The sequence below is a fragment of the Pseudarthrobacter sp. ATCC 49987 genome (assembly GCF_009928425.1).
Lineage (GTDB): Bacteria > Actinomycetota > Actinomycetes > Actinomycetales > Micrococcaceae > Arthrobacter.
In genome coordinates, this window is record NZ_JAABNS010000001.1 from 3304610 (window position 1) to 3359980 (window position 55371).

At 66.8% G+C, this 55371-nt stretch carries 54 protein-coding genes, 1 tRNA gene and 1 other RNA gene (2 of these 56 only partly in view); 32 read left to right on the forward strand and 24 right to left on the reverse strand.

Translation table 11 applies throughout. The features are described from left to right. Positions 1–142, forward strand: partial view of a hypothetical protein gene (locus GXK59_RS15240; protein WP_160668039.1) — the end only. The gene continues 527 nt to the left of window position 1, outside the view; the window shows 142 of its 669 coding nt (coding positions 528–669); its start codon lies beyond the left edge, outside the window; its stop codon occupies positions 140–142. A 1-nt stretch (position 143) separates the two neighbouring features. Here GXK59_RS15240 and GXK59_RS15245 read toward each other — a convergent pair whose 3' ends face one another. Beyond that, positions 144–1337: an MFS transporter gene (locus GXK59_RS15245; protein ID WP_160668041.1), complete on the reverse strand. Its 1194-nt coding sequence runs from the start codon at positions 1335–1337 to the stop codon at positions 144–146. Between the two features lie 108 nt (positions 1338–1445). After that, positions 1446–2654, reverse strand: a complete 1209-nt coding sequence (locus GXK59_RS15250; RefSeq protein ID WP_160668043.1) for an ROK family transcriptional regulator — start codon at positions 2652–2654, stop codon at positions 1446–1448. A 256-nt stretch (positions 2655–2910) separates the two neighbouring features. On the opposite strand from GXK59_RS15250, the gene GXK59_RS15255 reads away from it, so the two are divergent. From GXK59_RS15255 to GXK59_RS15275, 5 genes are read left to right on the forward strand one after another with little or no spacing between them, the layout of a single operon-like run. Then, a complete protein-coding gene (locus GXK59_RS15255; protein WP_160668044.1) occupies positions 2911–3660 on the forward strand; it encodes a sugar phosphate isomerase/epimerase family protein in 750 nt (249 codons plus the stop codon). Then, positions 3657–4775: a Gfo/Idh/MocA family protein gene (locus tag GXK59_RS15260; RefSeq protein WP_160668046.1), complete on the forward strand. Its 1119-nt coding sequence runs from the start codon at positions 3657–3659 to the stop codon at positions 4773–4775. Before GXK59_RS15255 ends, GXK59_RS15260 begins: the two co-directional genes overlap by 4 nt. A 9-nt stretch (positions 4776–4784) precedes the next feature. Then, positions 4785–6020 (forward strand): Gfo/Idh/MocA family protein, encoded by a 1236-nt coding sequence (locus GXK59_RS15265; RefSeq protein WP_160668048.1) that lies wholly within the window; start codon positions 4785–4787, stop codon positions 6018–6020. Position 6021: 1 nt separating this feature from the next. Next, positions 6022–7020 (forward strand): sugar phosphate isomerase/epimerase family protein, encoded by a 999-nt coding sequence (locus GXK59_RS15270; protein WP_160668050.1) that lies wholly within the window; start codon positions 6022–6024, stop codon positions 7018–7020. Positions 7021–7034: 14 nt separating this feature from the next. Beyond that, positions 7035–7595, forward strand: coding sequence for a GNAT family N-acetyltransferase (locus GXK59_RS15275; protein ID WP_160668052.1), 561 nt, complete (start codon positions 7035–7037; stop codon positions 7593–7595). On the opposite strand, the gene GXK59_RS15280 is transcribed toward GXK59_RS15275, so the two are convergent. Beyond that, entirely contained in the window at positions 7518–9218 is a 1701-nt protein-coding gene (locus GXK59_RS15280) for a hypothetical protein (protein ID WP_160668054.1), read from the reverse strand. The genes GXK59_RS15275 and GXK59_RS15280 overlap by 78 nt on opposite strands. Here GXK59_RS15280 and GXK59_RS15285 point away from each other — a divergent pair. The 3 genes from GXK59_RS15285 to GXK59_RS15295 all read left to right on the forward strand — a co-directional run bounded on the left by GXK59_RS15285 (position 9165) and on the right by GXK59_RS15295 (position 11582). Next, a complete protein-coding gene (locus tag GXK59_RS15285; RefSeq protein WP_160668055.1) occupies positions 9165–10019 on the forward strand; it encodes a fructosamine kinase family protein in 855 nt (284 codons plus the stop codon). The genes GXK59_RS15280 and GXK59_RS15285 overlap by 54 nt on opposite strands. Positions 10020–10163: 144 nt before the next feature. After that, entirely contained in the window at positions 10164–10883 is a 720-nt protein-coding gene (locus GXK59_RS15290; protein ID WP_160668057.1) for a DsbA family oxidoreductase, read from the forward strand. 60 nt (positions 10884–10943) lie between these two features. Continuing rightward, positions 10944–11582 carry a TetR/AcrR family transcriptional regulator gene (locus tag GXK59_RS15295; protein WP_160668059.1) on the forward strand — a complete coding sequence of 213 codons (639 nt, stop codon included), beginning with the start codon at positions 10944–10946 and terminating at the stop codon, positions 11580–11582. Between the two features lie 32 nt (positions 11583–11614). Here GXK59_RS15295 and GXK59_RS15300 read toward each other — a convergent pair whose 3' ends face one another. After that, positions 11615–12292, reverse strand: a complete 678-nt coding sequence (locus GXK59_RS15300; RefSeq protein WP_160668061.1) for a LytR C-terminal domain-containing protein — start codon at positions 12290–12292, stop codon at positions 11615–11617. Continuing rightward, the gene (locus GXK59_RS15305; RefSeq protein ID WP_024367337.1) at positions 12285–12584 is read right to left on the reverse strand and encodes a type II toxin-antitoxin system VapB family antitoxin; all 300 of its coding nucleotides are present in this window, start codon (positions 12582–12584) and stop codon (positions 12285–12287) included. Before GXK59_RS15305 ends, GXK59_RS15300 begins: the two co-directional genes overlap by 8 nt. A 179-nt stretch (positions 12585–12763) precedes the next feature. Here GXK59_RS15305 and GXK59_RS15310 point away from each other — a divergent pair, with 179 nt between their 5' ends. The 3 genes from GXK59_RS15310 to GXK59_RS15320 all read left to right on the forward strand — a co-directional run bounded on the left by GXK59_RS15310 (position 12764) and on the right by GXK59_RS15320 (position 16753). Further along, positions 12764–13678: a hypothetical protein gene (locus GXK59_RS15310; RefSeq protein ID WP_160668063.1), complete on the forward strand. Its 915-nt coding sequence runs from the start codon at positions 12764–12766 to the stop codon at positions 13676–13678. Positions 13679–13799: 121 nt separating this feature from the next. Further along, positions 13800–15434 carry a stealth family protein gene (locus GXK59_RS15315; RefSeq protein WP_202129141.1) on the forward strand — a complete coding sequence of 545 codons (1635 nt, stop codon included), beginning with the start codon at positions 13800–13802 and terminating at the stop codon, positions 15432–15434. A gap of 212 nt (positions 15435–15646) precedes the next feature. Beyond that, positions 15647–16753, forward strand: coding sequence for an IS110 family transposase (locus tag GXK59_RS15320; RefSeq protein ID WP_160668065.1), 1107 nt, complete (start codon positions 15647–15649; stop codon positions 16751–16753). A 293-nt stretch (positions 16754–17046) separates the two neighbouring features. On the opposite strand, the gene GXK59_RS15325 is transcribed toward GXK59_RS15320, so the two are convergent. From GXK59_RS15325 to GXK59_RS20510, 4 genes are all read right to left on the reverse strand, one after another. Beyond that, positions 17047–17988 carry a phosphodiesterase gene (locus tag GXK59_RS15325; RefSeq protein ID WP_160668067.1) on the reverse strand — a complete coding sequence of 314 codons (942 nt, stop codon included), beginning with the start codon at positions 17986–17988 and terminating at the stop codon, positions 17047–17049. Positions 17989–18184: 196 nt separating this feature from the next. Further along, the gene (fdhA, locus tag GXK59_RS15330; RefSeq protein WP_160668068.1) at positions 18185–19396 is read right to left on the reverse strand and encodes a formaldehyde dehydrogenase, glutathione-independent; all 1212 of its coding nucleotides are present in this window, start codon (positions 19394–19396) and stop codon (positions 18185–18187) included. Positions 19397–19619: 223 nt separating this feature from the next. Then, positions 19620–20105: a glutathione peroxidase gene (locus GXK59_RS15335; protein ID WP_160668070.1), complete on the reverse strand. Its 486-nt coding sequence runs from the start codon at positions 20103–20105 to the stop codon at positions 19620–19622. Between the two features lie 96 nt (positions 20106–20201). Then, positions 20202–21557, reverse strand: a complete 1356-nt coding sequence (locus tag GXK59_RS20510) for a M23 family metallopeptidase (protein WP_237393913.1) — start codon at positions 21555–21557, stop codon at positions 20202–20204. Between the two features lie 280 nt (positions 21558–21837). On the opposite strand from GXK59_RS20510, the gene GXK59_RS15350 reads away from it, so the two are divergent. Beyond that, positions 21838–22749: an oxygenase MpaB family protein gene (locus GXK59_RS15350; protein WP_160668072.1), complete on the forward strand. Its 912-nt coding sequence runs from the start codon at positions 21838–21840 to the stop codon at positions 22747–22749. Between the two features lie 87 nt (positions 22750–22836). Here the strand turns inward: GXK59_RS15350 and GXK59_RS15355 are convergent. Then, a tRNA-Ser gene (locus tag GXK59_RS15355) sits at positions 22837–22921 on the reverse strand. 226 nt (positions 22922–23147) lie between these two features. Here GXK59_RS15355 and ffs point away from each other — a divergent pair. Continuing rightward, an RNA gene (ffs, locus tag GXK59_RS15360) (signal recognition particle sRNA small type) lies at positions 23148–23244 on the forward strand. A gap of 36 nt (positions 23245–23280) precedes the next feature. Here ffs and GXK59_RS15365 read toward each other — a convergent pair. Continuing rightward, positions 23281–24435, reverse strand: a complete 1155-nt coding sequence (locus tag GXK59_RS15365) for an IS1249 family transposase (protein WP_160664191.1) — start codon at positions 24433–24435, stop codon at positions 23281–23283. 129 nt (positions 24436–24564) lie between these two features. On the opposite strand from GXK59_RS15365, the gene GXK59_RS15370 reads away from it, so the two are divergent. From GXK59_RS15370 to GXK59_RS15385, 4 genes are all read left to right on the forward strand, one after another. Then, the gene (locus GXK59_RS15370) at positions 24565–27510 is read left to right on the forward strand and encodes a DNA polymerase III subunit gamma and tau (RefSeq protein WP_160668074.1); all 2946 of its coding nucleotides are present in this window, start codon (positions 24565–24567) and stop codon (positions 27508–27510) included. A gap of 51 nt (positions 27511–27561) precedes the next feature. Continuing rightward, a complete protein-coding gene (recR, locus tag GXK59_RS15375) occupies positions 27562–28161 on the forward strand; it encodes a recombination mediator RecR (RefSeq protein WP_024366686.1) in 600 nt (199 codons plus the stop codon). Positions 28162–28179: 18 nt separating this feature from the next. After that, the gene (locus GXK59_RS15380; protein ID WP_160668076.1) at positions 28180–28746 is read left to right on the forward strand and encodes a GNAT family N-acetyltransferase; all 567 of its coding nucleotides are present in this window, start codon (positions 28180–28182) and stop codon (positions 28744–28746) included. 335 nt (positions 28747–29081) lie between these two features. Beyond that, positions 29082–30440, forward strand: coding sequence for an aspartate kinase (locus GXK59_RS15385; protein WP_160668078.1), 1359 nt, complete (start codon positions 29082–29084; stop codon positions 30438–30440). Between the two features lie 101 nt (positions 30441–30541). Here the strand turns inward: GXK59_RS15385 and GXK59_RS15390 are convergent, their stop codons facing one another. Continuing rightward, positions 30542–30754 carry a hypothetical protein gene (locus tag GXK59_RS15390; protein WP_160668079.1) on the reverse strand — a complete coding sequence of 71 codons (213 nt, stop codon included), beginning with the start codon at positions 30752–30754 and terminating at the stop codon, positions 30542–30544. Positions 30755–30946: 192 nt separating this feature from the next. Further along, positions 30947–31180 (reverse strand): hypothetical protein, encoded by a 234-nt coding sequence (locus GXK59_RS15395; RefSeq protein WP_160668081.1) that lies wholly within the window; start codon positions 31178–31180, stop codon positions 30947–30949. Positions 31181–31261: 81 nt separating this feature from the next. On the opposite strand from GXK59_RS15395, the gene GXK59_RS15400 reads away from it, so the two are divergent. Genes GXK59_RS15400 through GXK59_RS15415 form a run of 4 tightly spaced genes read left to right on the forward strand, consistent with a single transcriptional unit; the run spans position 31262 to position 33643 of the window. Next, the gene (locus GXK59_RS15400; protein WP_160668083.1) at positions 31262–31735 is read left to right on the forward strand and encodes a MarR family winged helix-turn-helix transcriptional regulator; all 474 of its coding nucleotides are present in this window, start codon (positions 31262–31264) and stop codon (positions 31733–31735) included. Between the two features lie 27 nt (positions 31736–31762). After that, positions 31763–32317 (forward strand): SSI family serine proteinase inhibitor, encoded by a 555-nt coding sequence (locus GXK59_RS15405; protein ID WP_160668085.1) that lies wholly within the window; start codon positions 31763–31765, stop codon positions 32315–32317. Beyond that, positions 32289–33266, forward strand: coding sequence for a 3-methyladenine DNA glycosylase (locus GXK59_RS15410; protein ID WP_202129142.1), 978 nt, complete (start codon positions 32289–32291; stop codon positions 33264–33266). Before GXK59_RS15405 ends, GXK59_RS15410 begins: the two co-directional genes overlap by 29 nt. Then, entirely contained in the window at positions 33263–33643 is a 381-nt protein-coding gene (locus GXK59_RS15415) for a serine protease inhibitor (protein WP_160668089.1), read from the forward strand. Before GXK59_RS15410 ends, GXK59_RS15415 begins: the two co-directional genes overlap by 4 nt. A 116-nt stretch (positions 33644–33759) precedes the next feature. On the opposite strand, the gene GXK59_RS15420 is transcribed toward GXK59_RS15415, so the two are convergent. After that, positions 33760–36918, reverse strand: a complete 3159-nt coding sequence (locus tag GXK59_RS15420) for a S8 family peptidase (protein ID WP_237393914.1) — start codon at positions 36916–36918, stop codon at positions 33760–33762. A 403-nt stretch (positions 36919–37321) separates the two neighbouring features. Continuing rightward, the gene (locus tag GXK59_RS15425) at positions 37322–37507 is read right to left on the reverse strand and encodes a hypothetical protein (RefSeq protein ID WP_160668091.1); all 186 of its coding nucleotides are present in this window, start codon (positions 37505–37507) and stop codon (positions 37322–37324) included. Between the two features lie 300 nt (positions 37508–37807). Here GXK59_RS15425 and purS point away from each other — a divergent pair, with 300 nt between their 5' ends. Genes purS through purL form a run of 3 tightly spaced genes read left to right on the forward strand, consistent with a single transcriptional unit; the run spans position 37808 to position 41155 of the window. Next, on the forward strand, positions 37808–38059 hold the full coding sequence (gene purS, locus GXK59_RS15430) for a phosphoribosylformylglycinamidine synthase subunit PurS (RefSeq protein WP_011690410.1): 252 nt from the start codon (positions 37808–37810) through the stop codon (positions 38057–38059). Between the two features lies 1 nt (position 38060). Further along, a complete protein-coding gene (gene purQ, locus GXK59_RS15435; protein ID WP_160668092.1) occupies positions 38061–38819 on the forward strand; it encodes a phosphoribosylformylglycinamidine synthase subunit PurQ in 759 nt (252 codons plus the stop codon). Beyond that, complete coding sequence (gene purL / locus GXK59_RS15440) at positions 38816–41155, forward strand: phosphoribosylformylglycinamidine synthase subunit PurL (protein ID WP_160668094.1); 2340 nt, start codon at positions 38816–38818, stop codon at positions 41153–41155. The genes purQ and purL overlap by 4 nt, the downstream gene beginning before the upstream one ends. 146 nt (positions 41156–41301) lie before the next feature. Here purL and GXK59_RS15445 read toward each other — a convergent pair whose 3' ends face one another. The 8 genes from GXK59_RS15445 to GXK59_RS15480 form a co-directional block, all read right to left on the reverse strand. Beyond that, entirely contained in the window at positions 41302–42243 is a 942-nt protein-coding gene (locus tag GXK59_RS15445) for a hypothetical protein (protein WP_237393915.1), read from the reverse strand. Positions 42244–42361: 118 nt separating this feature from the next. After that, positions 42362–42655 (reverse strand): DUF503 domain-containing protein, encoded by a 294-nt coding sequence (locus GXK59_RS15450; RefSeq protein WP_160668096.1) that lies wholly within the window; start codon positions 42653–42655, stop codon positions 42362–42364. Between the two features lie 131 nt (positions 42656–42786). Further along, positions 42787–43104, reverse strand: a complete 318-nt coding sequence (locus GXK59_RS15455) for a putative quinol monooxygenase (protein ID WP_160668098.1) — start codon at positions 43102–43104, stop codon at positions 42787–42789. 50 nt (positions 43105–43154) lie between these two features. Further along, a complete protein-coding gene (locus GXK59_RS15460) occupies positions 43155–43757 on the reverse strand; it encodes a tetratricopeptide repeat protein (RefSeq protein ID WP_160668100.1) in 603 nt (200 codons plus the stop codon). 11 nt (positions 43758–43768) lie between these two features. Further along, complete coding sequence (locus GXK59_RS15465) at positions 43769–44314, reverse strand: DUF1990 family protein (RefSeq protein ID WP_160668102.1); 546 nt, start codon at positions 44312–44314, stop codon at positions 43769–43771. Then, positions 44311–44718 (reverse strand): MmcQ/YjbR family DNA-binding protein, encoded by a 408-nt coding sequence (locus GXK59_RS15470; protein ID WP_160668104.1) that lies wholly within the window; start codon positions 44716–44718, stop codon positions 44311–44313. Before GXK59_RS15470 ends, GXK59_RS15465 begins: the two co-directional genes overlap by 4 nt. Positions 44719–44771: 53 nt before the next feature. Continuing rightward, positions 44772–45662, reverse strand: coding sequence for a polysaccharide deacetylase family protein (locus GXK59_RS15475; protein ID WP_202129143.1), 891 nt, complete (start codon positions 45660–45662; stop codon positions 44772–44774). Between the two features lie 87 nt (positions 45663–45749). After that, positions 45750–46175, reverse strand: a complete 426-nt coding sequence (locus GXK59_RS15480; protein WP_160668106.1) for a CoA-binding protein — start codon at positions 46173–46175, stop codon at positions 45750–45752. A 384-nt stretch (positions 46176–46559) separates the two neighbouring features. Between GXK59_RS15480 and GXK59_RS15485 the strand changes: the two genes are divergently transcribed. The 7 genes from GXK59_RS15485 (at position 46560) to GXK59_RS15515 (ending at position 54591) form a co-directional block, all read left to right on the forward strand. Continuing rightward, positions 46560–47420, forward strand: a complete 861-nt coding sequence (locus tag GXK59_RS15485; protein WP_160668108.1) for an ABC transporter ATP-binding protein — start codon at positions 46560–46562, stop codon at positions 47418–47420. Between the two features lie 127 nt (positions 47421–47547). After that, the gene (locus tag GXK59_RS15490; protein ID WP_160668110.1) at positions 47548–48591 is read left to right on the forward strand and encodes an aliphatic sulfonate ABC transporter substrate-binding protein; all 1044 of its coding nucleotides are present in this window, start codon (positions 47548–47550) and stop codon (positions 48589–48591) included. Continuing rightward, a complete protein-coding gene (locus tag GXK59_RS15495; protein ID WP_160668112.1) occupies positions 48591–49502 on the forward strand; it encodes an ABC transporter permease in 912 nt (303 codons plus the stop codon). The genes GXK59_RS15490 and GXK59_RS15495 overlap by 1 nt, the downstream gene beginning before the upstream one ends. Beyond that, complete coding sequence (gene acs / locus GXK59_RS15500; protein WP_160668114.1) at positions 49493–51487, forward strand: acetate--CoA ligase; 1995 nt, start codon at positions 49493–49495, stop codon at positions 51485–51487. Before GXK59_RS15495 ends, acs begins: the two co-directional genes overlap by 10 nt. Continuing rightward, entirely contained in the window at positions 51480–52691 is a 1212-nt protein-coding gene (gene sfnG, locus GXK59_RS15505) for a dimethylsulfone monooxygenase SfnG (protein WP_160668116.1), read from the forward strand. The genes acs and sfnG overlap by 8 nt, the downstream gene beginning before the upstream one ends. Continuing rightward, a complete protein-coding gene (locus GXK59_RS15510) occupies positions 52691–54097 on the forward strand; it encodes an O-acetylhomoserine aminocarboxypropyltransferase/cysteine synthase family protein (RefSeq protein ID WP_160668117.1) in 1407 nt (468 codons plus the stop codon). Before sfnG ends, GXK59_RS15510 begins: the two co-directional genes overlap by 1 nt. Continuing rightward, the gene (locus GXK59_RS15515; RefSeq protein WP_160668119.1) at positions 54094–54591 is read left to right on the forward strand and encodes a CoA-binding protein; all 498 of its coding nucleotides are present in this window, start codon (positions 54094–54096) and stop codon (positions 54589–54591) included. Before GXK59_RS15510 ends, GXK59_RS15515 begins: the two co-directional genes overlap by 4 nt. 49 nt (positions 54592–54640) lie before the next feature. Here the strand turns inward: GXK59_RS15515 and GXK59_RS15520 are convergent, their stop codons facing one another. Continuing rightward, positions 54641–55371: the 3' portion of a hypothetical protein gene (locus GXK59_RS15520; protein ID WP_160668121.1), read on the reverse strand. Its footprint extends 40 nt past the window's final position; the window shows 731 of its 771 coding nt (coding positions 41–771); its start codon lies off the right edge, out of view; its stop codon occupies positions 54641–54643.

Sequence of the window (55371 nt, forward strand, 5' to 3'; positions counted from 1 at the left end):
GCTCGCGGCGGACCCGGTCATCGTGCGCCTGCAAAAAGTGACTGGCTCGCGGACCAGGACGTCCGGCGGCACTCAGCGCCGGATGCCCACGTCCACGTCCAGCCCGGACAGGGAAGATCAAATCGCGCCCCCGGTGACGTAGCTCAGTGCGCCTTGGGGACGTGCCGAAGGGAAAGCGCGGTGCCGAGGATGAACATCGCCACCGAGCCGAGCACCATCAGCAGCGGGCCGGTCCAGGTTCCCGAGACGCCGTTCACGTAGCCCAGGAGGGTCGGTGCCAGGGCACCGAAGGAGTAGCCGACCCCCTGCACGAGGGCGGACATCCGGCCCGCCGAGGCCTGGTCCCGGGCCAGCCGGATGATGGCGATGAAAATCAGCGTGATACCGCCACCCTGGGCGACGCCGCCGAACGACGACCACAGCCACCACAGCTCCGGCGCCAGCAGCAAGCCCACCGGGACGGTCAGCCACAACAGCCCCAAGGTGAGGCCGACCGCCGTCGTGCTGGCGAAACGGGCCGCGAGCGGAACGCCCAGGCCGCCCACGATGGCGAGGATCTGGAACAGCGAGGACCCGGCGCCGGCCGCCGCGGCCGTCATGCCCAGCTCATCCGCGAGGATGCTGGGCAGCCAGGCGGTCACCCCGTAGTAGGAGAACGCCTGCCCGGCGAACCCTGCGGTCAGCCCGACGGTGATCCAGCGCGACGCCGGCTTGATTCCGGCGCGTGCGGGGCCCGGCGCGGGGACGGGTTCGGGGCGGAACGCCCGGCTGCCAAAGGCGAGCACCCACGCAGCCAACGCCGCGACAGCAAAGAGTCCGCAGGCGGCCAGGGCCAGCCGCCACCCCAGCAGCTCGGCCAGCGGCGCCATCACCATGGCGGTGATGAAGGAGCCGATGTTCAGGGCGGCGGTGTAGATGCCCATGGCCGTGGCCTGCCGGGCCGGGGCGAAGTCGCGCCGGATGATCAACGGAACGGCGATGTTGCCGATCGTGATGGCGATACCGAGCATCACCGTCCCGAGCATGACCGTGGCGCCGTTGCCCGCCGAGCGCACCATGACGCCCAGCAGCACGCCCAGCAGGGTGAGGGTGATGGCGACTTCCGCGCCGAGTTTGCGTCCGGTCAGCGAGGCCAGCGGCGAAGCAAGGGCGAAGCACAGCACCGGGATGCCGGTCAGGAGGCCCAGTTCCACCGGGGAGAAACCGAGTTCCTGCTGCATCGGGCCGACCACCGGCGCCACGGCCACGAACGGACCGCGCATGTTCAGGGCGATGAGCCCGATGGCGGACAGCAGCATCCAGCTGCGTGGCACCCTGGCGAGGACGTTGGAGCTCATGGGTGCCGCGGCCCGGCCGGCGGGCAGAAATATGCTTTCATTAGTCCCATTGCTATCACGGGCCCGGACCGGACCCTGCGATTGTGACACCCTCGCACCTTCCCGGCGTCAGCCGGCGGCCTGCAAGGTTGCCTCGATCACGGCGGGCGAGAGCACGTACTGCGTGACCATCTGGCTGGCGCCCAGGATGGCGGCCTGGTCCCCGGCCATCGACAGGCCGATCCGCAGGTGGGTCGTGGCCAGCGGCAGCGACCGCCGATAGACCACCTCGCGGACCCCCGCCATGAGGTGTTCGCCGGCCTGGCCCAGACTTCCGCCGATCACGATGACGGACGGGTTGAGCAGGTTCACGACGGTGGCCAGCACGTCGCCCAGGTCCCGGCCCGCCTGCCGGAGCGCCTGGATCGCCTGCCGGTTTCCCTCGGCCACGAGCCGCAGCACGTCGCCGCCGTTCTCCGCCTGCAGGCCTTGGAGAGTGAGTCCGTGCGCGACGGCTGGGCCGGAGGCGAGCGCCTCAAGGCAGCCGTAGTTGCCGCAGCGGCAAAGCACTTCGTCGCCGCGGGGCACCCGGACGTGGCCGAGGTCGCCGGCGGTGCCGTTGGCGCCGCGCTGGAGCTGGCCGCTGCTGATGATGCCTGCCCCGATGCCGGTGGCAACCTTGATGAAGAGGAAGTCCTCGTGTTCCGGCCAGTAGGCGGTCCGCTCCCCCAGAGACATGATGTTGACGTCGTTGTCCACCAGCACGGGAACCGGCAGCGAGCGCTGGACGTGACGGACGACGTCGAACCCGTCCCAGCCGGGCATGATCGGCGGCTTCACCGGCATGCCGGTGGCGTGCTCCACCGGCCCGGGAAGCCCAATGCCGATGCCGGCGAGGTCGTTCCTGCCGCGGCTGGCCTGGCCAAGCAGTTTGGCACCTTCCGCCACGAGCCGGTCCAGCACGGCCTCGGGGCCGTCGGCGACGTCCTGGGTCAGCCGCTGCTCCGCCAGCACCGCTCCGCTCAGGTCCGTGACGGCGATGATCATGTGGGTGGCTCCGACGTCGACCGCCAGCACAACGCGGGCGGCGGGGTTGAAGGCAAAGCGCGACGGCGGCCTGCCGCCGGTGGAGCTGGCCTCGCCCGCCGGTCCGACCAGTCCGGAGTGCATCAGCGCGTCGATGCGGGACGCGACGGTGGACCGGGCCAGGCCGGTGGTGAGGGCCAGTTCGGCCCGGGTGCGGGCCTTGCCGTCGCGCAGCAGCTGGAACAGGTCCCCGGCACGGGACAGGCTGGCGGCCGCGGGGGCGGCGGGCTCAGTGCCGGTGGTCGTGTTCATGAGTAAGTGATAACACGAAGTTCTTATGCCTGTCATGCTTCCGAAAGATTGAACACGGTCTGCAACTTTTGCTTGACCATCGACAAAAGTAGCCCTAGCTTGGGGGTGTGAGGCAGCGCAGTGGGCGCTGCGGCCTCACGGGGAAGCAGCAGGACAGCGAATACAAAGGGGTGGCCTTCAGCCCCCGACGGCGGCCGGCTGGCAGCCAGGGCCGCTCACCCACTTGAGAACACAACGACTCCCGCAAAGGAACGCAATGTCTTACTCACTCCAGCTGTACACCCTTCGCCACGCCATCCAGGAAGACCTGCCGGGCACCCTCAAGAAGGTGGCCGACATCGGCTTCACCCAGGTTGAGCCCTACAACTTCGTGGGCACGGCCAAGCAACTGGGCGCGGCACTGAAGGAGACCGGCCTCACCGCACCGTCCGGCCACGCTGCACTGCTCAGCCAGGACCAGGACGAAATCTTCGCCGCGGCCAAGGAACTCGGCATCACCACGGTGATCGACCCGTACCTCCCGGCCGAGCACTGGCAGTCCGCCGGGGATATCCAGGCCACCGCCGCCAAGCTCAATGCCGCCGCGAAAAAGGGCGCCGAGCGCGGCATCCGGGTCGGTTACCACAACCACGCTTGGGAGCTCGAGTCCACCATCGAGGGCCGGACCGCACTCGAGTACTTCGCCGCCCTGCTGGACCCTGAACTGGTCCTTGAGGTAGACACCTACTGGGTTGCCGTGGGCGGCCAGGACCCCGTCGACATCCTGACCAAGCTCGGCGACCGGGTGAAGTTCATCCACATCAAGGACGGCCCGCTCACCACGGAGACCAAGGCCCAGCAGCCCGCGGGCCAGGGCAAGATCGCGGTCTGGGACGTCATCGGCGCCGCCAAGTCCCTGGAAGTCGGCGTCGTGGAGTTCGACGACTACTCCGGAGACATCTTCGAGGGCATCGCCGAGAGCCTCGCGTACCTGAACGCTGGACCCAGCGAAGGCACCCGCGCATGAGCGTCGCAGCTTCCCGCCGCGGCCCGGTGGGGGTCGCCGTCATCGGCGCCGGAAACATCAGCAAGCAGTACCTGGATAACCTGACGGCCTTCCCCGACCTCAAGGTCCACGTCGTCGCCGACCTCTTTGAGGACGCCGCCGCCGCCCGCGCCAAGGAGTACGGCATCGCGGAATCAGGCGGGGTGGACGCGGCACTGAACCATCCCGACGTGGAAATCATCGTCAACCTGACCATCCCCGCGGCCCATGTGGAGGTGGCTACGGCCGCCGTCAATGCGGGCAAACACGTCTGGACCGAAAAGCCGTTCTCCCTGGACCGCGACTCCGGACTCGGTCTGCTCAAGGCGGCAGACGCCGCCGGAATCCGGCTGGGCTGCGCCCCCGACACGTTTCTCGGCGCGGGTCTCCAGACCGCGCGGCGGTTGATTGAACTCGGCGACATCGGCACCCCGCTGACTGCGATGACCACGTTCCAGACCCCGGGCCCGGAGTCCTGGCACCCCAACCCGGCCTTCCTCTTCCAGTACGGCGCCGGACCTCTGTTCGACATGGGACCGTACTACCTCACCGCCCTGGTGCAGACCTTCGGCTCCATCCGCAAGGTGGCCGCCGTTGGCTCCAAGTCCAAGGAAGTCCGGGTTATTGGGTCCGGGCCGAAAGCCGGCGAGGAATTCACGGTCGAGGTTCCCACCCACGTCAGCGCGATGGCGCAGTTTGAGAACGGCCAGTCCTCCCACAGCGTGTTCAGCTTTGAATCCCCCAGGCAGCGGATGGGATTTGTCGAGATCACCGGCACCGAAGCCACCATCTCCCTTCCCGATCCCAACCACTTCGACGGCGACGTGCGCCTCTGGCGGGCCGGCGACGAAGAGTGGGCGGTCATCCCGGCAACCGGCCCGAGCCAGGGCCGCGGCATGGGCGTGCTGGACATGGCACGCTCCATCCGCGCCGGGGTTCCGCACCGCGCCACCGGCACCCTCGCCTACCACGTCCTGGACACCATGGTCTCAATCTCGGAGTCGATGGAATCCGGAACCTTCATCGACGTCGAAAGCTCGGCCCCCGCCTCCGCAGCCCTCCCCGCGGACTGGGACCCCACCGCTTCCACCCTCTAGGAACCCGTCATGACTGCCCACAAATCCACGGACAACCACGCCCCGCCCGGGCCCCGAGCCGGCACCGGATCGCCGCTGGGCGTGGCCATGATCGGCTACGCGTTTATGGGCAAGGCCCACTCGAACGCCTGGCGCAATGTGGCCAGCTACTTCGACGTCCCGGCCTTCGAACAGCGTGTCCTGGTGGGACGGGACGCGGCCCGCGTCGCCGAGGCCGCCGCCAAGTACGGCTGGGCGGAGTCCTCCACGGACTGGCGCTCGGTGATCGACCGCGACGACATACAGATCGTGGACATCTGCGCCCCGGGCTTTATGCACGCGGAGATCGCGGTCGCAGCCCTCGCCGCCGGCAAACACGTGCTGGTGGAGAAGCCGCTCGCCAACACCGTAGCGGAAGCCGAGTCGATGACCGCGGCGGCGAAGTTGGCCCGGAGCCAGGGCATCCAGTCCATGATCGGCTTCAACTACCGGCGCATCCCGGCCCTGGCCCTGGCCCGGGAACTGATCAGCGAGGGCCGGCTGGGGGCGATCCGGCACGTCCGGGCGGCGTATCTGCAGGACTGGCTCGTGGACCCGGAGTCGCCCATGACGTGGCGGCTGGACAAGGCAACCGCCGGGTCGGGTGCGCTGGGCGACATCGCCTCCCACGCCATCGACCAGGTGCTGTTCCTGCTCGGGGACCAGGTAACCGAGGTCTCCGGCCGGCTGCACACCTTCACCTCGCACCGCCCCGGCCGGAACGGACTTGAAGAGGTGACGGTCGACGACGCCGCCTGGGCCACGCTCTCGCTCGCTTCGGGGGCCGTCGCCTCCGTGGAGGTCTCCCGGGTTGCCACCGGCCAGAAAAACTCGCTCAAACTGGAGCTCTACGGGGACAAAGGGTCGATCCTTTTCGACCTCGAGGACCTCAACGAGCTGGGCTTCCTGGATGCCACCGTCCCGGTCCGGGAACAGGGCTTCCGGCGCATCCTGGTCACCGAACCCGTTCACCCCTACTCCGCCGCCTGGTGGCCGCAGGGCCACGTGATCGGCTGGGAACACACGTTCACGCACGAAATCCGCGACTTCCTCGTCGCGATCGACACCGGAACCGAACCCTCGCCGTCGTTCGAGGACGGCCTCACCGTCCAGCGTATTCTGGCCGCAGTGGAGGAAAGTGCGGCGGCCAGAAGCTCCATCATCCAACTCGCCGGCACCCCCGTTGCCGCCACCCCTGCACCGACCGCCTGCCCCGAAGGAGCCTGACATGGCCCGCCCGTACACCCTGTTCACCGGCCAATGGGCCGACCTCCCGTTCGAGGAGGTCGCGCGCCTGGCGTCCGGCTGGGGTTTCGACGGACTGGAAATCGCCGTCTCCGGCGACCATCTGGACGCCTGGCGCTGGGACGAACCCGGCTACGTCGAGTCCAAACTCGCGGTGCTTCAGAAGTACAACCTCAGGGTCTGGGCCATCTCCAACCACCTCAAGGGCCAGGCCGTCTGCGATGACCCCATCGACTTCCGCCACGAGGCCATCGTCGGGGCCAAGGTCTGGGGCGACGGCGACCCCGAAGGCGTCCGGCAGCGCGCCGCCGAGGAAATGACGCACACCGCCCGGCTCGCCAAGGCCCTCGGAGTGGACACCGTGGTCGGGTTCACCGGCTCCTCCATCTGGCAGTACGTCGCGATGTTCCCGCCCGTCCCGGCCGCCGTGATCGACGCCGGCTACCAGGACTTCGCCGACCGCTGGAACCCCATCCTGGACGTCTTCGACGAATGCGGCGTCCGCTTCGCCCACGAAGTCCACCCGTCCGAGATCGCCTACGACTACTGGACCACCGTCCGCACCCTCGAAGCCATCGGCCACCGGGAAGCCTTCGGGCTGAACTGGGACCCCTCCCACTTCATGTGGCAGGGCATCGACCCCGTCTCCTTCATCTGGGACTTCAAGGACCGGATCTACCACGTCGACTGCAAGGACACGAAGCTGCGCCCCACCGGCCGGAACACCGTCCTGGGATCACACCTGCCCTGGGGCGACCCGCGCCGGGGCTGGGACTTCGTCTCGGCCGGCCGCGGCGACGTGCCCTGGGAATCGTCCTTCCGCGCCCTGACCGCGATCGGCTACGACGGCCCCATCTCGATCGAATGGGAGGACGCCGGCATGGACCGCCTCCACGGCGCCCCGGAGGCCCTCGCCGCGCTGAAAAGGTTCGACTTCCCGGCGTCGACCACCTCCTTCGACGCCGCGTTCAAACAGCAGTAAATTAGACTGCCTTCATGACCCACACCATCCGTAAGGCAACAGCGGACGACGCCGGACCACTGGCTGCGCTTGCGGCGGTCACCTTCCCGCTGGCATGCCCACCGTCGTCGTCACCGGAGGATATCGCCGCGCACGTGGCCAACACTCTCAGTGAGATTCACTTCCGGAACTATCTGGCGGACCCTGAGGTGACCATCCTCGTGATCGACGACACCGGCGCGCTGCGCGGCTACAGCCTTCTGGAAAACCGGCCCGCGCAGGACCCGGACGTTGCATCGACCCTGACACTGCTCCCCTCCATCGAACTCAGCAAATGCTACGTCCATCCTGACTATCACGGGCTCGGCGCGGCCACGGAACTCATGCGCGGCTCCATACAGGCCGGAACAGAAGCGGGCGCGGCCGGGATTTGGCTGGGAGTCAACAGCCAGAATGCCCGGGCAATCCGCTTCTACGAGAAATCCGGTTTCAGTAAGGCGGGCAGCAGATCGTTTCGGCTAGGGACGACCATCGAGCACGATTTTGTCCTGGAAAGGGCTATCCCGCAGTCCCTCCAGCCCTTCAACCGCGGGTAGGTCAGGGCGCCACGTTCCGCGCACGAGACCGACATCCGGCGTGAAGCCCCTCCATGGGTAAGGTATCTTCTCGTGATCCCCGGTGGCGACAAGGTCATCCACGGGCTGTCGCTCCCGGATGAGGAATGTCAGGACCCTAAACCGTCGGGTTTTTTTCCGTCCTTGCGAGCAAGCGGTGTCCTCAAGCGACATGCGGAAGGCCGCTGCCAACCGGTGGTTCCCATCCAGCACCAGCCGTTTTGTCTTGCCGGTCCCCTCATCAAGGCAGAGTTCGTAGGCGAGAACGCAGACTGTGGGCGACGACTGCGACTCGAGCACGTGGCCCAGGTTGGCGATGCCCTTGGTGCGCATCCCATGCGGCAGGTTGCCGTGTTCGAGCGCGTTCGGCCACAGCGGGGTTGATGCATTGACTTGCAGCTTGTCGTACTGAGCCCTCTCATTGAGGCCGCCACCCAGTACATTGGCAGGTGCCGGCTGGCCATCGGCCATCTGCCGGACGTACCAGGGGGCCAGCCACTCATGTGCCGCTGCGATATCGGCGAGCTCGACCTCGCAAGAGAGGTTCTCGGCATTTTTACGAAGGATCTCCCAATCGTGCAGGACAGTGAGCTCGTCCCGGTAGAGCATCTGCAAACGATCGAGGCGCCGGATGGTCTCTTCCTTCTCCGGACGGCTAATGTTGGGCCGCCGGGAGTGCCTCAACTTCGTGACGTCCCACACCGCTGAAAGAGGACGGCTTTCATGGATCGACAGATCCGGCCCGGCGTTCTCCCGCAGGTCGCGGCCAAGCAGCTCAATGAAGCCAACGTGGTCCGCGACGGGCACCAAATCGGGATCTCGCAGACGACCCGCCTGTGTGAAGGCAAGCTTGTCTGTCTCGGCCACGACGCTGGCCGTTCCCTCTAATACCCGCGCCCAAACTGAGCGCGCCAGGCTATCGGAGTGCAAGAAGGTCGAGAATGCGAGATTGTTATAGGCGTCGCTGACCGACTTCGCGAGCTCCTTCTGCACCGTCGCTTCCGCGTACGGGTAGTGCTGCAACGCCGCCCGCGCGTCTGCCGCCACTCGCAGCGATGCTGCCTCCGACCCCGCGAGGCTGCGTGCGCTGCTCATAGCCAGCCGTCCGGCGGACGTGATGAGGTCGGCATTGGCCAACGCCTCAGCACGCTTCTGCGCGTTGCTGTTAACCTGCTGGGCCAGAAAGAAAAAATAGACGCCAAGCAGGAGTGAAATGGTGAGGTTGAACCAGTCTGCAATAGTCCAATTGTCGGAATCCACGGCCTTTACGACGGCGGCGGCGACGACGATTACGCTGATGAGCAGCAAACCCATCACGAGGTAAGCAACGCGCCGCCCAAAGTGTTGTCCCGCGCCGCGCATGGTGTCCCCGTTCGTCCGCCCGCAAATGCCCCGTATGTTAGGGAGATCATAGTTGGACAACGGGGCATACACGTGAACGAACCAGGTAAAGGACTCATTGCTGCAATTGAGGAGCAGCGTCAAGTCGTTGCGATGCACGCATCGGAAGACATGCCGGCCTTCGAACGAGTTGTAGAAGTCCTGCCAAAGTTGCAGACGCAGCTGGGTCTTGGCCGGTTTCTGGGCGCGCTGGCCGTCGATCACAAGCCCAGGCTGCTCTACCGCTTCCTCCTCACGAAGGGCTCGCCCGTCGCAGTGCCCGGGTCCCAGGTGGTTCTCAAGGTCTATGGGGACCGCCCCCGGGGCGAAGGGCCGCTCCAGCAGGCCTGGCGGGCCAGGGGCCTGGATGTTCCGAGGCTGGTGTGCGGCGAGGCCGGCGATTGCAGCTGGTTGTTGATGGAGCACCTGGAACTGCGTCCGGCCGCGACCGTCCTTACCGATCAGTTGGCGCTCGTGGACCAACTGGCAAACATGGGCAGGACCATGCACCGTCCGATCCGCGATGTGGAGTCGCTGCTTCGACCTCTCGACGAGGTGATGGTCCCGCGTTGGAAAGAAGCGGTGGCCTCACTCCTTGGATCCGGGCAGAACGTTCCCTCCTCGTGGCTGGGCAGGGCCGCTGCCGCATACGCCAGCGGGAGAGGAGTTCCCCTGCACGGCGATATGGCGCCGGCCAACCTGGGCAAAAGTAGGAGCGGGCGCTTGATCGTCTTCGACGCGTCAGCGCTTCAGGGCGCCGCCTCCTTCGACGCGGCGCGATGGTCTGCGCGGGCAGGCCCGGGGGGAGTTGGACCCGAAGCTCTTCTCAGGCGTTGGATATCTGTCGAGAACCTGCCGTCGGATCGGGAGCCGTGGGACCTGCTGGCTGCCGAGTGCGTGTTGGAAGCCGGCTCACGCGAGATCGTTCGGTCGCGCGGCTCGCTGGGGAGCCTCCGGTTGCCCCAAGGAGTTGCTGCGGCCGGTGTATCGGAGCTGCTCACCGTTGCCTCCAAACAGTGGTTTTGAGTCACAGTGTGTTGTGCGGTGGACTCGGTTGGACCCGGATTCCCGGCAATTTGCGCAGGGTTGGTTCAGTCGCAGGTCCCTTTGTGGGGTATCTAACACAGCCCGCCGGGGAATGGAGCCGGACCCCTGGGGGTTGTGGCGATCATGAAGATTGAAATCTGGTCCGACGTCGCGTGCCCCTGGTGCTACATCGGCAAACGCCGCTTTGAAACGGCCCTCGCGGCCTTCCCGCACCGCGAGTCTGTGGAGGTGAAGTGGCGCAGCTACCAGCTGGATCCGTCCCTGCCGGACCACTACGACGGCACCGAACTGGACTACCTGAGCACCCGCAAGGGCATGGCCCCGGCTGAGGTCGCAGGAATGTTCGCGCACGTGGCAGCGCAGGCCAAGGGCGAGGGCCTCAACTACCGCTTCGACGACGTCGTAGTCGCCAACAGCTTCACCGCCCACCGGCTGATCCACTTGGCCGCCACGCACGGGCAGCAGGACGCCGCGAAGGAACGCCTGCTCAGCGACCACTTCGAGCGGGGCCTGGACATCGGCAGCCGGGACTACCTGACCTCATTGGGGCTGGATCTGGGGATCGGCGCCGCCGAACTGGACGAACTGTTCACCACCGACAAATACGCCGACGACGTCCGGCTGGACTTCGAGGAAGGCCGCGCGCTGGGCATCACCGGCGTCCCGTTCTTTGTGATCGACCGCAAGTTCGGGCTCTCCGGCGCCCAGCCCGCCGCGACGTTCACCACCGCCCTTGAACAGGCCTGGCAGGACAGCCGCCCGCTCGAGATGGTCAGCTCAGCCGGCAGCAGCGACCCCACCGGAACCGCAGCGGCCTGCGGCCCGGAGGGCTGCGCCACCTAAAGATTGCAGCAGCCCGGCGACAAACCGCGTTTTGCTGACAGATCGCGCTAAAGTGTCCGTATGCCCAGGATTTCGGCCGCGAGCAACGCCGCCCAACGCGCCGAGACCCAACGCCGTATCCTGACTGCGTTCGGCGAGCTCCTCTTCACGCACGGCCTGCCGGGGCTGACCATGACCGACGTCGCACGGCACGCCCGGATCGGCCGCACCGCCGTGTACAACTACTACGCGGACATCGAAGAGCTGCTCATCGCCTATGCGCTGGACGAGACCGAGCGCTTCCTGGTTGACCTGAGGGAGTCCCTGGATTCGCTGGAAAACCCGGTGGACCGTCTGGCCCTGTATGTGCGCGCCCAGGTCGAGGACCTCAGCCGGCGCCACCTGCCGCCCGGCCCCGCGATGGGCGCAGTGCTCTCCCCAGCGTCGTTCGCGAAACTTGCCGACCACGTCGGGGAGCTCAGCGTGCTCCTGCAGGGCATCCTGCGGGACGGAGTCGCCCAGGGATACCTTCCGGAAGCGGACATCACCCAGCTCGCGCAGCTCATCCACGGCACGCTGTCCTCCAGCGCCGCACGGGGCGACGGCGCTGGCGAGGACTCCGGGGCGGAGGCCCGGCTGGCCCGCACTGTGCGCTTCGTCCAGCTCGGCGCCGGCGCACGGTTCGACGACGACGGCCGCCCCCTCCGCCTGCATTCCTGACGCCCGGGGACGGGCCGCGCCGGCGGACGGGGCTAACTGCCGGCGGGTGACGCCGTCGGGGTCACGGTCCCCGGCTCGTCCACTATCCGCCGGCCCTCGCGCGGGCAGCTGAGCTGGCCGGGCGTCTGGTCGACCAGTTCCGGCTTCGCGAGTTCCTTGAAGTCTCCGGTGAGGATGACGTCCACGCTCGGGTCTGTCCGGGCGTCCTGGAAATAGTCCGAGCCCGGCAGGTTGCGCTGCACACTGAACGCCGCCGACTGTCCGGCAGCGCCGGACACGACCAGCGCCACCCCGCGGTAGCCCGACGTCGTGTTGGCGACGGCGCCGACCACGAACTTGCGGGCCACGAACTCGTCGGCCACCGTGCGGGCCAGCCCCGGACGGGACGTGGAGTTGAAGACATTGAGGTTGATCTTCTCCGGCGGCGTGTAGTCAAAGCGCGCCTCCGGGCAGACGGAGGCCGCCGCCGCCTGGCTGCGCTCCGCCGTCGGAACCTTGATCTGGCCGTTCATGATCGCGAGGGCGACCACAATCGCGGCGGCAACCAGACCGACGAGGAGCACCAGGACGACGCGGTGCAGGATGCGTCGCCGCATCCTGACGGGATTGTCGTGCAGTTCGTCATCCTCCACGAAGGCGGCCCGCAAGTCCGAGCCGGTAATGACCTGGTGCCCGTGCAGGACGGTGACGTCCTTCGGCTTTCTAGCCATTTATCACCAGCACGCGCGCGTGGATCGCCGTGCGCTGGTGCAGTGCGGTCCGGACGGCGCGGTGCAGGCCGTCCTCCAGGTAGAGGACGCCGCGGTATTCGACGACGTGCGGGAACAGATCCCCGAAGAACGTGGAGTCTTCTGCCAGCAGTGCCTCGAGGTCGAGCGTGCGCTTGGTGGTCACCAGATCGTCCAGCCGGACTGGTCGCGGCGGCAGTGCCGCCCAGTCCTTGGGCGTGCTGTAACCATGGTCGGGGTACGGGCGGCCCTCGCCCACGGCTTTGAATATCACCCTGCAAGCCTAAGGAACTTGGACGGCCAAAGGAATCCACGACTCCCGCTGCCGGGAGGTTGTAGCCAAACGGTAACCATTTGTCACACCATCTTGTCCTTACTGTCACAGCCAAGACCTTGCCGGCGGCGCAGTCCACACCACATGCAAAGACGCCTGCAGGCTGGGAGAATGGGGACATGACAACTCCCGAGACCTCAGCTTCCCTCTCGCCGTCGGCTCCTCCGCTGGCGCTGTTGCTCGACGTCGACGGTCCTGTGGCCAGTCCCGTCACCCGCACGGTGCAGCCGGCGATCATCGCGGACCTGCTGGCGCTGGCCGCGGTGGGAATCCCGGTGATCTTCAATACGGGCCGCTCGGCTGCATTCATCCGCGAACAGGTGATGGAGCCGATGATCGCGGCGGGGATGCCGGCCGGCACCCTGATCCATGCCGTGTGCGAGAAAGGTGCTGTCTGGTTCAGCTACACCGCCACGGGCCCCGGGGCCGTCCATGTCGATCACGAACTGGCCATCCCGCGAGCGTTCGGGGACGACGTGCGCCGGCTTGTGGCCGAGGATTACGCCAGCCACATGTTCTTCGACGAAACCAAGCAGGCCATGGTCTCGGTCGAGCAGCACATCGCCGTCGAGAACTCCGACTACCGGGCCGAGCAGCAGCTCTTCGACGCGGATGCCATGGAACTGATGGCACGGCATGGCCTCGGAGTGGTGCGCCTGGACCACCACGCCCCGGACTCCGATGACCGGATCGATTACCGCGTGGATCCGACCATCATCTCCACCGATATCGAGTCGGTCCGGCTCGGCAAGGACCTCGGCGCGAGCCGGGCCGTCGAGCTGCTGGCGGCGCAGGGCGTCAACCCGCAGGCCTGGCGCACGGTGGGCGATTCCCGGACCGACTACGCCATGGCCGACTGGCTGCACCACAACGACCACCCGGTGAAACATGTCGATGTCCGGCCCGCCGACGGCGTCCCGGTGAAACCGTACGAGGTCCTCACGGCGGCGGATCTGGGGCTGGGCGAGGACGTCATCCACGACGACGCCGGGGCCGCTTTCCTGCGCAGCTGGCGGCTGGCCCTCCTGGGCTGAACCAGCGGGCCGAACCCTCGCGGAACCACGTGTTCCGGGGGGTGGACGATGGGCTCTGGCGGCCCACACTGGCGGCGTTTCAGCCGCGGATAATCCAGGCGATTTTGGGGCGGACGTTATCATGCAAGTAGGGACACATTCACGCAAAGAATCACGGAGAATCGAAATTACAGACGCATTGGTCCAGGACGAGATCTACTACGGCAGCCAGGCATCCGTTGATGCCCACGATGAGGTTACGTCCGCGGCTGCCGTGGCGAGATTCCGGACACGCCAGGACGTTGTGCGCCGGCGGGGCCGGTATGGCCTGATCAACGAGAACCGCACGCCGTACCAGGCCATGGTCGAGGATTTGATGTTCATCCGGTCAGTGCTTGACGCCGCCTGCCTCGACTATCTCCTGGTCCGCGGCAACAACGACAGGCCTGTCATCGCCGTGGACTGGAAGGACCGCAAGGAACTTCGCGGCGCTCTCGTGGAGGCCTGCCACGACGAGCCCTTCTACTCGATGAGCGTCGACGCCAAGAAGAAGTCCTCGGTGCTGGTGGCTGACGGCGAACTCTCCCCCAACCGGCAGTCCCGGATCTTCCGGCTGTACCGTCCCCGGGTCGAGCCGGAGGGCGGCTTTGAGTTCGGCGCCTCGGCCGGCGTGCAGCTGGAACTGTGGAGTTTCGAAGGTGACCAGCTGATCCTCCCGATCGAGAACTCGCTGACCCGCCGGACGCTGCTGGCCCAGGACGCGGTCCGCGGCACGGTGGAGCGGTACGGCCACACGTGGCCCACGATCGAGAACATGTTCGCGGACCACGCCAGTGACATCAGCTTCGACATCGATCTCGTCTTCTCCTGGGTGGACGGCAGCTCCCCGGAGTACATCGCAGCGCGGCGCGCACGGATGGCCGGCGTCGTGGTGGGCGAAGGTGACGACCACGAGGCCCGCTTCCGCCAGATCGACGAACTCAAGTACGCGCTGCGCTCGGTGTACATGTTCGCGCCCTGGATCCGCCGGATCTTCATCGCCACGGACTCCCCCACTCCCGCATGGCTGGCCGACCACCCGGGAGTGACGATCGTCCGCAGCGAGGAGTTCTTCGCCGACCCGTCCGTGCTGCCCACCCACAACTCGCAGGCGGTGGAGTGCCAGCTCCACCACATCGAAGGCCTGTCCGAGCACTTCCTGTACTCGAACGATGACATGTTCTTCGGCCGCGCCGTCGGGCCGGACATGTTCTTCACGCCCGGCGGCATCACGAAGTTCATCGAAGCGGAGACCCGGATCGGGCTTGGGGACAACGACGCCGAGCGCAGCGGCTTCGAGAACGCCGCCCGCGTGAACCGCAAGCTGCTCTGGGACCGGTTCGGCCGAATCACCACCCGACACCTGGAGCACACGGCTGCTCCGCTGCGGCGCAGCGTCGTGGCCCGGATGGAGCAGGAGTTTCCGGCCGAATTCGCCAAGACGGCGGCCAGCACCTTCCGCGCGGCCGACAACATCTCGGTGACCAACTCGTTCTACCACTACTACGCGTTGCTGACCGGCCGGGCCGTCACCCAGACGGCGGCAAAGGTGCGCTACGTGGACACGACGGCCAGGGCCGGACTGAACTACCTGCCCAAGCTGCTCGCCAAGCGGAACATGGACTTCTTCTGCCTCAATGACGGAAGCTTCCCCGAGGTTGCGGCCGAGGAACGGGCCGAGCTCGTGACGGACTTCCTGGAGAAGTATTACCCGATCAAGGCGCCCTGGGAAAAGTAGCCAGGCGGTCGGCGGGAGCGGCCACGAGCCGGCCCGCCGTCGCCCCTGTGCGGGTTCCGCTAGACGATATGAAGTGTGGTGGGCCGGTCCTGATGTAGGACTGGAACCTCGGGTTCAAAGAGGTTCGTGGGTTACCGGTCCGGGTCTTCCCCCGCATACCTGCGGGGGTGTGGACTGGCAGAGCCACATTTGAACGTCTGAAGGTTCCAGCCATGAATAAGCGTACTTACGTCGGTTTGGATGTCCATGCGCGCAGTGTGAAGGGCTGCGCGATCGACCGTGAAACGGGCGAGATCCTGAGGCAGAGCCTGGCCGCCAACGATGCCGGGGTCGCCGAGTGGGTTTCCGGGTTGCCGGGCCCGGTCCTCGTTGTCTATGAGGCAGGGCCAACCGGATTCGGATTGGCCCGGTTACTGGTCGGTGCAGGGATCGAGTGCCTGGTTGTGGCGCCCTCGAAGCTTCAGCGGCCGCCCGGGGACCGGGTGAAGACCGATGCGCGCGATGCTGAGCATCTGGCCCGGTTGGCCCTGCTCGGACAGATAACGTCCGTGCGGGTTCCGGGCCGTGCGGATGAAGCAGCCCGGGATCTGGTGCGTGCCCGTGAGGACGTCCGCGCGGATTTGATGCGGGCCAGGAACCGCGTTTCCAAGCTCCTGCTGCGCCATGGCCTGGTCTACTCCGGCGGCCATGCCTGGACCGACGCCCACCACACCTGGCTGCACCGGCAACGATTCGATGACCCTGCCCTGCAGGCCGCCTACGAGGCCGGGCTGGAGACAGCCGAGCTGACGCTGGACCGCAGGAACAGGTTGGACGCGAAGATCACGGCCCTCGCTGCGACCGACCGCTACGCCCCCGTGGTCCACGCTTTGATGTGCCTGCGCGGGATCTCGGTGCTCACCGCTTTCGGCCTCGCGGTGGAGATTGGTGACTGGACCCGCTTCACCGGCTCTACGATCGGCGCGTATCTGGGTCTGGTTCCCTCGGAGCATTCATCCGGCGCTTCCCGGTCCCAGGGCGGGATCACTGAAACCGGCAACATCCATGCCCGCCGCCTGCTGGTCGAGGCCGCCTGGCACCATCGCCGCCCCTACACCCATGCCAGCCGGGACATGCGCGCCCGCTGGGACGCAGCCGATGAGGTCTCCCGGGTCCGCGGCCATCAAGGCAACCACCGGCTGCATCACAGGTGGGACCAGTTCGAAGCCAGGCACAAACGCCGGGTCATCGCTAACGTCGCCGTCGCCCGCGAACTGGCTGGCTGGTGCTGGTCTCTCGCCGCCCAAGTCCAACGGGAGCAGCCATGGACCGATGAATAGAGGTGTGCCGTTCCCGGCCGGCCTGGATGGCTCGGCAGCGTGGAGGAGACCCGCGATACAACTATGGACAACCGGCAATCCCCGGTGACGCCCGACATTGCTAGACCAGCGGCACCCCTCCAGCCGAACACCTCGTCCTGCGGTAGCCAACCCGCGCATATCAGTCTGACAGCGCCGTCGATCAAGACGCGCCGGCCGGCCGGACCAGGCAGGGAACGAACACAGGTGAGCGGTCCAAGACATCCAGTCTTGGACCGCTCACCCTTGCCCTCTTGACAAGGAACAACTACATATCAGTTGCGGGCGGTCAGCCGCCGGCTATCAAAGGTCCGGGCCGGTTCCTCGAGTTTCGCCTTGCTCGGGATGCGGATCCCTGCCGCCGCAATCCGTCGCTGCGTTTCCTCGGCGGAGACGAGCTCGCCGACGGCGGGGGTGTCGCCGAGCAGAACCACGGAGTGCACGATCGTGTGTTCATAGACGTGGACGAGGTTGAACGCCTGGCCGCCGTCGCGTCCGCGGGTTCCGCCAACCGGAACGTTGAGGTCCTGCGTGTAGCAGGTGGCCGACGCCACCGAGACAGGAATCCCGGCGAACGTCGCCGTCGTCGAATAGTGCAGGTGGCCGCCCAGAATGGCACGGACATCGGAGTTCCGCAGGACCCCGGCCAGTGCCGTCTGGTTCCGCAACTCCACGAGGACCGCGAGATCCAGGACCGAAGGCACCGGCGGGTGGTGCAGGGCAAGGATGGTTCCGTCCGGGGCGGGTGTGGCGAGTTCGGCCGCGAGCCACTCCAGCTGCTCCGGGCTCAGCTCACCGTGGTGGAAGCCCGGGACTGACGTGTCGAGGGTGATGATTCGCAGCCCGTTGATGAAGTACGTGTGGTCCACGGGGGCATCGTCGGCAGGCAGGTCCAGCAGGCCGGTGCGGAAGTTGGCGCGGTTGTCGTGGTTTCCCATCGCCCAGATGACTTTCGCACCCAGGGCCTTGCAGGCGGGCTCGACGATCGCCCGCAGCTTCGCGTACGCCTCGGGTTCGCCCCGGTCAGCGAGGTCGCCGGTGAAAATCACGGCTTCGGGACGTGCGCCGGACGCCCGCACTTCGTCAAAGAGTTGTTGGAGCAGGGCGTCGCTGTCGACCACACCATGCAACGGTGCCGGACCGCCCAGCAGGTGGGGGTCACTCAGATGGAGTAGAAAATGACGTGGCCGGGGGTGTTCGGCCTCGATGAGCTCCATTGCTACCTTCCTGGTTGGGTGGAGGCTGTAGCCCCCAACTTCCCTCTCAGTAATGTCTATCCAACCAGACATTCGGCCAACAATGTGCAAACTCCAGTAGGCATGTTTGAAAAAATGACAACAACGAGTAATCCGCCGGACACATACCTGCTCCGGTATGTGTCCGACGGAATGTGCTTACTCAGGTACTTGGCGGCTAGCTCAGGTAGCCGTTCGGGTTCAGCACGTACTTCGTGGCGGCACCGGCGTCGAACTCCGCGTAACCCTTCGGCGCCTCCTCCAGCGGGATCGCCTTCGCGTTGACGTTCTTGGCGATATGGACCTTGTCATGGAGGATCGCCATCATCAGCTGGCGGTTGTACTTCATCACCGGACACTGCCCGGTGGTGAAGCTCAGCGATTTGGCCCAGCCCGTGCCGAGACTGAGCGAGAGGGCACCTTTCTTGGCAGCCTCGTCGATGCCGCCCGGATCGCCGGTGACGTAGAGTCCCGGAATGCCGAGCGCACCGCCAGCTGCGGTGATTTCCATCAGCGAGTTGAGCACCGTGGCCGGAGCTTCCTTGGCGTCGTGGCCGTGGCCCTTCGCTTCGAAGCCGACGGCGTCGACGCCGCAGTCAACTTCGGGCACGCCGAGCAGCTGCTCGATCTGCTCCGCGGGCCCGCCCTGGGACAGGTCAACGGTTTCGCAACCGAAACTGCGCGCCTGCTTCAACCGGTCCGCGTTCATGTCCCCGACAATCACCACCGCGGCGCCCAGCAACTGGGCACTCGTGGCCGCCGCGAGGCCGACCGGCCCGGCACCGGCGATGTAGACCGTGGAACCGACACCGACGCCTGCACTGACGGCTCCGTGGAAGCCTGTCGGGAAAATGTCCGAGAGCATGGCCAGATCCAGGATCTTTTCGAGTGCCTGATCCTTGTCCGGGAACTTCAGCAGGTTCCAGTCCGCATACGGGACGAGGACGTAGTTGGCCTGTCCGCCGACCCAGCCGCCCATGTCCACGTATCCGTAGGCGGCACCCGGACGGGCGGGGTTGACGTTCAGGCAGATACCGGTCTTGCGCTCCTTGCAGTTCCGGCAGCGTCCACAAGCGATGTTGAAGGGGACGGAACAGATGTCGCCCACTTTGATGAACTCGACGTCTGGCCCGACTTCCACGACCTCGCCGGTGATTTCGTGGCCGAGCACGAGATCCGAGGGGGCTGTCGTGCGGCCGCGGACCATGTGCTGGTCCGAGCCGCAAATGTTCGTGGCAACGGTTTTGAGGATCACACCGTGGCGCACCGAACGGCCCACGTTTGCGGGGTTGACCCCCGGGCCGTCCTTAAGTTCGAAGCTGGGATAGTCAATGTCGATCAGTTCGACCTTGCCCGGCCCCTTGTAGGCAACGGCTTTGTTCCCTGTCATCACTTTCCTCCTGGTGTCACGGACCCCCGGTATGGGTGTCCAGTTGTGATTCACGAAGCGTGCTGATGCACCGTCCGCGGGCAGAAGTCGGCGCGACGCCAACGCACACAGGCGCGTCCGCGCCGTGGCTGTGCCCGGTTTATTTGGAAGGTCCGGCCAGTCTAGGCGGCAAGCATGCTTAGGGATAGAGGCCGTTGGCCCCTTGTGGTCCGGGAGCCGACTCTCAGCTGAGGGCGGACTGGACGGCTTCAATGACCTCGGGTGAGTCCGGCTCCACGGTGGGGGCGAAACGTGCCACCACGTCGCCGTCGCGGTTCACCAGGAACTTCTCGAAGTTCCATTTCACGAGCCCGGGCAGGAAACCGTTCTTGAATTTGGTGAGCTCGGCGTACAGCGGGTGCTGGTTCTTGCCGCGGACGTCGGCTTTGGCCGTGAGCGGAAAGGTCACGCCGAAGTTCCGTTCGCAGAATTCAGCGATCTCGGCGTCGGCTGCGGGCTCCTGGCCTGCGAACTGGTTGCAGGGGACGCCGAGCACTTGGAATCCCTGCTCGCGGAACTTGTTGTGGAGCGCCTCGAGTCCCGCGTACTGCGGCGTGAATCCGCACTGCGAAGCCACGTTGACCACCAGCACTACCTCCCCTTTGAACCGGCCAAAGTCCGTGTCGGCGCCGTCGATAAGGGTGAGCGGAATGCTGTGAAGAGAGGTCATGGCAGGGTTCCTCGCGAAGTCGGTAGTGAAGTTCGTGTCCGGAATGGTCACGACTGTCCTTCGATACCAACGCGCGGGGGTATGGGTTTGTGCCTGCTACGGGCCAGGAGTCAGCGACGGGTCCGTGGACTCCGTGGGCGCCGGCGGCGCAGGTGCCACGGTGGGCTCCTGCGGCGGTGGCGGGGCGGGCTCCACAACCGGCGGCGGGGCCGGCTCAACAACGGGCGGCGGCGGGGCCGGCTCAACGACGGGCGGCGGCGGGGCCGGCTCAACAACCGGCGGTGGGGGCTCAACGACGGGCGGCGGCGGGGCCGGCTCAACAACCGGCGGCGGAGCCGGCTCAACAACCGGCGGCGGCAACGGCGGCGCGGTGGGCTCGGGCGACGGGGTCGACGTCGGCGGTTCCGGTGGCGGCGGCGCTGTGGTGCCGGGCTCCGAAGGAGGCGGTGTGTCGCTCGGCGGCTGGGGGCCTGTCGGCGCGGTGGTCGCGCTCGAAGAGTCGCCCGCCGGTTGGGTGGGTTCAAGCGTGGGCGTATCGGACCTCGTCTTCGTCGGCGACAGCCCGTCCCAGATGGACGGAGTGGGCGCGGCTGACGCGGACGTGAGGTACGGCGTTCGCGGCATCGCTGCGACGGGTGCTTCCTGGGAGCCGCCGGCCACTTCGTGCCTCCCGTCATCGGACACCGGGATGGCCCAGCCAAGGGTCGTGTTGGAAGGCAAACCGGCGTCGGGAGCGTAGCTGGTCATCTCGATGGTGCCCAGCTGGTCCGTCTGCACGATCGGAAGAAGTATCCAGTCGTGCGGGTTCCTGTGGGATCCGTTCAGGATGGTCTCAAAATGCAAGTGGCAGCCGGTGGAAGACCCGGTTGTTCCCACCCGCGCAATGACCTCGCCAACCCGGATCGAGTCACCCTTTTTGACGGCGATAGCCTCCAGGTGGTTGTAGGTGGTGATGAGCCCGTTGCCGTGATCGATTTCCACGCGGTTTCCGCCACCCCACGGGTGCCAGCCGACTGCCCGCACCACTCCGGCGTCGGCGGCGTAGACACGGGTGCCGCATTCGGCGGCATAGTCCTGGCCCCAGTGGAATTCGCCGGCTGACCCCGAGATGGGGCTGGTCCGCAGCCCGAAGGGTGAAGTCTCGTGAAGTGATTCGAGGGGAGCCATGAGGAAGCCTTCTGCCGGCCGTTTCAGCCCGGCTGACGCCACATTGAGCTCCCCGGGAACGCCGTCCCTGGACGTCGTCTGGACCGTTGACCGGGCGTAGGCCACGAGCGCCGTCGGGTCCGCGGTGAATGCTGAGGTGGCGACGGCGCCGGTTCCCGCTGCCGTGGCAATGCCGGCAGTGGCCGGATCCAGGGTGCCTGGCCCCACGACGCCGGAGGCCGGGGCCTGGGACGGCACCACGGCGGCTCCGGTGCCGGACAGCCCTTGGACTCCGAAAGTCAGCACCGCCAAGGAGAGGCAAAAACCGCCGGACAGACATCGCACGGCAATGATCCGAGCTCTAGTTGCTTGCTCACTCGACGAGTTTCCCCAGTGTTTTCCCACGATGTGACTCCCGGATCCTGTTCGCCAGTCCCAAATTTCGCGGACCAACGTTCTTATGGGACCACAATCGAGGGTGCCTGTGAACCGTACAAAGTACCCCCCTTCAAAGTCGAGTGGTGGCCCAGTAGTACCGGGATCCGGGACAAGTATCGGGCCTGGCGGCAGTGGGCGAGAATGGAGTATGCGCAACCTCCTCAGGGAATGGCAGGCAGAACTCAAACAGACCTTCACCGGGACCCGGGACACAGTCCCGGAGTGGGTGCCCCGGCTGGCGGAAGGCGACGATCCCGGTTACCACTTACCAGGCTCGGCGGTCTGGGCCGTCCATGGTGATATGCCAACGATTGTGGCGGGCATTCGGGCCCTGCTGATGCAGGCACTCCATCCCGCGGCACTGGCCGGCGTCCACGACCACTCCCGCTTCCGCGAGGATCCCCTGGGCCGGCTTGCCGGAACGATCCGCTGGATTTTTACGGTTTCCTACGGTTCAACCGCCGCGGCCCGCGCAGCCTCCGACTGGGTGCTGCGGCTCCATGGATCGGTGCGCGGGGAGTACGTGGACGGGCACGGCGTCACCCGGAGCTACGCGGCGAATGATCCGGAGCTGCTCCGCTGGGTGCATATCGCCTTCACCGACGCTTTCCTCTCGGCGCACAAGATCTGGGGCAGGCCGATACCGGGCGGTCCGAATGCGTACGTACGTGAGTGGGCGCAGGCGGGCGAGCTGATGGGGGTGGAGTCCCCGCCGCTCAGCGAGGAGGCCATGCGGCGGCAGTTGGACCACTGGTACGACGCCGGCGAACTCCGCTCCGACGACAGGGTCGCCGAGACGGTGGCGTTCATCCGCAATCCACCGCTTCATCCAGTGCTCCGGCCAGGCTACCGGGTGCTGTTCGCGGCCGCCGTGGCCAGCCTCGAACCCAAATACCGTGATCTGCTGGGCCTCCGGACCGCACGGCTGGGTCCCATCCCGCTGCCGGTGCGACTGGCGACGAAGGTGACACTCGGCGTCGTCCATCTTGCCCTGGGCCGGATGGGGCCCAGCGAACAGGCGGCCCGGGACAGGCTCCGCAGGCTGGGCCACCAGGCCTGAGGGGCCAGCCGGGAACAGGTTTCTGGGGCCATTGGGTCCGGTGGCAGGACGCAAAAAGGCCCCGGTCCAAGGGACCGGGGCCAACCGCGGAGAATGGGGGATTTGAACCCCCGAGGGCGTTAACCCAACACGCGTTCCAGGCGTGCGCCATAGGCCGCTAGGCGAATTCTCCAGTAGCTTCTGAATCAAAAGCAGATACTAGAATACCTGAACTTCCCGGCATCGCCCAATTGGCCCTTCAGCCCCCGCCCCGCGGGACATGCCCCACCCTCACCGCGGCCAATGGACATAAGCCCACCGTGCCCACTCCCGGCCGCGGAAAATGGGCGTGTCCCACCGGATTTCCCGGACCCAAAACGCACGATTCGGGGCACACTCAAACGTCGGGTAAACTTGCTGACGGCCCCTCATGTGGCGTCATCCTGTTGAACTCCCCCAGGACCGGAAGGTAGCAAGGGTAAATGGGCTCTGGCGGGTGCATGAGGGGTCTTTTAGGGTTAGCGGCCAAAATGTGTGTATGGCTTGGGCGTGTCACCGGTTTCTTCCGCCCCATCCTTGCTGGATTCCGTTGCCGTCTTCGAAGCTGAAGGCTGTGTCGTAGAGGGCCGGTTGGATGGGCTCCTCCACCTCCTTTGACTCCTTCTTTTGGGGTTGCCAGTGGTGTGGTTTCACGAGGTCCCAAGGGTCCTGGGGTGATTCAGTGTGCTGGTAGAGGTACCAGTCGACGGCGCGTGTGGCGTGGTCTTCGCTGAGGCCGCGGTGGTTCCGCAGAAGGTCTTTGAGGCCTGCGTTGATTCCTCCCTCCAGCGGGCTGGTCGTCCGGGCGATCTGCTGGCCTTCGGTAGCGCTGGTAAGCCAGGTGAAGAGGTGCCCTGCCTTGATGGCAGCGGCCAGGCTTCCCCGTGCCCGGCGCAGGCCCAGATGTGTGTACCACCAGGTCTGTGCCGGTCCGATGTGTGAGGGCCTGGCGCCGGTTTTCTTCGCGTAGGTCCGGTGCTTGAGGAAGCTCTCCCAGCGGGCCTCCCAGGAAGCGAACGCACCGGACCAGGCGGCGGCCTGGTCAAGGTCCGTGACGTGGGTGAGTGCCTTGGCCAGGGCTAGTAGTTCCTTACCGGCATCGAGCTTCGGACGCATCGTCAGATGCGTGCGGATGTTCTGCCGGATATGGAACAGGCACCGTTGAACGTTCGTTTCCGGCCAGTGTTCCCTCAAGGCGCTCTCCAGGCCCTTGTGGCCATCCACGACGGCCACCGCCGGGGCCGGGATCTGCCGCAGAAGCGCAGCCCACGAGGCGTGCTTTTCCCGGTCACACCACTGCCACGCGATGACGTGCTCGCCGGTGTAAGCGACCAGGACGCACCAGCCGTTGAAGTAGGTGCCATCGAGCATGATCACCGGGTGTATTTCCCCGGTCCGCGCGGCCGCCGGGGCGACATTCCAGCACCAGGCACTCCGGCGCCTGAAGGTCCTCTCCGAGCCGGCGTGGGCGCCTTGCCGCTGCTTCCCCGTGATCCAGGAAATGAAGGCCGTGAACTCTGCCCTCTTCGTGACATCAACCCGGGATTGAGTACTCGAAGCACCACACGACCTACACCGCCATCTCGTCCGCCCGGCACTGGTCGAACCGTTCTTCACAAGCTTCTGAGCACATACACCACACCGGGGCTGATTTGATCGAACCGTCACTCCACATGCTTTCAAAGCATGTGCACACCCCTACAACCCGCGCGAACACTGGCAACCAAGCCAATCTCATACACACATTTTGGCCGCTAACCCGTCTTTTATGTCTGTGCCGATTGGTAGGGTTTATCTGTGACTGTTACTACCGCCCTTTACCGCAGATACCGCCCCGATTCGTTCGCGGACGTTATCGGGCAGGAACACGTCACCGAGCCGCTGATGACGGCCCTACGCAAGAACCGCGTGAACCACGCCTACCTCTTTTCAGGCCCCCGCGGCTGCGGAAAAACCACCTCTGCCCGCATCCTGGCGCGCTGCCTGAACTGTGCTGAGGGGCCCACGGACACCCCCTGCGGCAAGTGCGCCAGCTGCGTCGAACTCGCCCGAGGCGGCTCCGGATCCCTCGACGTCATTGAAATCGACGCTGCCAGCCACGGCGGCGTCGACGACGCCCGCGACCTGCGCGAACGGGCCACCTATGCCCCCGTCCGCGACCGGTACAAGATCTTCATCATCGACGAAGCCCACATGGTCACCTCGGCCGGCTTCAACGCCCTGCTCAAGATCGTCGAAGAGCCGCCGGAACACATCAAGTTCATCTTCGCCACCACGGAGCCGGACAAGGTCATCGGCACCATCCGCTCCCGCACGCACCACTACCCGTTCCGCCTCGTGCCCCCCGAGCCGCTCATGGCGTACCTCGAGCTGCTCTGCACGCAGGAGAACGTTCCCGTGGCACCGGGTGTGCTCTCGCTCGTCATCCGCGCCGGCGGGGGTTCAGTGCGGGACTCGCTCTCTGTCCTGGACCAGCTCATGGCGGGCGCCGGACCCAACGGCCTGGACTACGAGCTCGCCGTCGCGCTGCTGGGCTACACCCATGCTTCCCTGCTCGATGACGTTGTGGAGGCCGTGGCAGCGTCCGACGCCGCTACCGTGTTCCGAGCAGTGGACCGGGTCATCCAGACCGGTCATGACCCGCGCCGGTTCGTGGAGGACCTGCTCGAGCGCTTCCGGGACCTGATCATCGTCCAGGCCATGCCGGAGAGCGCCCAGTCAATCCTCCGCGGTATGCCCGCCGACCAGATCGCGCGCCTGCAGAACCAGGCGCATAATCTGGGGGCGGCCGAGCTGTCCCGGGCTGCGGACGTCACCAACACCGCCCTGACCGAGATGACCGGTGCCACCTCGCCGCGGCTGCACCTGGAACTGCTGTGCGCCCGCATCCTGCTGCCGTCCTCCGAGCAGACCGAGCGCGGCATCGCCGCCCGGATCGACCGGGTGGAACGCCGCCTGAACTACGCCGGGAACGACGTCGGGGCTCCCGCCGCCCAGACCGCTCCCGCAGCGGCGTCTCCGGTTCCGGCAGCTGCATCTCCCGGACCTGCGGCTGCAGCCCCGGCGGCCACCGCACCTGCCGCTGCCCTTGAGCGCGATGCCGAACCGGCCCGGGAAACGCTCACTGCGCCGCGCGTCAACACCCGCGACTGGCCCGTCGACGAGGCCGCCGCGGTCAACCGGGGGGCTTCCGGGAAGGCCACGCCTCCCCCGGCGTCCGCGCCGGTGGATGCCTCCGGCGCAGCTCCCGTTGCCGCTTCCCCGTCTGCGCCGGCAGAACCTGCCCAGAACCTGCCGGCGCCCTCGGTGCCTGCGGCTGCGACCGCCGCGGCGCCTGGCTCAGGATCCGGGCCCGACGTCGAAGTCCTCCGCCGCGCGTGGCCGGAGATCCTGCAGACGCTGACCAAGATCAAGCGCAGCACGTGGGCCCTCGTCGAGCCAAATGCCCAGGTGGGCCACTTCGAAGACCATGTCCTGACGCTCGCCTTCACCACGTCCGGGCTTGCTGGTGCGTTCGGCCGGGCGGACCACTCCGAGAACCTGCGACAGGCGATCCACAAGACGATCGGCATCGAATGCCAGATCACTGCAGTGGCCAGCGGAAGCAACAGCGCAGCGAGCTCTGAGCCAAACCCAAAAGCACCCGCTAGCCGGGACGTTCCGGCCACGTCCACCGACGCTGACTGGGGCCTGCCCCCGGCTGCCCCGGCGCAAACGGAGCCGGAACGGACGGTGCAGGCTCCGTCCGCCGCCCCCGCCGTTCGGCCTGCGGCGGGCCAGGCCCCGACTACCCCGGACGAGCCCGTCCAGATCCCGGTATCGGCGCACGTCCCCGCAACTGCAGCCCCGGCGGAACCGCGGGCCACTTTTCCGGCAGACGCGGCTGAAAGCGAACAGCCGGGCGCCGCCCCGGACTCCGCCGGCTCGTATGCCCACCCCGACGACGACTGGGGACCTCCGCGCGACGAGGACGCTCCGCCGCTGGACGAGGAACCGCCCATGGACTGGGACCCCTCGGCACCCGCCCTCGCCCGGGCCGCCCAGCCGGCACCCGCATCTGACCGCACGAAGACCGCCGCCCCGGCGGGTTCCGGTGCTGCTGCCAAGAAGTCCCAGACACACACGCCGGCGCCCCAAGCTCCGGACACCGCCAACGACCCGTGGGCACGGGCCGTCGAGCAGGCCCCTGGCATCTGGACGATTGCCGCGGACTCCAACGTCGGAAGCTACCGGCCCGAGGAATCCATTACTCCCGACCCAACCCCGGAGCCTGAACCCCCGCACTACGAACCTGCCGCGGCCCAGGTCCCGCAGTACGCCGCGGCAGTATCGGCTTCCGCCACGTATGAGCCTGTCGCCTCCTCGTCGAACGGTTGGGGAGACTCATCTGAGTTGGTGCCGGCAGGCGCTGCAGCCGCTCCAGTCTCCGTGAGCGCTGCGGCGGTTGCTCCGACCGCCGGACCAGCAGCTGCACCGGTCACGGCCCCCGCGGCGCAACAGTCCAACGGCCGGCAAAGCCTGTATCAGCGGCTGTCCAACAGCCCCGAGGCGGAGGCTGGACGCGCCAAAGCTCCGGCCCGTGCTACCGCCACCACCACCTATGTCCAGGACATCCCCAGCGCGGACGACGAAACGATCGAGGAATCAGGCGTCTTCGGACGGGCCGCCGTCGAACGAATCCTGGGCGGAAAACTCGTGGAAGAGCGGTCGCTGGACGGAAGCCCGCTGCCGCCGCGCTTCTAGCCGCCCCGCCGGGCCCTCCGCCCGTCACCACCCCAACCGAACGAGGACAAAGTGTACGAAGGTGCAGTTCAAGAGTTGATTGACGAGCTCGGACGCCTTCCCGGCGTCGGGCCCAAGTCCGCCCAGCGGCTCGCCTTCCACATTCTCGAGGCCGACCCCCAGGATATGAAACGGCTCGCGGATGCCATCATCACGGTCAAGGAACGGGTGAAATTCTGCACGGTCTGCGGCAACGTCACCGAGCAGGAACTGTGCAATATCTGCCGTGACCCACGCCGGGATCCCTCGATCATCTGTGTCGTCGAAGAATCCAAGGACGTCCTCGCCGTGGAACGCACCCGCTCGTTCCGCGGCCGGTATCACGTGCTGGGCGGAGCCATTAATCCCATTGCGGGCATCGGCCCCGAGCAGCTCCGGATCCGTGAACTCCTCACCCGGCTCAACGACGGCGCCATCCAGGAAATCATCATCGCCACCGACCCCAATCTGGAGGGCGAGGCCACGGCCACCTACTTGGCGCGCATGCTCAAGTCGATTGGCATCGCTGTCACCCGTCTTGCTTCAGGCCTGCCCGTGGGAGGCGATCTCGAATACGCGGACGAGGTCACGCTGGGCCGCGCGTTCGAGGGCCGCCGCAACGCCCTGAGCTGATCGGAGACCGCCCCCGCCATGTCCTTACCTGCCCCGGTCCGCACCGAACGCCTGGTGCTGCGTCCGCTGGAAATCCACGACGCGGCGGCGGTCCTGCAGTTCCGCGGCGATCCCATGGCCACGCAGTATCTGTCCCATGAACCCCTGAGTCCTGCGGAGAACTTCGCCAGAATCCTTGGGCTGGTCGATGCCGCGGAATCGTCCAGCGTGGATTGGTTCAGCTTCGGCTGGGCCATAGAGCTCCGCGAGACGGGCGAGGTCATTGGTGACGGCCGGACGTGGAACTCGGCAGAGCCGCCGGCGCCGGGCAAGATACCCGCCGACTGCGGAAGCCTCGGGTATATCCTCCATCCCGGCCACCACGGCCGTGGCCTGGGCCGCGAGGCAGCGGGTGCCCTGGTCAGCTGGCTTTTCGAACAACGCGGAACACAAACGGTGTTCGCCGGCGTTTATGAACCCAACCTCCCCTCCAGACGGCTCTTGGCGGGCCTGGGCTTTCGGCAGGACCGCCATTTCACGTCCGTGCAGGACACAACGGGCAAGAATCTTCCCTCCTGGCGCTACAGACTGGACCGGAACCCGTAGCCGAGTGGACCCCGGACCGCTGCCAAACCGGGCGCTCCGCCGGACCAATTCAACCCCGCATGGGACATGCCCAGCCCCCGCGCCTACGGATGGACATGGTGCCAACCTGCCCGTCCGCTAGCGCCAACGGAGGGCATGTCCCGGATGGCAGGTGGGCATGTCCAGTCGCTGTCCCAGCGGAGGGCATGTCCCGGGGAGCGGGAACGCGGGTGTCTGGCATGCGGTCACAATTCAGCAACCGAGGGGTCTCGGCGATAAACTGGGATGAGAAGTTACGCCGTCGCGCCGTTTGGTTGCCTGGCCCAGAACCCCGATGCTCCAGTGAGGGTGCGCGCATGAGTTTGCCCACTACCGAAGTCCAGCCCGGCCCGCAGCCACAGGAGCTGCCCGTCTCTGCTGCCACCATGAAGCACCTTGTGGTGAAGAAGTTCGGCGGTTCCTCCGTGGCGGATGCCGAGGGCATTAAGCGCGTGGCCCGGCGGATCGTGGATGCCCAGAACGCGGGCGATGAAGTGGTGGTGGTCGTGTCCGCCATGGGCGACACCACTGATGAGCTCCTCGACCTCGCCGCGCAGGTCACCGACTCGGCCCCGGCGCGGGAAATGGACATGCTCCTCTCCGCCGGGGAACGCATCTCGATGGCCCTGCTCGCCATGGCCATCAACAAGTTCGGCGCGTCGGCCCAGTCCTTTACCGGCTCCCAGGCCGGAATGATCACTGACGGCATCCACGGCAAGGCCCGGATCATCGACGTCGACCCGCACCGCATTCGCACCGCCCTGGACAAGGGGCACATCGCGATCGTGGCTGGGTTCCAGGGCATGAGCCGCACCACGCACGAGGTCACCACGCTGGGCCGCGGCGGTTCGGACACGACGGCGGTGGCGCTGGCCGCCGCCCTCGATGCGGACGTTTGCGAGATCTTCACCGACGTCGACGGGATCTACACCGCCGATCCGCGCGTCGTGCCGTCCGCCCGCAAGATCGATCGGATCTCCAGCGAGGAAATGCTCGAACTGGCGGCGTCCGGCGCCAAGATCCTGCACCTGCGCTGCGTCGAGTACGCGCGCCGTTTCGGAGTGCCGTTGCATGTCCGGTCCTCATTCAGCCAGAACGAAGGTACCTGGGTCCTGCCCAGCGCCGACGACAAGATCACAACCCAAGAGGGAGTTGCCTTGGAGCAGCCAATCATCTCCGGTGTTGCACACGACCGTTCGGAAGCCAAGGTCACGGTTGTCGGGGTTCCCGATATCCCCGGCAAGGCTGCAGCGATCTTCCAGGTCATCGCCGATGCGCACTCGAACATCGACATGATCGTCCAGAACGTGTCCACCCACGGCACGGGCCGGACCGACATTTCCTTCACGCTGCCGATCGTCGAGGGCGCCGACGCCCTCGCCGCCCTGCACGCCGCGCAGGACCGGATCGGCTTCGAAAGCATCGAGTACAACGAGAAGATCGGCAAGCTGTCGCTGATCGGCGCCGGCATGCGCTCGCACCCGGGAGTCTCGGCGCGGTTCTTCGCGGCGCTCTCGGAGGCCGGAATCAACATCAACATGATCTCCACCTCGGAGATCCGGATTTCCGTCGTCACACACGCCGACCTGCTCGACGATGCCGTGCGCGCCATCCACAAGGCCTTCGACCTGGACAGCGAGGACGAGGCCACAGTGTACGGCGGCACGGGCCGCTGACCTTCGCACCGAGGAATAGCAGCCGGAGTTAACTGGGAAGGGAGCGGCAAGTGCCGCTCCCTTCTTCGTGACGGGCGCGTTTCCTGACGGGCGCGCGATGCTCAGACTTCCTCTTTGGGGAGGTCTTCCTTCCGGACCGCATAGTGATGTCCGTGAGCATCGGTCTCCACTTCGAACCCGGCGAGGTCCATTTCGGAAGCCTGCTCGAAGTCGTCATTCTTGTGCACGACCGGCGCGGCGGTATCCCCCCGCGAGGCAGGGCCGAAAAGGAAGCGTGCCCATGACGACGGGTGCAGATGCTGCCTGAGTGCCATCTTCCTCAGTGCAAGTGCCACAATTCCCACCCCCTCTCCAGCGTCCGGGCCGCGCTAAACGGTTGCGGCTAAGTAGCTGGTGCCAGTGCCCTCATTTTACGCCCGCCGGGGGGAAAAGGCATGGGCGCGGCCGCCCGGAAATTGGCCCGGAACGTGCCGGGGTCTTCGTCCGAACCGCGGCCCGGGGACGGCTTAACGCAGTGATTTGTCCTCGGGGTTGCGGGGCACCACGTAGGTGCTGCCGTCCGGGCGGTGGAGGGTCTCCCACTGCTGGGTTTCGGCTTCGCGCTGGGCCAGCAGCTGCCGGTTCTGCTCGGTCATCTCGTGCCCGAGGGCGCTGCGGTTGGCGGGGCCAAAAATCATCCGGAGTCTGCCCGTTGCGCGCATGAACCTCTGCGAGCCGTTTTCGGCGTTTTTCTTGGCCATCACAATTCACTCCTAAGAACGAGACGATACCCTCAGTGTACGCTAATGATTAGCACACTAACTATCTAGGGGAGGACCCACGTGGCGGATGCGGCCGAAGGAACCCGGGACGACCTCCTGCTTGAACACCAGCTGTGCTTCGCGCTCACGGTCGCGTCCCGCAGTGTCGTCGGCGCGTACAAACCCGTACTGGACAAGCTCGGCCTGACCCACCCCCAGTATCTTGTGATGCTCTGCCTCTGGGCGTCCAGCCCCCGCTCTCTGCGCGACATCAGCGGGGCCCTCGCCCAGGAACCGGCAACCATCTCGCCCCTGCTGCGCCGCCTGGAGTCGGCCGGGTTCATCACTCGCCAGCGTGTGCCGGGCGACGAACGGACCCTTGCCGTGGACCTGACGCCGCTGGGCGCCGCGCTCAGGCAGGAGGCCACTGCCGTGCCGGGGACCATGATGGAGCGGCTGGGCCTGACCCGGGAGCACGTCACCACACTGCATGCCTCCATGATGGACCTGATTGCTGCCACGAAGGGCCCCTCCGGCGGCCCGCCCCGGCGGTAGACTGGGCAAAACACAGGAGGACTGCTGATGCGCAAGCAACTGAGCCACGCGGCGCTCGTTCTGATGGCGGTGGCCGGCCTGGCCGCCTGTTCGCCAGGGACCACGCCGTCGCCGTCAACCACGGCCACCGGTCCGACGGGCGGGACAACGTCCTCCCCGACGGGCACCCCCTCGCCGGATACCGAAACAAAGACCCCGGCCCCCTCGCCGTCTGCCGCGCCGGTCACCTCAGGTCCAGGCCAGGGCAACGCCGAACTCGCCATCATGGTCAAGCCGTCCGCGACCGGCACACCGTCGAACTTCACGCTGGTCTGCGTGGACGGCGTCCCGGCCGCCGAGAGCCAGCATCCCGACGCCGCCGCGGCCTGCACCGCGCTGAAGGGCAACGCGGCGATCCTCAGCCCCGCACCCCGGCCGAAGGACCAGGCCTGCACCATGCAGTACGGCGGCCCGCAGGAAGCCACGGTCACGGGAGTGGTGGACGGCCGGCCGGTCGAAACGAATTTCACCCTGCGCGACGGCTGCGAGATCGCCCTTTGGAATGCCGCCAAAGATGTCCTTGGCTCCACCGGTGGAGTCTAAGCTGCACGCACTCCCGCAGGATGATTGGCTGTCCCGCCAGGCCGGCCATCAGGCGCGCGTCCGGAAATACGCGGATCCGTACCTGGCCCGGCGGTCCGCGGGCAGGAAGCACCCCGTCGAGGACTTCCTCTTCACCTACTACACCCAAAAGCCCGGGCAGCTGCTGCGCTGGCACCCGGGCGCCGGCGTCGTGCTCTCCGGTCCCGCCGCGGCTGAGCGTGCCGACTGGAAGTACTACCGCACGCCCGGCGACGGCGAACTCGCCGCCGCCGGGCTTGCGGCGGGTACACCGGCCGTTACGGTCGACGTCGAGGCATTCGTCCGGGACCGGCGGGACGCCCTGCAGTTCGCCGGGATCATCCTGGCCGGGACGGCGGCACGGCCGGCCCAGTTCGGCTGCTTCGGGCTGCACGAATGGGCCATGGTCTACCGGCAGGACAAATTCGAACTCCGGCACGAGTACCTCCGGCTGCGCCTCGGCCCGGAACGGACCGACGCGGTGGTGGAGGAGAACCGGATCCGCTGCTCGCACTTCGACGCCTTCCGCTTTTACACTCCGGATGCGGTGCCGCTGAACAGTCTCATCCCGAGCCGGGAGAACCAGCGGACCATGGAACAGCCCGGGTGCCTGCACGCCAACATGGACCTGTACAAGTGGGCCTATAAACTTTCCCCGCTGCTGCCCAGCGAGCTGGTGATGGACTGTTTCGAGCTCTCCTGGCGGATCAGGGCCATGGACATGCGGGCGTCCCCGTATGACTTGAAAGAGTGGGGCTATCCCGCCATCCTGATCGAAACGGCCGAGGGCAAAGCCGCGTACGTTGAATACCAGCGGGCTTTTTCGGCCGAGTCGCAGAAGCTGCGGCATCGGCTGCTGCTGGAGCTCACTCCCCTGCTTCAGTCGATGGGTTCAGGCCCTGCCCCAGAACCCACGGAAGGACAGCAATGACCGCCACGCACGAACGTCACAGCCACCACGAGATCGATCTCACCGTCCGCCTGACAGAGGCCCCGGGCGCCCCGGAATATGTATTCCGGCTGGCGGCAAGCGGCGGCGCACCCGCCGAGGGGTGCACCCTGCCGGATTCCGCGGCCGCCCTCGCGGCGGTCACCCAGCACGGGGAAGACATCTTCTTCCCCAAGCCTGGGCCGCCGAAGATGTGCACCCAGCAGTACGGCGGTCCCCAGATCGCCGAAGTGACCGGCTGGTTCCTGGGCCGGGAAGTCCGCAGCACGTTCCGCCGCACCGATGGCTGCGAGATCGCCCGCTGGCGTGCCATGGCGCCGCTGCTCGGCGGAAATGCGGGTTCGACCGGGGCCAGCTGACTCGTGCGGGTGCGGAACCCGCTCGCACAACAGGACACGGGCAAAAGACAAAGGCAATGGCCGGCGGTGGGAACCGCCGGCCATTGCCTTTGTCCTGTCAGGGATTGGAACTGCGCCTAGATGGCGTAGTTGGGAGCGGCAAGTTCCTCGTTCTGGATCTTGCCCTTCTCCTTCTTCACCTTCTTGCCCTTGTCCTTCTTGTCTTTCTTGTCCTTGCCATCGTGGCTGCCGCCATCGCCGCTGTCACCGGGACCGTCGTTGCTGTCCTGATCCTCGGAGGTCGGCGGGACCACGACAGTACCGGCGGAGGTCACCAGCACGCTAACAAACGTCGGGTCACTTGCGCCGGCAAACGTCACACGTCCGATGTAGGAACCCGCCGCCAGGTTTTTCCAGTTCATCGTCACGACGCCGGACGTACCATTGCCGAGCCGCAGCGGGTTCGGCGTCAGGCTGGCGTTGCCCACATTCGGAACGAGTACCGATGCATCCACGCTGGCCTTGGTGGCCCGTCCGCCGGGGCTGGCGTAGAGGTTCGCGTAGATCGTGTAGGTTCCAGCCGTCGGGCTGGGAATTGATACTGACTCGCTCGCCGATGAAGTTGCCACGGTAAGGGGCCCATCGGGCGTCATCACATACATGTCGAAGTCAGCGTTTTCGTCCGAGGACAGGACCGAGAACTTGGCCAGCGGGCTCCCCGCCGGCACCACCACGTCCTTGACGAAGTTCGAGGCGTCCGTGGCACCGGAGAATTCGCCGGGAACGAGCTCAATGGCGGAGGAGTCCGCCTTGGACAATCCGTCCAGGGTCAGGTTGACCGGATTGTTGGTTCCGGAGACGACCTTGATCGCGCCGGAGCCTGTGCCACCCTCGGAGGTGAAGGCAACATCCTTGGATGCGATGACCGACTGCGGGCGGACCGCGATCGGTGACATGACATTCTTGTTGGCCCCCTGCCAGGTCAGCGAACCCATCGCAAACTTTCCCAGGGCTGCATTCTGGTTTTCGAAGGACACCTTGAAGGTCTTCTTCTCGCCGGCAGCGCCGAAGGTCAGAATGGACGGCGTCACGGTGACTTTGACTCCGGGCACCTCAGCCTTGACCCGGTAGGTTCCCGGGGTGAGCGCGGTCAGGGTACGGGTGACCTCGATTTTTCCGGCCAGGTTTCCCAGCGAGAAGGACGGGACGTTCATGTCGCGGGCCTTGGTGGTGCCCAATCCCGGCATGCCGAGGTCGGTCCCGGTGCCCTGGATGAACTTCAGGTAGTCCTCCCCAGTGGCATCGTAGACCAGGCCCGGGTCCAGCACACGGGCCGGGTCAACCTGGCCGGCGCCGGTGGCGAGGACATCCGTGTTCTTGCTGCCGTCGGCGTTCTTGACGTCACCAGCGGTGGTCATCATGGCGGATTTGACCGTCGCCGGGGACCACTTCGGGTTCTTGCCGAGGACCAGGGCGCCAAAGCCGGCCACGTGCGGGGCGGCCATGGATGTACCGGACATAAAGCCGAAGTTGTCCCCGCCCGTACCGATCGGCGAAACACCGGCCAGGACTGCGACGCCGGGAGCAGTGACGTCGGGCTTCAACAGATCGGACCCGGTTGCCAGCAGCGGGCCGCGGGAGGAGAAGCCCGCGGTCTGCGGCTGGGCCTCAAGGGCCAGCCCGGTGGTGTCCTTATTGACCAGCGAAACGGTGATCGCCGGGTTGGCCGTGACCTTGGCCTTGATGGCTTCAGTGGCCGGCGGGTTCACGTGGATCGTCGGGACGGAGTGCTTGTCCGTGTCCAGCGAGGAGTTGCTGAGGTTCACCAGGATCATGCCAACGCCGCCGCCACGCTTGACTTCGGCGCTCTTGGCGACGCGGTCGAAAAAGCCGCGGTCACAGACCACGACTTTGCCGGCGACCTTGGCGGGGTCCAGTGTGTTCGGACCACAGAGGGCCGCGTTGGCGTCTCCGGCCGTGATGGCCGCCTTGGCGGCCAGGACGACGCCGGCACCCGTGACCTCGCGGTTCATGATGCTGGCGCCGCGGAACTTGCTGCCGTCGGAGAACTCGACGGTGCCCTGGAGCTCCTGGGAGAAGCTGCTGGCCGCGACCGTGGTGACCCACGGCGCGCCGTGGTTGACGGTGCTGGCCGTGGGTCCGGAGTTACCGGCTGAGGCCGCGACAAAGATTCCGGCGGAGGCTGCCGACAGGAACGCCATGGACACCGGGTCCGTGGTGGTGGTGGTCGAACCGGAGATCGAGTAGTTCAGGACGTCGACGCCGTCGTAGATGGCCTGATCGACCGCGGCAACCGACGATGAGCTGTAGCAGCCGCCGGAATTCGGGTCGGTATCCTCCCAGCAGACCTTGTAGACGGAGAGCTTGGCCGCAGGCGCAATTCCGCTCGTCAGACCGAAGCTGCGGCCGTCAACGAAAGTCTCCACATTGGCATTGCCGGCAGCGGTGCTGGCCGTATGAGTACCGTGGCTGGCAACGTCGACCGGGGAGATCTTCTCGATGGGGGACCGATTGCCGGCCGGAACGTACTTCAGGAAGTCATCGGCGAAGTAGTGCGCGGCGAGGACCTTGGAATTGCAGGCAGAGCCGTCGAAGTCCTGCCCCGTCTGGCATTCACCGGTGAAGGTGTCGCCGTCGGACTTGAGCATCGCAATCTTGCCGTCGCCGGTGCGGTAGGGCACGCCGACAACCGGATCACCGGCCAGCGGCTTGACCGGCTCGCCGGCGAAGAATGGGCTGGAAGGGGTGTAGCCGGTGTCGATGACCCCGACGACGACGCCCTTGCCTGCGGCATCCTGGCCGCCGAACTTCGTGTTCCAGGTGCCGTTGGGGCCGCTGAGCTTCAGGAAGTCCGTGCTGGAGTAGTCGGGCGCGTTTTCGGTGTCAGGGGCAACTATCAGCACGCCTGGGTCCTTGGCCAGCTTGATAGCCTGATCCGCTGTCAGATTCGCGCTGAAGCCGTTGATGGCCGCCGTGAACTGCCGCTTGATCTGAACGTTCTGCTGGCCCGCAACCTTGGCCTGCTTCGTTTCGAGGTGCGACTCGTACTGCTTGACTTCGGCCTTCCTCGTGTCGAGCTTCTTGCCCGATTCCGGCTTGGTTGCCGCCAGTCCTGGCGTCCCGCCATCGTACGTGGCTGCGGGCTTCTCGGTCAGGACGACGATGTAGCGGCCGTCCTTGAAGCTGTTCGGATCCAGATTCTTCTGTGCCACTCCCGCAACGGTGGCGCCCTGCGCCGGCGCCGCGGTGGCGGGCTGGATCGCGACTGTTGACAAGAGAACCGGCAAGCCCAGGGTCAGTGCCACGGCCCTCCGGAGTCCCCCGCTTCGAAGGAAGCTCTTTCCTGGTGATTTCACGTGTGGTTGAACCTTTCATAAGGAACGGCCCCGGCGCAGCTGCCGGGCCAAAGGACTGGCCGGACAGAAAGAGCTGAGACTCTCACGGCCCCGACGGATACCTGCCGATTCATACAGTACAGACTGAGAGCCAGTTATGACATAGCACACAATGAAGAAATCAAAATTTGTCACACGCTTCGACAACAGTCCCAGGGCTGGCAGGGCAGGAGGCCGCGACGGCCGTGCAGTGCCACCCCACACGTGGAGGGCGGCCCGCTCCGGGGCCGGCTGCCGGAGGGAGTACTTGGAGGCCCGCCGCCGGCAGTCGTCCTGGTGCGTGCTATTGGCGCGGCGTCCTGACAACTTCGCTGATCCAGGCCCGGGTCTTCTCATCGAGCGGGCCGGCCACGTTGCTCTCCCGGGCTTTGCGGTCCGCTCTGATCTTCTGCAGGACCATCCGGCCCAGCCCCGCGAAAACCGCAGCAGCAACGACAGGCAGGACCACGGATTTCGGTTTCTCAGACATGCGCACATCCTACTGACGGCGCACCGGAGTGGCCATAGCGCGGCTAAGGCCACCCCGGGCCGCACCGCCTGTCAACGGGGGGCTGCGTGGCGCGGTTGGACGGCGGCCGGCCGAGCGCCGTTCACACACCCGGCCCGAATGCGGCCGGACGCTCCGCGGCCGGTAGAATGGGCATGCAAGCTCGCGGAGCGCCCTTTCACGCTGTATTTCTGAGAACTGTCCCCACCACACAGCGGTTCGGCGTGAGACGGCACCACTCCGCTGCGCCCTTACCCAATGCTCACGCACAGGAGTTGCCGGATGCCCCGGATCGTTGTCGACGTCATGCCCAAGCCCGAGATTCTCGACCCGCAGGGGAAGGCCATCGTGGGTGCACTCCCCCGTTTGGGCTTCACCGCCTTTAGCTCTGTCCGCCAGGGCAAGCGATTTGAACTCACGGTCGACGGCGAGGTGACCGAGGAGATCCTGGCCCAGGCCCGGAACGCCGCCGAGACCCTGCTGTCCAACCCGGTCATCGAGGACGTCGTCAACGTCGAGGTCGTCGAGGCCTGAGATGACTGAACTCCCCTTGATCGGCGAAGCCGCCGACGTTCCCGGTACAGGCACCCTCGCCGGTGCGAAGATCGGCGTCGTCACGTTCCCCGGGACCCTGGACGACCGCGACGCCGTCCGCGCGGTCCGCCTGGCCGGCGCCACCCCGGTAGCGCTCTGGCACGCCGACACCACCCTGGGTGACGTCGACGCCGTCGTTGTCCCCGGCGGATTCTCCTACGGCGATTACCTCCGCGCCGGCGCTATCGCCCGTTTCGCGCCGCTGATGGCCAAGATCATCGACGCCGCCAACTCGGAGGCTAAACTGCCGGTCCTGGGCATCTGCAACGGCTTCCAGATCCTCACCGAATCGCATCTGCTGCCGGGCTCGATGATCAAGAACGACCACCTGAAGTTCATGTGCCGGGACCAGGTCCTGCGGGTGGAGAGCAACACCACCGCCTGGACCCGGGACTACGCCGTCGGCCAGGAAATCACGGTGCCGCTGAAGAACCAGGACGGGCAGTACATCGCGGATGAGAAGACCCTCGACGCCCTGGAGGCGGAGGGCCGCGTGGTGTTCCGCTATGTCGGCTGGAACCCGAACGGCTCCCGCCGTGACATCGCCGGCATCTCCAACGCCGCCGGCAACGTGGTGGGCCTCATGCCGCACCCGGAACACGCCGTGGAGACGGGCTTCGGCCCCGAAAACGGCTCCGGCACCGAGGGCCTGGGCTTCTTCACCTCAGTACTGAACAAGATCGTGGGAGACAACAAATGACGGAGACGTCGCCAGGCCGGACGGTCGGCACCGCCACCGAGGCCAAGAAGTTCAACATCGACACCGTCGCGAACGCTGCCAAGACCCCGGACGTCGAGCTCCCCTGGGCCGAGCTGGGCCTGAAGCAGAACGAGTTCGACGAGGTGGTCAAGGTCCTGGGCCGACGCCCGACCGGCGCCGAGCTCGCCATGTACTCCGTGATGTGGAGCGAGCACTGCTCGTACAAGTCCTCGAAGAACCACCTGCGCCAGTTCGGCGACAAGGTGACCGACGAGATGAAGAAGGACATGCTCGTGGGCATCGGCGAAAACGCCGGCGTCACCAACCTGGGCGACGGCTGGGCCGTGACGTTCAAGATCGAGTCCCACAACTCGCCGTCGTTCGTGGAGCCCTACCAGGGTGCCGCGACCGGCATCGGCGGGATTGTCCGCGACATCATCTCCATGGGCGCCCGCCCGGTCGCCGTGATGGATCCGCTGCGCTTCGGCGCCATTGACCACCCGGACACGGCCCGCGTCATGCACGGCGCCGTCGCCGGCATCGGCGGCTACGGCAACTCCCTGGGCCTGCCGAACATCGGCGGCGAGATGGTCTTCGACTCCGTCTACCAGGGCAACCCGCTGGTCAACGCCCTCGCGGTCGGGGTCATGCGGCATGAGGACATCCGCCTCGCCAACGCCTCCGGCAAGGGCAACAAGGTGGTGCTGTTCGGTGCCCGTACCGGCGGCGACGGGATCGGCGGCGCCTCCGTGCTGGCCTCCGAGTCCTTCGACGACACCAAGCCGTCCAAGCGCCCCGCCGTCCAGGTGGGCGACCCCTTCGCCGAGAAGGTCCTGATCGAATGCTGCCTCGAGCTGTTCAAGGGCTCCCTGGTTGAGGGGATCCAGGACCTCGGCGCCGCCGGCATTTCCTGCGCCACGTCCGAGCTCGCTTCCAACGGCGACGGCGGCATGGAAGTCGAGCTGACGTCCGTCCTGCTCCGCGACCCCACCCTGACCCCGGGCGAAATCCTCATGTCCGAGTCGCAGGAACGCATGATGGCCGTGGTCACCCCGGAAAACATCGCCGCGTTCGAGGCGGTCATGGACAAGTGGGCCGTGGAGTACTCCTGGCTGGGCGAGGTCACCGACACCGGCCGCCTCATCATCACGTGGGAAGGCGAGGTCATCGTCGACGTCGACCCGCGCACCGTCGCCCACGACGGTCCGGTCTACGACCGCCCGTACGCCCGCCCCGAGTGGCAGGACGCCGTGCAGGCCGATGCCTTCACCGGCTCCGTGCAGGATGCCGGCCGCCCGGCCGCCCCGGCGGAACTCGCCGCAGCCATCACCGAGCTCGTTGCCTCACCCAACATGTGCAGCAAGTCGTGGATCACCAACCAGTACGACCGCTACGTCGGCGGCAACACGGCCCTGGCGTTCCCTGACGACGCCGGCGTGGTCAGGGTGGACGAGGAAACCGGCCTGGGCGTGGCCCTGGCCACCGACGCCAACGGCCGCTACACCTACCTCGATCCGTACCACGGCGCACAGCTGGCGCTGGCCGAGGCCTACCGCAACGTCGCCACCTCCGGCGCCGTGCCGATGGCCGTCAGCGACTGCCTGAACTTCGGCTCCCCCGAGGACCCCGACGTGATGTGGCAGCTGGCCGAAGCCATCCGCGGCCTGTCCGACGCCTGCATGGTGCTGGGCATCCCGGTCACCGGCGGCAACGTCTCGCTGTACAACCAGACCGGGACCGTGCCCATCCACCCCTCCCCCGTTGTGGCCGTGCTCGGCAAGTTCGACGACGTTGCGCGCCGCACGCCGTCGGGCTGGAAGGAAGACGGCCAGGCCATCTACCTGCTCGGCACGACGGCGGCGGAACTGGACGGTTCGGAGTGGTCCAACATGCGCGGCCACCTCGGCGGCCTGCCGCCCAAAGTTGACCTCGCGGCAGAACGCGCCCTGGGTGAAATCCTGATCAACGCCTCCCGCGACGGGATGGTGGACTCCGCGCACGACCTCTCCGAAGGCGGCCTCGCGGCGGCCCTGGTCGAGTCCTCGCTGCGCTACGGCGTCGGTGCCCGGATCGCGCTTCAGGACGTCCTGGACCGCGACGGCGTGGACCTGTTCACGGCCCTGTTCTCCGAGACCCAGGGCCGCGCCATTGTGGCGGTGCCCCGCTCCGAGGAGATCCGGTTCAAGGACATGTGCACCGCCCGCGGCTTTGCGCACGTCCGGATCGGCGTCGTCGACGCCGAGGGCGGCACGCTGGAGATCAACGGCGTCGACACCATGAACCTTGAGGCGCTCCGCGAAGCCCACGAGGCGACCCTGCCGAAGTACTTCGGCTAGTCCCCACCGCCACCCTAGCCTCGCAAGCTCGGCCAGGGAACCCGGGCGGCGTGGGCCCACCCACCCACCCCGGCCCGCTCCATCGGCTGCTCCGTAACCGCCCTTTTGAACCCTCAAAACGGCAGTTACGGAGCAGCCGTTTTGGTTCACCGGCCCGGACGCCAGCCGGCCTGGACCAGGGCGGCCCGGACCTTGGCTACAGCTGCCTTGGCGTCATTGTGCATGTGCCGCTTGGAGATCCGGACCTCGGTCCAGCCGAGGGCCGTGTACCGCTCCGAACGGGCAATATCGCGGACGATCTGCTCTTCGTCTCCATGGTGCTCGCCCTCGTATTCGATGCCGATCCTGTATTTCCGGTAGGACAAGTCGGGTTCGTGGTGACGCGTTCCGCCGTCGTCGATGATCGGTACGTTCAGTTCTGGTTCCGGCAGTCCGGCCCGGACAATGGCAAGCCTCAGCAAGGACTCCTGCGGCGAATCTGAACCCACCCGAATGAGTTTGATGGCCTCCCTGGCCTTGCGGACCCCGCGCTTTCCCTTGTGGCGGTCGATCATCCGCTGCAAATCAGCGAGGCTGCACAACGGCATGTCCCTGCCCTCGAGCTCAAGCCGGGGCACCCGGACACAGCTGTCTCCGGCCACTACGAGCTCGTCCACGGTCAGCATTTCGGCCAGATCCAGCCAGGTCCGCTCCGGCGTGGTGATGGGAATCCCGTCCAGGAGCGTAATTTCGTCGTCGTAGAGCCTCATCCGATGAACGATGACATGTGGCCGGTTGAGATGGGCTGCACCCTTGGGCCTGATCACGTGGTACATCTGCGGTCCCTCCTTCTGCCGCCGCGCCGGAAGCGAACCAAGCTCCGCCGCGGTGAGGTGCGACGCGGCGCATCGCTCGTTGACCTCAATGAAAGGCCGCACTCTCACGCTCAAAGGAAGCTCCGGCGTCGGGTCCAGGGAACGAATCCCCCTTCCCAGCGCCGCGAGGGAACGGTGGCGGAGCCGCTTGCGCGACACCCCGGCCTCCGCGGCTTCGACAACGGTGAAGGGGCGTCTCCGGAAATCGTCCGGCAGCGGGCGCGCGGTTTTCATGGCTTCATCAGACCAGAACCGCGCCGACGCCGCAGAAGTTATCCACACCTTCCATCCGTTGCTCCGTAAGTGCCGTTATGGCGCCTCAAAAGGGCGTTTACGGAGCAATCGATGGGGGTTAGTCGTCGCTGCGGAGTTCGCGCCGGCGGGCGCTGAGGAGTTCCAGTTCGGTGCGGGCGGCCATGAAGCGGTCGACGGCGGCAAGCACCTCGATCACGTGCGCCCGGTCCGCCGCGACCAGCCCGACGCCGATGACGGCACGCCGGTACTGGTCCTGGAGTCCGGCCTCGGTCACGGAGACGTCGAAGCGGCGCTTGAGCTCGGCCAGCACGGGGCGCACGATGGAGCGCTTCTCCTTGAGAGTGTGAACGTCGCCGAGGAGGACATCGAATTCAATCCAGCCAATCCACATGCCTGAATTTTCGCATCGATTGCTCCCCACCGGCCCCCTCGCCTCGCAAGCTCGGCCAGGGAACCCTGCCGGCGTGGGCCCACGGCCGTTTTGAGGGCTCAAAAAAGGCCGTTACGGAGCAATCGATGGGGTCAGATCGTGAGCTCGCCCATCCGGTCCCAGCCTTCGCCGTCGAGCTGGCGGCTGATGATCCGGGGCGTCTCCCGCAGGGCCTGCGGCATGTCCGCCATGGCCTGCTTGAAGTGGGCGCTGTTGACGTGGTCCCCGGCGGCGTCGTCCTTGAAGGCCTCGACCAGGACGAATTCGTCGGGGTCCTCGACGCTGCGGGACCAGTCAAACCACAGATTGCCGGGTTCCTGGCGGGTGGCCCGGGTGAAGTCCTCCACCAGGCCGAGCCAGCGGTCCGACCAGTCGGGCTTGACCTTGAATTTGACGACGATAAAGATCATGGAAGTGCCTTTCGGGATGGTGGGACGGTGTTCCAATTCTTGCAGGAAGCTCAGCAGGCCTGAATCGCTTCCCGGGCCAGTTCCTGCTGCCGGGGGGTGCCGATGCGTTCCGCCCACTGCGCGGCGAGCTGGAATTCCACCATCGCCTCGGTGTAGCGGCCGGCGTCGTGCAGCGTCCAGCCCAGGTTGTTGTGCAGGGCCACGAGCCATTGCCTGGTCCGCGCGTCATGCACGGTGGAGGCGTATTCAAGCGCACTGCGGGTCCAGGTTTCGGCGTGGGCCGAGTCGGCAATGGCGAGCATGTGAAGCGCATCCACGGCCAGGAATTGCTCGCCGAGGTGGTCCGCGAGTTCGGCGGCCTGTTCGAAAAGCGGCACGGCCATCTCCGGGTGGCCGCTGGAGTTCAGCACCCGGCCGCGTTCCAGCAGCACCCGGACGGCCACCGTGGGCTCGTCGCCGTCGACGGCGTCCATCAGCGCGTCGGCTTCCTCGAACCGGCCCTGCAAGCCGATGGCACGGCCCAGCTGCGTGGTGAGCTCCGCGCGTTCGTCGGCGTCGTAGGCGGGATCGGACGCTGCCGCGCGGAAGCGGGCCTCCGACAGGGCGGGGTGGTTGAAGTCCCATAGTTGGTCAAGGGTCTGTTGCTTCAGCATTCTGCCTGCTCTCAGTCCACTCCTGCGGCCAGTTCCTGTGCACTCCTAATGTAACGGGAAGTGATGTGCCTCCGCGCGCGCTTCGTCACGGCTCCGCCCGCCGCGTAGAGCCAGTTCGACGGCACGCCGAAGGCCGTGATGTGGATGAGGACCTGGCCGGCCGCCTCGATGGAAACCTCGAACGCTTCCTCGCCCCGGACGGGATGCCCGGGGAGGGTCCCGTAGCCGAACCCGGCGGACTGGGGGCCGTCTCCCGGCACCGGACGGCGGACCCAGACAACCTCGCACGGCGCGTTGATCCGGAACGGCCCGACGCCGAAACCGCTCACCACGCGCGCGCCCGGGACCACGACGTCGGATTCCGCGCGGACCCGCAATCCTGCCCGTTTCTGGAGCTGCCAGGTCAGCATGCCCTGGACCACACGCCGGTAGGTGGCCATGCCCTCGCCCACATAGGCGTGGGTGACCAGGCATTCGGCATCCGCGGGCGGCGGGCCATGCTCCGTGGACCCGATCCCGCCATAGTTCAGCTCTCCGGCCGCTATCCGCGCGTTCACCGCCGGCCGCCAGCCAGCCGCGCCCAGCCGAGCTGTTCCTGCTGGCGCCGGCTCAGCGAAGCCACCACGAGGTCGTAGGAATCCTCGACCATGTCGCGCACCATCGAATCGGGCAGGGAGCCGTCCAGGCGCACGCCATTCCAGTGCTTCTTGTTCAAGTGCCACGCTCCGCTGATCTCGGGGTGCGCCGCGCGCAACTGCTCCGCCAGGGCTGGCTCGCACTTCAGGCTTACCGAGAAGTCGGCCTGCTGCATAGCGGAGAGGGCGAACATTTTGGTTTCGTGGCGGCTGCCGCCGGACACCGCGGCCCGTACCTTGAAGACCGACGTCTCCGGGCCGAAAGGGAAGTCTTCGAAAGCGCCGGGAAACCCAAGGCAGATTCCCCGGAGCGCTGCTGCATCCATGGGTTCAGCCTACTTTCATCCACCGACATTCCCGGTCCTGCCCCTGGAGCGGCTCAGGCGACGCCGAGGAAGTCCTCGAGCAGCACGACCTCAAGGCCGGCGGCCAGCTGGGCAGCACGGAACGCGGCCAGATCGGCGGCGAACTCGGGCCGGAAGTGCATCAGCACGATGTCCCCCGGGCGCAAGGCGTTGCCATACTGGTATTCCATGTGACCGGCACTCGATTTGGCCTCCCACGTGACGATCGCCTTAATCCCCGCTGCCGCGGCTGCCTGCCGCATGGCAGTGGAGTAGGCGCCCCCTGGCGGACGGAACAGTGTGGGGCGGCGTCCGAAATGCTGTTGGGCATAGTCCTGCATGCCGGTGATTTCCGCGAGCTGCTGCTGATATCCCATTTGACTGACCATGTTGATGTTGTGACTCACCGTATGGTTCTCCACCAAGCTCCCTTGGGCGGCGAACTGCTTGAAGAAGCCCGGATCAGCCTGCATGAAGTTTCGGGCGAGGAAGATGGACGCCGGGTAGCCATAGTCGGTCATGAGGCCCACCATTTCCGGGGTCCGCGTGATCCCGTCGTCAATGGTCAGGAACACGACCGGGTGTTTCGTTTCGATCTTGGTGAGGACGGGCGCGAGGCCGTGCTGAACCGGCGGCAGCTTGAAATCGGGGATGAAGCCGTGCCGGATGCGCTTGCTTCCCGGGCGCCGCAGGGCCGCCGGGGCCGCCGGGGCTGCCGGACCGGCGTTTCCTAACCGTCCCGCGGTCAGTGCCGGGGGCAGCAGCGGACCGGGACGCGCGGCGGACGCGGTCTCTGCAGAGGCCGCCACCGTGGGTTGCGGAACGGAGCATGCCCCCAAGGCGGTCGCAAGGGTGGCGCCGAGAAGACCCAGCGCCGCCCGGCGCGCAGGCTGGGCCCGCAACGCGGTCTGGTGCTCTTCGCACATGGTTGGTCCTGGGCTCGAAGGAGGGATGACGGCAGAAGACTAGCAGAGCGAAATGTCCGGCTCCGGCAGCTGACCCACGCCCGTGATCTAGAGGCCGAAGCGCCTGGCGTCCTGGGCCGGGCAGGCGTTCATGATGACGTCGATCCCTGCGGCTTTCGCCCGCGCCGCCGCGTCCTCGTCGATGACGCCCAGCTGCATCCAGACAGCTTTCGCGCCGGCGGCAATCGCCTGGTCCACCACCGCCCCCACTTTCTGGGAATTCACAAAGCAGTCAACGACGTCGATCGGCTGCTTCTGGGCGGGGATGGCGGCAAGCGTGGCATAGCCGGTTTCCCCGTGCACGGGATCGGCGGGCAGGTTCACCGGGATGATCTCCATCCCGAGCCGGTCACGGATGAACAGGGACGTGTCATAGGCGGCCCGCCATTGGTTCGTCGACAATCCGACAATGGCCCACCGCCCCTTGGTGCGCATGAGCTTTTCGAGGACTGCCGGATCGTTGACGTGGGCCATGTGCACAGCCTAACCGCCCCGATCGGCTGGGCGGCAACGGCCACGCGCGCCGGCCGGGGCGTCCTGCCAGGCCGCCGGCAACGGCGGCCTGGCTGCCACTTTCGAACAAGTGACCAGCATCCGGCCCCCAGGCGGCGAAAGATCGAATATTACGCCGAAAAACAGCCCTATTTGGGAAAAAGCTCCACTTCCGTTTTAGTAGAAAGCGACCATCCCGAGCGGCCGAGAGACCTGGATCGATGAAGCCGCAGCAACCCTGGTCGCCGGAATTCCTCCCTGGACTCCGGCGATAGCAAGGCAAGAGCCGTGGGACCGGCCGGACTGACCACCCGGCTGACAGGCTCTTTCCGTAGGGTGCTACTGCCAGGACCGATGGAGTGCCCTATGACTGCTGTCCTGTCCTCCTCCGCGCCTGAGACGTCCCTGGACGCCGCAGCCGGAGCCACCACCCGCACCCCGGCCCTGCCGGTTGCTTTCCGCTCCCTGCGCCGCACCTTCGGCACCGGTGCCGAAGCGCACACTGTCCTGCGCGACATCGACTTCGAAATCCGCGCCGGGGAAGTCCTGGCCATCCTCGGCACGTCCGGGTGCGGCAAGTCCACGCTGCTCCGGGCCACCGCCGGACTCGACTCCCCCACCGCCGGAAGCGTTGACATTGACGGCACACCCGTCCAGGGCATTGACTCCCGCTGCGCCTTCGCCTTCCAGGAACCACGCCTCCTGCCGTGGCACACCCTGCAGGCCAACATCGCCATCGGCCTGCCCACCGGCATCAGCGCCAGGGACGGCAAGGCAAAGGTGGCCCGGCTGCTCGAACTCGTGGGGCTGACGAACTTCGCCAAGCACCGCCCCCGCGAAATTTCCGGCGGCATGGCCCAGCGGGCCTCCCTGGCCCGCGCCCTTGCCCGCAACCCCGGCGTCCTGCTCCTGGACGAACCGTTCGGCGCGCTCGACGCGCTCACGCGGATCAAGATGCAGGACCTCCTGCTGGACATCCACCGCGCCGAGCCCACCACCGTCCTGCTGGTGACCCACGACGTCGACGAGGCCCTCCAGCTTGCCGACCGGATCATCGTCCTGGGCAAGGAAGACAACGACGGTGCAGGATCAGCAGCGGAGGCGTCCGGCGCAACCATCGTGCGCACCGTCGCCGCGCCTGGCGACCGTCCCCGGGACCGCGGGTCCGTCGAACTGGCCCGAATGCGGGCCTCCCTCCTGGCGACCCTCGGCGTCGAGGGACACTAGCCGCAACGCCGCCCGGGTTCCTTGTAAGCGCCCGGGAACACCACCGCCGCTCCCGCGCTCCGGCACCACCCGCTTTTATGCCCGCCTGCCCTTCTTTCCACGTCACTTCGTCTCCCAGAGGATCCCCATGTCATTCGCCCGCAAAGCCACCCGCCGTTCCGTCATCGGCGCCGTCGCCGCCTCCGCCGCGCTCGTCCTCACGGGCTGCGTCGCGGGCGAAGGTTCCGGCGGGTCCCCCGCGGCGAACACCGCCGTCGAGAGCGGGACGCTCAACATCGACTTCGCCACGTACAACCCGCTGAGCCTGGTCATCAAGAAGAAGGGCTGGCTTGAGGCCTCCCTCAAGGACCAGGGCGTCACCGTCAACTGGGTCCAGTCCGCCGGGTCCAACAAGGCCAATGAGGCACTGCGCTCCGGCGCGATCGACGTCGGCTCGACGGCGGGATCCGCCGCGCTGCTGGCGCGCGCCAACGGTTCCCCGATCAAGACGATCGATATCTACTCCCAGCCGGAATGGGCAGCCCTCGTGGCGAAGTCCTCCTCCGGCATCACCACGGTGGCTGACCTCAAGGGCAAGTCCGTGGCCGCGACCAAGGGCACCGACCCCTACTTCTTCCTCCTGCAGTCCCTCTCCGAAGCCGGGATCTCCGCCAAGGACGTCACGGTGCAGAACCTGCAGCACGCGGACGGCCGCGCCGCGCTGGAAAACGGCTCGGTGGATGCGTGGTCCGGCCTCGACCCGATCATGGCCGGCGCGGAGCAGAAGGGCGCCAAGCTCTTCTACCGGAACCTCTCCTTCAACACCTACGGCTTCCTGAACGCCACGGAATCCTTCCTGAAGAACAAGCCGAAGCAGGCGCAGGCCGTCGTCAACGCCTACGAGAAAGCCCGCGCCTGGGCCGTAGCCCACCCGGACGAGACGGCCCAAATCCTCGCCGAGGCCGCCGGCCTTGACCTCGCCGTCGCGAAGACCGTGGTGCTGGAGCGGAGCAACCTGAACGTTGATCCGGCACCGGGAGAGGCCCAGCGCAAGGTCCTGGCGAAGATCGGCCCCACGTTCGTGGAGACCGGCGATGTCGCCAGCCAGAAGCAGATCGACGACGCCGTCGCCACCATTCTTGATGACTCGCTGGTGAAGAAGGCGGATGCGTCCGCCATCAAGGATTCCTGATGACCCAGCTCGGAAATCCTTACGTCACTGGCACCAGCGTTGCGGACGGGCGCGCTGCAGCCGTCCCCGCAACTCCGGCAGACGCCGCCCAGCCGGACTCCCCCGTTACGGGTGAAGGTGGCTCCCCGGCGAACGGATGGTCCCCCGCCGGGATCCTGGCCAACGGCTGGGCGCGTCTGCTCCTTGGATTGATCATTCCCGCGGCGGTTCTGGCCGCCTGGCAGCTCTCCACTGCTTCCGGGGTGTTCAGCATCGTCCAGCTCCCGCCGCCGGCGATGGTGCTCGAGGCGGGCAACGACCTGCTCCAGCGCGGGCAGCTCGGCCAGCACATCGCGATCTCCACCCAGCGCGTCCTGATCGGCTTTGCCGCCGGCGCGGCACTGGGACTGGTCTTCGGATCGCTTGTGGGCCTGTCCCGGTTCGCCGACGCCCTGCTCGCACCGACCATCGGCGCCCTCCGCGCCGTCCCGTCGCTGGCGTGGGTGCCGCTGCTCATTCTCTGGATGAAGATCGGCGAGGATTCCAAGATCACCCTGATCCTGATCGGCGCCTTCTTCCCCGTCTTCACCACCGTCTCCCTGGCGCTGCGGCACGTGGACCGGAACCTGGTGGAAGCGGCGCGTGCTTTCGGGCTCAAAGGCGTGAAGCTGCTGACCACGGTCCAGCTTCCCGCCGTGGTTCCGGCGGTGTTCTCAGGCCTCCGGCTGGCGCTGGCCCAGGCCTGGCTGTTCCTGGTGGCCGCCGAACTCATCGCTTCCTCGATGGGACTCGGCTTCCTCCTCACCGACTCGCAGAACAACGGACGCACGGACCGGCTCCTGCTGGCGATCGTGCTGCTCGCCGTGATCGGAAAAATTACCGACGCCCTGCTGGGCCTGGCCGAGAAATGGGCAGTGAAACGATGGGCGTAGACCTTGAAACAGCCCGGGCCAACCACCCGGCCGCCGAGGAAGAGCGCCTCTCCTTCTGGGAGGAGGCCGCCCTCCGGCTCGACTGGGAGGACGTGCCCGGGCAGGACAAGCCATGGCACACCACCCACCGCCGCGTCCCGGCCGACGTCGACGCCGGCATCGGCCCGGACATCACCTGGTTCGAAGGCGGCCGGCTCAACGTCGCCTTCAACTGCGTCGACCGCCACGTGGCGGCGGGACGCGGGGACAAGGTGGCCCTGCACTTCGAGGGCGAACCGGGCGACCGCCGGACCATCAGCTACGCCGACCTGCAACGTGAGGTCTCCCGGGCCGCGAACGCGCTGCTGGACCTCGGCATCACCAAGGGCGACCGGGTGGTCGTCTACCTCCCGGTCATCCCCGAAACGGTGATTATCACACTGGCCGTGGCCCGCATCGGAGCCATCCACTCCCTCGTCTTCGGCGGCTTCTCCGCCGAGGCACTCAAGTTCCGGGTGGAGGACACCGGTGCCAAACTGCTCGTCACCACCGACGGGCAGTTCCGCCGCGGCGTCGCCGTGCCGGTGAAGGACAACGCGGACGCGGCCGTCGCCGGGGACAACGCGATCGAGCATGTCCTGGTGGTCAACCGCACCACCGCGCCTGACCTTCTGGACACCGTCCCGATGACCGCGGGCCGGGACGTGTGGTGGCATGACGCCGTCGGGCAGGCCTCTGACGTCCACACACCGGTTGCGTTCGACGCCGAAACGCCGCTGTTCATCATGTACACCTCCGGCACCACGGGAAAGCCCAAGGGCCTGGTCCACACCTCGGGCGGCTACCTGACGCAGGCGTCCTGGAGCTTCGAACACCTCTTCAGCAACCCGGACCCCGCCCTCCGCGACCAGGACGTCCACTGGTGCACGGCCGACCTCGCGTGGGTCACGGCCCACACCTACGAGCTGTACGGCCCGCTCTCCAACGGAGCCACGCAGGTGATCTTCGAGGGCACGCCGAACACCCCGCACCCGGGCCGGCACTTCGAAATCATCGAACGCTACGGTGTCACGCAGTACTACACCGCCCCCACCCTGGTCCGGTCCCTGATGGGATGGTTCCCGGACGGGGTCCCGGCCAGCTACGACCTCTCCTCCATCCGCCTGCTCGGCACCGTCGGCGAGGCCGTCAACCCCGAGGCGTGGCGCTGGTTCCGGAAGAACGTCGGCGCCGGCACCGCCCCCGTGGTGGACACCTGGTGGCAGTCCGAAACCGGCGCCACCATCCTCTCCCCCGCCCCCACCGACACGGAGTTCAAGCCCGGCTGCGCTGCCCGGCCGCTGCCCGGCGTCGGCACCCGGATCGTGGACGACGCCGGCAACACTGTGCCGCCGGGCGTCCAGGGCTTTATCGTGGTGGACGCCCCCGGCCCCGCCATCGCCCGGACCGTGTGGGGGAACCCGCAGCGCTACTTCGATTCGTACTGGCGCAAGTACGCCGAACAGGGCTGGTTCCTTGCCGGCGACGGCGCAAAGTACGACGACGACGGCGACATCTGGATCCTCGGGCGGGTGGACGACACCCTCAACGTCTCCGGACACCTGCTCTCCACGATCGAGATCGAATCAGCCCTCGTCTCGCACCCGGATGTGGTGGAGGCCGGCGTCTGCCCCGTCGCGGACCCAAAGACCGGCCACGCCATCGTGGCGTTCGTGGTGCTGAAGGATTCGGCGGCTACCGAGGACATCGCGTCCGAATTGAAAGCCCACGTCGCCAAACAGATCGGGCCGATCGCTAAGCCGCGCGACGTCGTCGTCGTTCCCGATGTGCCCAAGACCCGCAGCGGCAAGATCATGCGCCGGCTGCTGACCCAGCTGTTCGAAGGAACCACGCTCGGCGACACGACCTCGCTGCAGAACGAACCGTCGATCGCCGGCATCCAGACCGTCCTGCGTGAACGCAATACCACCAGAAATACCCCAGAAGTAAGGAACACCCATGACTGACATCAGCAGCGTCGCCCGTCTTTCCGAACCGCTCAAGTTCGCCTACTGGGTCCCGAACGTCTCCGGCGGCCTCGTGGTCTCCACCATCGAGCAGCGCACCGGCTGGGACTTCGAGTACAACAAGAAGCTGGCCCGGATCGCGGAGAACTCCGGCTTCGAATATGCCCTGACCCAGACCCGCTACGCCGCGTCCTACCGCGCCGACAAGCAGCACGAGGCCACCTCGTTCAGCCTGGCTCTGCTGGCCGCCACGGAGCGGCTTAAGGTAATCGCCGCCGTCCACCCCGGCATGTGGCACCCCGGCGTGCTGGCAAAATACCTCATCACCGCGGACCACATCTCCAACGGCCGCACCGCCGTCAACATCGTCTCCGGCTGGCTCAAGGCGGAGTTCGAAAACTTCGGCCTCGAATGGCTCGAACACGACGAGCGCTACGTCCGGACCGAGGAGTTCATCCGGGTGCTCCGCGGCCTGCTGACCGAGAAGAACTTCAGCCAGTCCGGCAAGTACTACAACATCAACGATTTCACCCTGCAGCCGGCGCCCGTGGATGTCCCCGGACGCGCGCACCCGGAGATCTTCTTCGGCGGCAATTCCACGGCCGCGCAGGCAACCGCCGGACGGGTGGCGGACTGGTACTTCTCCAACGGCAAGGACCTCGAAGGGTTCAAGGACAACATCACCGGCGTTCTCGCCTCCGCCGGAGAAACCGGCCGCGGCACGGAAGGCTCACCCCCCGCCGCTCTCCCCTCTCCCCGGTTTGGCCTGAACGGCTTCGTCATCGCCCGCGATTCCGAGAAGGAGGCCCGGGACACCCTCCGCGAGATCGTCGCGAAGGCACACAAGCCCGCCGTCGAGGGCTTCCGCGACGCCGTCCAGGAGGCCGGAGCGTCCACGAAGGACGGCAAAGGCATGTGGGCCGATTCGAGCTTCGAGGACCTGGTCCAGTACAACGACGGCTTCAAGACCCAGCTCATCGGCACGCCGGAGCAGATCGCCGCGCGGATCGTGGAGTACAAGAAGATCGGCGTCAACCTGTTCCTCACCGGCTACCTGCACTTCCAGGAGGAGGTCGCCGCGTTCGGTGCGGACATCCTGCCGATCGTGCGCGAACTCGAGGCTGACCTGGCCCGCAAGAACGGCTTCGAGCTGGACCTGTCCGGCACCCCGGCCGCCGCAACCAGCGGGCTGGTGAACGCGTAATGGCTGACCGCAAGTTCGGTTTCCGCACCCGCGCCCTGCACGCGGGCGGCACGCCCGACGCCGAGCACGGCGCCCGCGCCGTGCCGATCTACCAGACCACCTCGTTCGTGTTCAAGGACACCCAGGACGCCGCCAACCTCTTCGCGCTGCAGAAGTACGGCAACATCTACTCCCGGATCGGCAACCCGACGGTCGCGGCGTTCGAGGAGCGCATCGCGTCCCTCGAGGGCGGCATCGGCGCGGTGGCCACGTCCTCGGGCATGGCCGCGGAGTTCATCACGTTCGCCGCGCTGACCCAGTCCGGCGACCACATCGTGGCGGCCTCCCAGCTGTACGGCGGCACCGTGACCCAACTGGACGTCACGCTGCGCCGCTTCGGCGTGGACACCACGTTCGTCCCCGGCACCGACCCGGCGGACTACGCCGCAGCAGTCCGGGAGAACACCAAGGCGATCTTCGTCGAGGTGGTGGCCAACCCGTCGTCGGAGGTCCAGGACCTGGAGGGGCTGGCAAAGGTGGCGCGCGACGCCGGCATCCCGCTGGTCGTCGACGCCACCCTGAGCACCCCGTACCTCGTGCGCCCGATCGAGCACGGGGCCGATATCGTGATCCACTCGGCCACGAAATTCCTCGGCGGCCACGGCACCACACTGGGCGGCGTTATTGTCGAAAGCGGCCGCTTCAACTGGGGCAACGGCAAGTTCCCCACCATGACCGAACCGGTGGCCTCCTACGGCAACGTCTCCTGGTGGGGGAACTTCGGTGAATATGGCTTCCTGACCAAGCTCCGCTGCGAGCAGCTGCGCGACATCGGGCCCGCGCTGTCGCCGATGTCGGCTTTCCAGCTGCTGCAGGGCGTGGAAACCCTCCCGCAGCGGCTGGACGAGCACCTCAAGAACGCCCAGGCCGTGGCGGAGTGGCTTGAAGCGGATGAGCGCGTGGCCTACGTGAACTTCTCCGGACTGCCCTCGCACCCGCACTTCGAGCGGGCTAAGAAGTACCTGCCGCTCGGCCCCGGTTCGGTGTTTTCCTTCGGGGTGAAGGGAGGCCGCGCCGCAGGGCAGAAGTTCATCGAGTCCCTGCAGCTGGCCTCGCACCTGGCCAACGTCGGTGACTCCCGGACCCTGGTGATCCACCCGGGCTCCACGACCCACCAGCAGCTCAGCCCGGAACAGCTCGAGTCCGCCGGAATCCCCGAGGACCTGGTCCGGATCTCAATCGGGCTCGAAGACATCGAAGATATCCTCTGGGACCTGGACCAGGCCCTGGACGTGGCAACAGCCGCGACGGCCGACGATGTATCCGCGGAAGCGGCGCATCGCGCCGCCGAGGAACGAGGCGGTGTGTCTAAGCCGCGTGCGGATGCATTGTCGGCCGACACCTGCACGATTGGAGCACTGTCATGAGCACGGAAGAAACCCGTACATGGACCGGCCCGTCCGCGCCGGAACGGCTGAACCTGCTGCGGCAGGCGAAGTCGATCGCGATTGTGGGCGCCTCGGACAAACCGTCCCGGGCAAGCTATTTTGTTGCGACCTACCTGCAGTCCTCCACGCGATACAAGGTCTATTTCGTGAACCCGGTGGTGAAGGAGATCCTGGGCGAGCCGACGTACGCCTCGCTCGCGGATCTGCCGGAGAGCCCGGACATCGTGGACGTGTTCCGCAAGCACGACGACCTGCCGGGTGTCCTGGACGAGGCCATCGCGGCTGGCGCCAAGACGCTTTGGCTGCAGTTGGGCTCCTGGCACGAGGACGTGGCGAAGGAAGCCGAAGCTGCCGGGCTCGACGTCGTGATGGACCGCTGCGTGAAGATTGAGCATGCCCGGTTCCATGGCGGCCTGCACCTGGCCGGCTTCGACACCGGGGTCATTTCCTCCAAGCGCCAGGTCCTGGCCTGACCGTCCGGCGAGTTCTGATCCCGAACTCGCCGGACGGGCCGCCAATGTCCTAGGGCTGGCCGGGGAGCGTCGGAAGCACGCCGGGAAGGGTCGGCTCCGGCAGCTGACCCTTGGGAAGGCTCCGGTCCTCACCCGGGCCGGGGAGTCCGGGCACGGATGGTGTGACAGGGCGGCGGGGCGGCACCGGAAGGATTCCGCCCCGGCCAACCGCCGGCGGAGTGGCCGCGGCGCCGGGCGCCGCAGGAACCGAGGCCGCGGACCCGGGTGCCGCAGCAGCATCATTTGCCACAGGCCGAGTGCCGGAGTTCGCTGCATGGGACGGCACGGCGGGAGCCGGAATGTCCGCCGGTGACGGCCGTGCGGGCCGCGGAGCCACATCGGGCGTCCCGCCGGAGGGCTGGAAAATGCTGCCGACGGTGTGGCTGACGTTTTTGCGGAAGTCCTCGCTGGAGGCCGCCACGGCGCCGGCACCGAGCGTCATGGCGCCCACGACGGCGCCACCGACGATAGCCAGCCTGCGCTTCCGGCCACGGCGCCCGGCAAGGCTCGTGACCCCTGCCGGCAGGGGTTCCTCGCCGGGACCCGGTGCGGACGCGAGAGCGGGCATCGCCGTCGTCGGGCTTGGGTCCGGACTGTCGGCAACGAAACCGCCAGCGGCGAGCATTGCCGCGAGGTCGGCCCGGGGCGCGGGCGCCCGGTCCGGGACCAGGGCGCTGAGCTGCTCCAGTGAACCACGGAGCTCGGTGGCACCGTCGAGGCCGGCATCACGGAGCATCGCCT

Bases quoted from the DNA above. Each gene is read 5' to 3' on its own strand.
- GXK59_RS15310 (WP_160668063.1), top strand. From the start codon at position 12,764: ATGACAACTCCCGAGACCTCAGCTTCCCTCTCGCCGTCGGCTCCTCCG.
- GXK59_RS15245 (WP_160668041.1), bottom strand. From the start codon at position 1,337: ATGAGCTCCAACGTCCTCGCCAGGGTGCCACGCAGCTGGATGCTGCTG.
- GXK59_RS15415 (WP_160668089.1), top strand. From the start codon at position 33,263: ATGACCGCCACGCACGAACGTCACAGCCACCACGAGATCGATCTCACC.
- GXK59_RS15480 (WP_160668106.1), bottom strand. From the start codon at position 46,175: ATGGCCCACGTCAACGATCCGGCAGTCCTCGAAAAGCTCATGCGCACC.
- GXK59_RS15270 (WP_160668050.1), top strand. From the start codon at position 6,022: ATGGCCCGCCCGTACACCCTGTTCACCGGCCAATGGGCCGACCTCCCG.
- GXK59_RS15445 (WP_237393915.1), bottom strand. From the start codon at position 42,243: ATGAAAACCGCGCGCCCGCTGCCGGACGATTTCCGGAGACGCCCCTTC.
- GXK59_RS15515 (WP_160668119.1), top strand. From the start codon at position 54,094: ATGAGCACGGAAGAAACCCGTACATGGACCGGCCCGTCCGCGCCGGAA.
- GXK59_RS15290 (WP_160668057.1), top strand. From the start codon at position 10,164: ATGAAGATTGAAATCTGGTCCGACGTCGCGTGCCCCTGGTGCTACATC.
- GXK59_RS15490 (WP_160668110.1), top strand. From the start codon at position 47,548: ATGTCATTCGCCCGCAAAGCCACCCGCCGTTCCGTCATCGGCGCCGTC.
- GXK59_RS15350 (WP_160668072.1), top strand. From the start codon at position 21,838: ATGCGCAACCTCCTCAGGGAATGGCAGGCAGAACTCAAACAGACCTTC.
- GXK59_RS15300 (WP_160668061.1), bottom strand. From the start codon at position 12,292: ATGGCTAGAAAGCCGAAGGACGTCACCGTCCTGCACGGGCACCAGGTC.
- purQ (WP_160668092.1), top strand. From the start codon at position 38,061: ATGACTGAACTCCCCTTGATCGGCGAAGCCGCCGACGTTCCCGGTACA.
- GXK59_RS15255 (WP_160668044.1), top strand. From the start codon at position 2,911: ATGTCTTACTCACTCCAGCTGTACACCCTTCGCCACGCCATCCAGGAA.
- GXK59_RS15250 (WP_160668043.1), bottom strand. From the start codon at position 2,654: ATGAACACGACCACCGGCACTGAGCCCGCCGCCCCCGCGGCCGCCAGC.
- GXK59_RS15335 (WP_160668070.1), bottom strand. From the start codon at position 20,105: ATGACCTCTCTTCACAGCATTCCGCTCACCCTTATCGACGGCGCCGAC.
- GXK59_RS15265 (WP_160668048.1), top strand. From the start codon at position 4,785: ATGACTGCCCACAAATCCACGGACAACCACGCCCCGCCCGGGCCCCGA.
- GXK59_RS15470 (WP_160668104.1), bottom strand. From the start codon at position 44,718: ATGGATGCAGCAGCGCTCCGGGGAATCTGCCTTGGGTTTCCCGGCGCT.
- acs (WP_160668114.1), top strand. From the start codon at position 49,493: ATGGGCGTAGACCTTGAAACAGCCCGGGCCAACCACCCGGCCGCCGAG.
- GXK59_RS15450 (WP_160668096.1), bottom strand. From the start codon at position 42,655: ATGTGGATTGGCTGGATTGAATTCGATGTCCTCCTCGGCGACGTTCAC.
- GXK59_RS15460 (WP_160668100.1), bottom strand. From the start codon at position 43,757: ATGCTGAAGCAACAGACCCTTGACCAACTATGGGACTTCAACCACCCC.
- GXK59_RS15390 (WP_160668079.1), bottom strand. From the start codon at position 30,754: ATGGCACTCAGGCAGCATCTGCACCCGTCGTCATGGGCACGCTTCCTT.
- GXK59_RS15320 (WP_160668065.1), top strand. From the start codon at position 15,647: ATGAATAAGCGTACTTACGTCGGTTTGGATGTCCATGCGCGCAGTGTG.
- GXK59_RS15510 (WP_160668117.1), top strand. From the start codon at position 52,691: ATGGCTGACCGCAAGTTCGGTTTCCGCACCCGCGCCCTGCACGCGGGC.
- GXK59_RS15295 (WP_160668059.1), top strand. From the start codon at position 10,944: ATGCCCAGGATTTCGGCCGCGAGCAACGCCGCCCAACGCGCCGAGACC.
- GXK59_RS15385 (WP_160668078.1), top strand. From the start codon at position 29,082: ATGAGTTTGCCCACTACCGAAGTCCAGCCCGGCCCGCAGCCACAGGAG.
- GXK59_RS15405 (WP_160668085.1), top strand. From the start codon at position 31,763: ATGCGCAAGCAACTGAGCCACGCGGCGCTCGTTCTGATGGCGGTGGCC.
- GXK59_RS15275 (WP_160668052.1), top strand. From the start codon at position 7,035: ATGACCCACACCATCCGTAAGGCAACAGCGGACGACGCCGGACCACTG.
- GXK59_RS15495 (WP_160668112.1), top strand. From the start codon at position 48,591: ATGACCCAGCTCGGAAATCCTTACGTCACTGGCACCAGCGTTGCGGAC.
- GXK59_RS15260 (WP_160668046.1), top strand. From the start codon at position 3,657: ATGAGCGTCGCAGCTTCCCGCCGCGGCCCGGTGGGGGTCGCCGTCATC.
- purS (WP_011690410.1), top strand. From the start codon at position 37,808: ATGCCCCGGATCGTTGTCGACGTCATGCCCAAGCCCGAGATTCTCGAC.
- GXK59_RS15455 (WP_160668098.1), bottom strand. From the start codon at position 43,104: ATGATCTTTATCGTCGTCAAATTCAAGGTCAAGCCCGACTGGTCGGAC.
- GXK59_RS15380 (WP_160668076.1), top strand. From the start codon at position 28,180: ATGTCCTTACCTGCCCCGGTCCGCACCGAACGCCTGGTGCTGCGTCCG.
- purL (WP_160668094.1), top strand. From the start codon at position 38,816: ATGACGGAGACGTCGCCAGGCCGGACGGTCGGCACCGCCACCGAGGCC.
- fdhA (WP_160668068.1), bottom strand. From the start codon at position 19,396: ATGACAGGGAACAAAGCCGTTGCCTACAAGGGGCCGGGCAAGGTCGAA.
- GXK59_RS15315 (WP_202129141.1), top strand. From the start codon at position 13,800: ATGCAAGTAGGGACACATTCACGCAAAGAATCACGGAGAATCGAAATT.
- sfnG (WP_160668116.1), top strand. From the start codon at position 51,480: ATGACTGACATCAGCAGCGTCGCCCGTCTTTCCGAACCGCTCAAGTTC.
- GXK59_RS15325 (WP_160668067.1), bottom strand. From the start codon at position 17,988: ATGGAGCTCATCGAGGCCGAACACCCCCGGCCACGTCATTTTCTACTC.
- GXK59_RS15485 (WP_160668108.1), top strand. From the start codon at position 46,560: ATGACTGCTGTCCTGTCCTCCTCCGCGCCTGAGACGTCCCTGGACGCC.
- GXK59_RS15475 (WP_202129143.1), bottom strand. From the start codon at position 45,662: ATGTGCGAAGAGCACCAGACCGCGTTGCGGGCCCAGCCTGCGCGCCGG.
- GXK59_RS15425 (WP_160668091.1), bottom strand. From the start codon at position 37,507: ATGTCTGAGAAACCGAAATCCGTGGTCCTGCCTGTCGTTGCTGCTGCG.
- GXK59_RS15410 (WP_202129142.1), top strand. From the start codon at position 32,289: ATGTCCTTGGCTCCACCGGTGGAGTCTAAGCTGCACGCACTCCCGCAG.
- GXK59_RS15395 (WP_160668081.1), bottom strand. From the start codon at position 31,180: ATGGCCAAGAAAAACGCCGAAAACGGCTCGCAGAGGTTCATGCGCGCA.